Origin of the sequence: Streptomyces sp. NPDC086077 (assembly GCF_040686175.1) — a bacterium.
Classification (GTDB): Bacteria; Actinomycetota; Actinomycetes; order Streptomycetales; family Streptomycetaceae; genus Streptomyces.
Map to the genome: position 1 here is coordinate 1 of NZ_JBFBJT010000056.1, position 44,895 is coordinate 44,895.

At 73.5% G+C, this 44,895-nt stretch carries 38 protein-coding genes and 2 pseudogenes; 12 read left to right on the top strand and 28 right to left on the bottom strand.

Annotation, left to right across the window (positions count from 1 at the left end; translation table 11 throughout):
* From AB0O67_RS18045 to AB0O67_RS18060, 4 genes and pseudogenes are all read right to left on the bottom strand, one after another.
* Positions 1–184: pseudogene (locus AB0O67_RS18045) on the bottom strand (condensation protein); the annotation flags it as partial.
* Entirely contained in the window at positions 181–4,521 is a 4,341-nt protein-coding gene (locus AB0O67_RS18050) for an alpha-(1->3)-arabinofuranosyltransferase family protein (RefSeq protein WP_365451107.1), read from the bottom strand. The pseudogene AB0O67_RS18045 and the gene AB0O67_RS18050, both read right to left, overlap by 4 nt.
* Positions 4,518–5,228 (bottom strand): class I SAM-dependent methyltransferase, encoded by a 711-nt coding sequence (locus AB0O67_RS18055; protein ID WP_365451109.1) that lies wholly within the window; start codon positions 5,226–5,228, stop codon positions 4,518–4,520. Before AB0O67_RS18055 ends, AB0O67_RS18050 begins: the two co-directional genes overlap by 4 nt.
* Positions 5,229–5,335: 107 nt before the next feature.
* The gene (locus AB0O67_RS18060) at positions 5,336–6,481 is read right to left on the bottom strand and encodes a glycosyltransferase family 4 protein (RefSeq protein ID WP_365451111.1); all 1,146 of its coding nucleotides are present in this window, start codon (positions 6,479–6,481) and stop codon (positions 5,336–5,338) included.
* Positions 6,482–6,853: 372 nt separating this feature from the next.
* Between AB0O67_RS18060 and AB0O67_RS18065 the strand changes: the two genes are divergently transcribed.
* Together AB0O67_RS18065 and AB0O67_RS18070 are read left to right on the top strand one after the other, a co-directional pair.
* Complete coding sequence (locus tag AB0O67_RS18065; protein WP_365451113.1) at positions 6,854–7,006, top strand: hypothetical protein; 153 nt, start codon at positions 6,854–6,856, stop codon at positions 7,004–7,006.
* Between the two features lie 3 nt (positions 7,007–7,009).
* Positions 7,010–8,341: a helix-turn-helix domain-containing protein gene (locus tag AB0O67_RS18070; RefSeq protein ID WP_365451115.1), complete on the top strand. Its 1,332-nt coding sequence runs from the start codon at positions 7,010–7,012 to the stop codon at positions 8,339–8,341.
* On the opposite strand, the gene AB0O67_RS18075 is transcribed toward AB0O67_RS18070, so the two are convergent.
* Entirely contained in the window at positions 8,272–8,427 is a 156-nt protein-coding gene (locus AB0O67_RS18075; protein ID WP_365451117.1) for a hypothetical protein, read from the bottom strand. The genes AB0O67_RS18070 and AB0O67_RS18075 overlap by 70 nt on opposite strands.
* A gap of 189 nt (positions 8,428–8,616) precedes the next feature.
* On the opposite strand from AB0O67_RS18075, the gene AB0O67_RS18080 reads away from it, so the two are divergent.
* The 4 genes from AB0O67_RS18080 to AB0O67_RS18095 all read left to right on the top strand — a co-directional run bounded on the left by AB0O67_RS18080 (position 8,617) and on the right by AB0O67_RS18095 (position 11,642).
* Entirely contained in the window at positions 8,617–9,237 is a 621-nt protein-coding gene (locus tag AB0O67_RS18080; protein ID WP_365451119.1) for a helix-turn-helix domain-containing protein, read from the top strand.
* A 196-nt stretch (positions 9,238–9,433) separates the two neighbouring features.
* Complete coding sequence (locus AB0O67_RS18085) at positions 9,434–10,207, top strand: IclR family transcriptional regulator (RefSeq protein WP_365451121.1); 774 nt, start codon at positions 9,434–9,436, stop codon at positions 10,205–10,207.
* A complete protein-coding gene (locus AB0O67_RS18090; RefSeq protein WP_365451123.1) occupies positions 10,204–11,049 on the top strand; it encodes an SMP-30/gluconolactonase/LRE family protein in 846 nt (281 codons plus the stop codon). Before AB0O67_RS18085 ends, AB0O67_RS18090 begins: the two co-directional genes overlap by 4 nt.
* Before the next feature lie 89 nt (positions 11,050–11,138).
* A complete protein-coding gene (locus AB0O67_RS18095; RefSeq protein WP_365451125.1) occupies positions 11,139–11,642 on the top strand; it encodes a tetratricopeptide repeat protein in 504 nt (167 codons plus the stop codon).
* 134 nt (positions 11,643–11,776) lie between these two features.
* Here the strand turns inward: AB0O67_RS18095 and AB0O67_RS18100 are convergent, their stop codons facing one another.
* Genes AB0O67_RS18100 through AB0O67_RS18110 form a run of 3 tightly spaced genes read right to left on the bottom strand, consistent with a single transcriptional unit; the run spans position 11,777 to position 15,006 of the window.
* Positions 11,777–13,183, bottom strand: a complete 1,407-nt coding sequence (locus AB0O67_RS18100) for an FAD-dependent oxidoreductase (RefSeq protein WP_365451126.1) — start codon at positions 13,181–13,183, stop codon at positions 11,777–11,779.
* Positions 13,176–14,363: an MAB_1171c family putative transporter gene (locus AB0O67_RS18105; RefSeq protein ID WP_365451128.1), complete on the bottom strand. Its 1,188-nt coding sequence runs from the start codon at positions 14,361–14,363 to the stop codon at positions 13,176–13,178. The genes AB0O67_RS18100 and AB0O67_RS18105 overlap by 8 nt, the downstream gene beginning before the upstream one ends.
* A 58-nt stretch (positions 14,364–14,421) precedes the next feature.
* The gene (locus AB0O67_RS18110) at positions 14,422–15,006 is read right to left on the bottom strand and encodes a toxin-antitoxin system, toxin component family protein (RefSeq protein ID WP_365451130.1); all 585 of its coding nucleotides are present in this window, start codon (positions 15,004–15,006) and stop codon (positions 14,422–14,424) included.
* A gap of 495 nt (positions 15,007–15,501) precedes the next feature.
* Here AB0O67_RS18110 and AB0O67_RS18115 point away from each other — a divergent pair, with 495 nt between their 5' ends.
* Complete coding sequence (locus AB0O67_RS18115) at positions 15,502–15,963, top strand: Rrf2 family transcriptional regulator (RefSeq protein WP_365451132.1); 462 nt, start codon at positions 15,502–15,504, stop codon at positions 15,961–15,963.
* A 24-nt stretch (positions 15,964–15,987) separates the two neighbouring features.
* Here the strand turns inward: AB0O67_RS18115 and AB0O67_RS18120 are convergent, their stop codons facing one another.
* The 7 genes from AB0O67_RS18120 to AB0O67_RS18150 all read right to left on the bottom strand — a co-directional run bounded on the left by AB0O67_RS18120 (position 15,988) and on the right by AB0O67_RS18150 (position 24,997).
* Complete coding sequence (locus tag AB0O67_RS18120) at positions 15,988–16,983, bottom strand: MerR family transcriptional regulator (protein WP_365451134.1); 996 nt, start codon at positions 16,981–16,983, stop codon at positions 15,988–15,990.
* Positions 16,984–17,011: 28 nt separating this feature from the next.
* Positions 17,012–18,022 carry a DUF5914 domain-containing protein gene (locus AB0O67_RS18125; RefSeq protein WP_365451136.1) on the bottom strand — a complete coding sequence of 337 codons (1,011 nt, stop codon included), beginning with the start codon at positions 18,020–18,022 and terminating at the stop codon, positions 17,012–17,014.
* Positions 18,019–19,023, bottom strand: a complete 1,005-nt coding sequence (locus AB0O67_RS18130; protein ID WP_365451138.1) for a phytoene/squalene synthase family protein — start codon at positions 19,021–19,023, stop codon at positions 18,019–18,021. Before AB0O67_RS18130 ends, AB0O67_RS18125 begins: the two co-directional genes overlap by 4 nt.
* A complete protein-coding gene (locus AB0O67_RS18135) occupies positions 19,020–20,564 on the bottom strand; it encodes a phytoene desaturase (RefSeq protein ID WP_365451140.1) in 1,545 nt (514 codons plus the stop codon). Before AB0O67_RS18135 ends, AB0O67_RS18130 begins: the two co-directional genes overlap by 4 nt.
* Entirely contained in the window at positions 20,561–21,820 is a 1,260-nt protein-coding gene (locus AB0O67_RS18140) for a polyprenyl synthetase family protein (protein WP_365451142.1), read from the bottom strand. The genes AB0O67_RS18135 and AB0O67_RS18140 overlap by 4 nt, the downstream gene beginning before the upstream one ends.
* Before the next feature lie 116 nt (positions 21,821–21,936).
* Entirely contained in the window at positions 21,937–23,310 is a 1,374-nt protein-coding gene (locus AB0O67_RS18145; protein ID WP_365451144.1) for a deoxyribodipyrimidine photo-lyase, read from the bottom strand.
* A gap of 133 nt (positions 23,311–23,443) precedes the next feature.
* Complete coding sequence (locus AB0O67_RS18150; RefSeq protein WP_365451146.1) at positions 23,444–24,997, bottom strand: SDR family oxidoreductase; 1,554 nt, start codon at positions 24,995–24,997, stop codon at positions 23,444–23,446.
* A 136-nt stretch (positions 24,998–25,133) separates the two neighbouring features.
* Here AB0O67_RS18150 and AB0O67_RS18155 point away from each other — a divergent pair, with 136 nt between their 5' ends.
* The gene (locus tag AB0O67_RS18155) at positions 25,134–25,601 is read left to right on the top strand and encodes a MarR family transcriptional regulator (protein ID WP_365451180.1); all 468 of its coding nucleotides are present in this window, start codon (positions 25,134–25,136) and stop codon (positions 25,599–25,601) included.
* A gap of 153 nt (positions 25,602–25,754) precedes the next feature.
* A complete protein-coding gene (locus AB0O67_RS18160) occupies positions 25,755–27,824 on the top strand; it encodes an MMPL family transporter (RefSeq protein WP_365451148.1) in 2,070 nt (689 codons plus the stop codon).
* Positions 27,825–27,870: 46 nt separating this feature from the next.
* Here AB0O67_RS18160 and AB0O67_RS18165 read toward each other — a convergent pair whose 3' ends face one another.
* From AB0O67_RS18165 to AB0O67_RS18180, 4 genes are all read right to left on the bottom strand, one after another.
* Complete coding sequence (locus AB0O67_RS18165; RefSeq protein WP_365451150.1) at positions 27,871–29,445, bottom strand: NAD(P)/FAD-dependent oxidoreductase; 1,575 nt, start codon at positions 29,443–29,445, stop codon at positions 27,871–27,873.
* Positions 29,442–30,170 (bottom strand): class I SAM-dependent methyltransferase, encoded by a 729-nt coding sequence (locus tag AB0O67_RS18170; protein WP_365451152.1) that lies wholly within the window; start codon positions 30,168–30,170, stop codon positions 29,442–29,444. Before AB0O67_RS18170 ends, AB0O67_RS18165 begins: the two co-directional genes overlap by 4 nt.
* A gap of 77 nt (positions 30,171–30,247) precedes the next feature.
* Positions 30,248–31,438: a lycopene cyclase family protein gene (locus tag AB0O67_RS18175; protein ID WP_365451154.1), complete on the bottom strand. Its 1,191-nt coding sequence runs from the start codon at positions 31,436–31,438 to the stop codon at positions 30,248–30,250.
* A gap of 109 nt (positions 31,439–31,547) precedes the next feature.
* The gene (locus tag AB0O67_RS18180; RefSeq protein WP_365451156.1) at positions 31,548–32,117 is read right to left on the bottom strand and encodes a sigma-70 family RNA polymerase sigma factor; all 570 of its coding nucleotides are present in this window, start codon (positions 32,115–32,117) and stop codon (positions 31,548–31,550) included.
* A 153-nt stretch (positions 32,118–32,270) separates the two neighbouring features.
* Here AB0O67_RS18180 and AB0O67_RS18185 point away from each other — a divergent pair, with 153 nt between their 5' ends.
* Both AB0O67_RS18185 and AB0O67_RS18190 read left to right on the top strand, forming a co-directional pair.
* On the top strand, positions 32,271–32,699 hold the full coding sequence (locus AB0O67_RS18185) for an ankyrin repeat domain-containing protein (RefSeq protein WP_365451158.1): 429 nt from the start codon (positions 32,271–32,273) through the stop codon (positions 32,697–32,699).
* Positions 32,700–32,742: 43 nt separating this feature from the next.
* Positions 32,743–32,847: pseudogene (locus AB0O67_RS18190) on the top strand (ATP-binding protein); the annotation flags it as partial.
* Between the two features lie 23 nt (positions 32,848–32,870).
* Here the strand turns inward: AB0O67_RS18190 and AB0O67_RS18195 are convergent.
* The 8 genes from AB0O67_RS18195 to AB0O67_RS18230 all read right to left on the bottom strand — a co-directional run bounded on the left by AB0O67_RS18195 (position 32,871) and on the right by AB0O67_RS18230 (position 43,175).
* Positions 32,871–34,556: a histidinol-phosphate transaminase gene (locus tag AB0O67_RS18195; RefSeq protein ID WP_365451160.1), complete on the bottom strand. Its 1,686-nt coding sequence runs from the start codon at positions 34,554–34,556 to the stop codon at positions 32,871–32,873.
* Between the two features lie 140 nt (positions 34,557–34,696).
* On the bottom strand, positions 34,697–35,845 hold the full coding sequence (locus AB0O67_RS18200; protein ID WP_365451162.1) for an aldose epimerase family protein: 1,149 nt from the start codon (positions 35,843–35,845) through the stop codon (positions 34,697–34,699).
* Between the two features lie 52 nt (positions 35,846–35,897).
* Positions 35,898–37,142, bottom strand: a complete 1,245-nt coding sequence (gene mmsB / locus AB0O67_RS18205; protein WP_365451164.1) for a multiple monosaccharide ABC transporter permease — start codon at positions 37,140–37,142, stop codon at positions 35,898–35,900.
* Positions 37,139–38,689, bottom strand: coding sequence for a multiple monosaccharide ABC transporter ATP-binding protein (gene mmsA / locus AB0O67_RS18210; protein WP_365451166.1), 1,551 nt, complete (start codon positions 38,687–38,689; stop codon positions 37,139–37,141). The genes mmsB and mmsA overlap by 4 nt, the downstream gene beginning before the upstream one ends.
* A 36-nt stretch (positions 38,690–38,725) precedes the next feature.
* Positions 38,726–39,835 (bottom strand): multiple monosaccharide ABC transporter substrate-binding protein, encoded by a 1,110-nt coding sequence (gene chvE / locus AB0O67_RS18215; protein WP_365451168.1) that lies wholly within the window; start codon positions 39,833–39,835, stop codon positions 38,726–38,728.
* 96 nt (positions 39,836–39,931) lie between these two features.
* Entirely contained in the window at positions 39,932–40,900 is a 969-nt protein-coding gene (locus tag AB0O67_RS18220) for a hypothetical protein (protein WP_365451170.1), read from the bottom strand.
* Positions 40,901–41,010: 110 nt separating this feature from the next.
* Positions 41,011–42,015, bottom strand: coding sequence for an alcohol dehydrogenase catalytic domain-containing protein (locus AB0O67_RS18225; RefSeq protein ID WP_365451172.1), 1,005 nt, complete (start codon positions 42,013–42,015; stop codon positions 41,011–41,013).
* A complete protein-coding gene (locus tag AB0O67_RS18230; RefSeq protein ID WP_365451174.1) occupies positions 42,012–43,175 on the bottom strand; it encodes a mandelate racemase/muconate lactonizing enzyme family protein in 1,164 nt (387 codons plus the stop codon). Before AB0O67_RS18230 ends, AB0O67_RS18225 begins: the two co-directional genes overlap by 4 nt.
* A gap of 257 nt (positions 43,176–43,432) precedes the next feature.
* Between AB0O67_RS18230 and AB0O67_RS18235 the strand changes: the two genes are divergently transcribed.
* On the top strand, positions 43,433–44,221 hold the full coding sequence (locus AB0O67_RS18235; RefSeq protein ID WP_365451176.1) for a hypothetical protein: 789 nt from the start codon (positions 43,433–43,435) through the stop codon (positions 44,219–44,221).
* Here AB0O67_RS18235 and AB0O67_RS18240 read toward each other — a convergent pair.
* On the bottom strand, positions 44,218–44,895 hold a 678-nt coding region (locus AB0O67_RS18240), incomplete at its 5' end, for a glycosyltransferase (RefSeq protein ID WP_365451178.1). The genes AB0O67_RS18235 and AB0O67_RS18240 overlap by 4 nt on opposite strands.

The window sequence follows — 44,895 nt, forward strand, 5'->3', positions numbered from 1 at the left end:
GCCGGTGCAGGGCCTCGACGAAGGCCTTGCGCAGGCGGGTCGGGTCCAGCGGGCCGGGCAGGCGGACCTCGATGTGGACCGTCTCCGGTTCGCCGTCCTGCCGGCAGTGGCGGGCCACCTCGTCCACGACCGGGAACGGGATCCGCTGCGCCGGGCGGGGCGTCACGTCCTCCAGAGCGGTCATCGGCTGTCGTCTCCCCCCTCGGGTTCCGGGCTGCCGGGACCGCGTGCCGAGACGGGCGGTCCGGCCTCGGCGCGCGGGAACGGGTCCTGCGCGGGCCCCCGGCGCCGGGGCAGCGGTCGCGTCGGGGCCGTTTCCGGGGCCGTCGGCGGCAGGCCCGCCGTGGTGCCCGGCTCCGGGGCCACCGGCGGCAGCACCGCCGTCGTACCCGGATCGCCGGCCCGCTCCCGCACGCCCACCAGTGCCGCGAACAGCCCGGTCAACGCCAGCAGTTGGGCCACGGGGGAGAAGGCGCCCGTGCCCTGGCCGGCCGGCTCGCCCGCCCCGATCGCGGCCACCACGCCCGCTGCCGCGAGCGCCCCGAACGCGATCGGCACCAGCAGCGCGTGCCGTCGGTACGCCAGCACCGCCAGCGCCGGCACCAGCAGCGCGAACCACCCGGCGATCACCACGCCCACCAGCGTCAGCGCCACCGCGCCCAGCCACACCCCCGGCGCCGGGGGCACCGGCTGCGGCGCGTCGGGGTTGGGCGCGCGCCGGCGCCACACCACCAGGCCCACGAGCACGACCAGTCCGACCCCGCTGCCGATCAGCCCCGCCTCGTACGTGGTCGACGGCTCGTACGACAGCTCGACCGTGCCGCCCGCTCCGGCCGGCAGGCGCCAGCCCTGCTGCCAGCCGTCCAGCCGGACCGGCGTGAGTTCCTCGCCGTTCAGCGTGGCCCGCCAGCCGTCGTTGAAGTTCTCGTACGTCGTCAGGTACGAGGCGGCGCCCGCGCCGGCCGTCACCTCGCGGCGGTCGCCGAGCCAGTCCCGTATCCGCAGGTCACGGCCGGGGAACACCGGGTCGGTCACCGTGCCGCGCGTCAGCGTCACGTCCGTCAGGACCAGCGGGCCGGCGTCGCCCGCCTCGACGCGGTGCGCGCCCTCGGGCAGTTCCAGACCGCCCTCCGGGCAGAGGGTCACCTCCACCGGCCGGCGTTCCGTCAGGTCCCGTACGGTGCCCGAGACGCCGGTCCGGTACAGCTCGCCGTCGACCGCCAGCAGCGGCCCCCGGCCGCACGGCAGGGAGAACTCCCGGTCGGGGCGGGGCTGCGGGGTGCGGTAGCTGTCGAGGGCGGGGAGGTAGGCCTCGGTCAGGCCCACCGGGAGTTGCAGGTCCTCGTCGACGACCGGGTTGTGGAGGGTGAGCGGGGCCGTCTCGGTGACCGTGATGTCCAGGCGATCGGTCGTGATCGCCTCGAAGCGCACCCAGCCGTTCTCGTCCACGCCGGCGCTCGTGGCGCCGTCGGGGGAGCTGATGCGCACCTCGGTGGGGCGGCTGGACAGCCCGCCCGCCGCGGCCAGCACCAGCTCGCTCACCGGCTGCTTGCCCTCCCAGCGCAGATGGACCGTGGGCCGGTCACCCGCGATCCACGCCGTCGTCAGGTCGCCGTCGGTGAGGTTGCGCGCGCCCAGGCCCGCGCCCAGCCGGGCCGTGGAGTCGGCGGTGGCGGTGATGCGCTGTCGCTGCTCGGGCGCGATCTCGTAGAGCAGCCGGTCCAGTTCCTCGCCGGGCACCGGCACCGCGCTCGCCCTCACCTCGTACGTCCCGGTCCCGGTCGTCTCGAAACGGCGGTGCAGGCCCGCCTCGGTGCCGGTCGGGGAGAGGCCGGTGGGGTCGGCCGCGCGGTGCAGGGAGACGATCTCGGAGGCCGTCGCCGCGACGTCCGACGGCAGCCGCAGCAGACGCGTCACCTGCACGTCCGGCAGCCGGATCTCGGCGAAGCCCGCCCCGGTCAGCCCGGTCCTGCGGGCCACCGAGTCGGTGATCGTCAGCTTCATCCAGCCGGTCGCTCCCGCCGGGGCCTTCACGCGCTGCGTCATGCCGTTCGGCTGGAGGAAGCTCGTCACCGATCCACGCTCCGTCTCCACCCGCACCCGCGTGGCGGCGGCCCGCACGCTCCCCTGCGGCAGCGGCGTCACCTCGAACGACGACGGCATGTCGTACTCGGCCCCGGCGTCGCTCCCGCCGTCGCCCGTGCCCGCGAACTCGATCCGCAGCCACTGCCCGTTCGGTGAGTCGGCCGACCCCTCCGCCCACGCGGTGGCCGGGTCGCCGTCGAAGGCGCCCACCGGGTCGAACTGCGGCAGATGGAGCAGCCAGTTGCCGTACGAGGACGCCGTCACCGACCGCGCCCCGCGCAGCTCGGCCACCGTCTGATGGCCCACACCGGTCACCGGCAGGATCTGGTGCGGTGGCTCACCGGCGTCCTGATGGGCGTCGGGGGCGTTCCGCTCGTCCCGGGTGTACGTGTACGAGGTGTTGGCGTTGACCAGCCCGAACCGTGTGTCGGCGCGGCGCAGCCCGTCGCCGGTCACCTGGAGCTGCGGCCGGCCGAGCCCGGGATGGTTGTCGCCGGACAGCACGGTCGCCCGGCCGCGCAGCGTGGCGGCGAGCGGCAGCAGCGACTCGGGGCCGCCGGAGACGACCGCCGTGTCGGCGATCGGGTACAGGGCGGCCTGTCCGGGCCGGGTGACGTCCTCGCCGCCCGGCCGGTAGATCTCCACCGCCCGCTGGCGCGGGTACAGGCCCTCGACCTGGAGCGGGGTGTCGTCCGCGATCCGCCCGCCGGTCATGACCGGGCCGAGCCCGGTCACCCGCCGGTAGCCGGACTGCTCCAGCGTGCGCTTGACCGTCGTGGTCGGGACGGCGCCGATCTGGTCGGGGTCGAGGTCGCCCCGTACGACGACGTAGTGGATGCCCGCGCGGCTCAGGAAGTCGGCCAGGCCCGGGACTTTGGCACCGGTCAGCAGGGCCTGCTCGACCGCGTCCATCGCGCGGCGGTTGCCGGGGGTGCCGAAGGGGACGTAGTCCCGCTGGGCCCAGCGGGACCCGGCCAGCACGTCGAGGGGCTGGTCGATGGTGGAGCCCCAGGTGTGGATGCCGTGCGCGGTCGCCGGGACGACCAGGGCGCGGGAGTCGGGGGAGTACTTCTCCAGCCAGTCGGCGGTGGCCTGCCAGTACTTGGGGAGCTCCTGGAAGGAACCCGCGTTGAGGAGGGACCCGTTGACGTACGGCCACACCAGCCCCGGCAGCACCAGCACCGCCGCGATCAGCGGGGCGAACCGGCGGCCGCGTACCCGTCGGGCGCCGCGCGGTTCGGCGGCCACCGCCACCACGTGGGCGAGCCCGAGGACCAGGGCGAGAGCCAGTCCGGTCTGGAACTTGTAGATGTTCCGGAACGGCGCCAGCCGGCCGTCCAGCCAGGTCTGCACGGTCTCGTGGAAGGGCGCCCCGAACGCGCCGCCGTAGCCGGCGAGCAGGACCAGCCCGGTCACGAGCACGGTCAGCACCAGCCACCGCCGCTCCGGCATGTCACGCCGCGCCAGCCCGGCCAGCCCCAGCCCGGCGGCGAGCGCCGAGCAGACCACCACGAGCGCCGAGGACACCACTGTCCAGCCGGCCGGCAGCCACGCCTCGCCGAAGTGCAGATACGCCACCCAGTTCCCGGCGCCGCGCAGCGCCTCGGTGGCCGCCATGGTGTCGGTCGTCGTCCGTGCACTCTCGATGTACGGAAGGAAGTTCTCGCCGTAGGCGCCGAGCAGCAGCAGCGGGATCCACCACCAGGCGGTCGCCACGAGCACGCCCGGCACCCACCAGGCGATCAGCTTGCGCTGCCGGGGGCCGGCCGGGCGGGAGAGCAGATACAGGCCCACCGGGAGCAGGGACGCCAGCGTCGAGGCCGCGTTCACACCGCCCATGAACGGGATGATCAGCGCCGACCGCAGCGCGGCCACGCGGGCGCTGTAGCGCTCGCCGGTCAGCGGCAGCAGCACCCACGGCAGGAAGGCGCCGGGCAGCGCGGCGGCCGACGTCGAGCCGACGACGATCGTGAACAGCGGCCACAGCGCGTACGCCACCGCGGCCAGCAGCCGGGAGGCGCCGTTGCCGACGCGCAGCCGCTCGGCCAGCCGCAGCGCGCCCCAGAAGGCGACGGACACGACCAGCGACATCCACAGCCGCTCCGCCAGCCACACCGGCAGGTCGACCGCGCGGCACAGCCAGTGGAAGGGGAGCATCGGCCACAGATAGCCGGCGTACTGGTCCTGGATGCCGCCGAAGCCGCCCCGGTCGTGCCACAACTGGCCCAGGTCGGCGAGGAAACGACCGGGGTCGACGGTCACCCCGAGCTTGGTGTCGAAGGTCTGCCGGCCCGGCCGCACCGCCAGGAACAGCACGAGGACCACGGCCCAGAACCCCAGCAGCCAGCGCCGCGACCGCGGGCCCTCCGGGGGGCCCGCGGCGGTCACGGTGGTGGGGACGGCTGCAGGGGGAGGGGCCTGGACCGTGGTCGTCATGGGGGACACCGCCGGAGGATGAGGAGAAGGTTCCAGGTGGCCACCTCGCGGATGCCGGGCGCCTTGACGACGGCCTGCGTGAGGAACGGCCAGTAGCGGGAGCGCGCCGTGACGAGCGTGACGTCGCGACGGGCGCGCACCTGCCGCAGGGTGGGGCCGATGTGCACGGCGAAGAGGTTCTCGCCGAGGGTGTGCTTGGCTGACTTCCCGGTACGGCGGCGGTAACGGGCGCGGGCCCGCTCGGCGCCGAGGTAGTGCCAGGGCGCCCACTCGTGGCCGCCCCACGGGGAGAGCCAGTTGGTGAACGACACGTAGATCAGACCGCCCGGCCGGGTCACGCGTGCCAGCTCGCTGAGGAAGGTCTGCGGATCCGCCACGTGTTCCAGGACGTTGGAGGAGAACGTGACGTCGGCGGTCCCGTCGGACAGCGGCAGCAGGTAGCCGTCGGCGACCACCGTGCCGTCGGGCGGTCTCTCGCCGAGTTCGCGCACGTCGGGCTCGAAGAGGTAGGCGTGCGCGCCGCGCCGCCGGAACTCCTCGGTGAAGTGCCCGCTGCCGCCGCCGACGTCCACGACCACCCGCCCGGCCACCGGCCCGTCGTACGCCTCGACCTGGTCGGCGGCGTCCCGGGCGAGCAGCGAGTAGCAGGCGTCCGGGTCGTCCTGCTCGCGCAGGAAGGCGCGGAACAGGGCGAGGGAACGCCGCAAGGAGGGGTCCTTGAACCCTCGGTGAGGTGACGCCGTGGAGGGGCGCGGGGCCGTCGTCGACGTGCGGTCACCGCCGCCTGGGGCCGACCAGCCGCGCACGACCCGCGTCACGACGAACCCCGCACCGCTTCCGCGGCCACCGCACGGAACTGCGACACCGTACGGTCCCACCGGTACCGCGCGGCGTGTTCCCGGGCCGCCTTGCCCATCAGTTCCCGGCGATGTCCCGACAGGGCCAGCGTGCACCAGGCCGCCGCGAAGGAGGACTCGCCGGCCGCCAGGACGCCGGTCTCGCCGTCGACGACGGAGTCCCGCAGGCCGGGCACGTCGAAGCCGATCGCCGGGGTCCCGCGGGCGGCCGCCTCCGTCACCACCAGACCCCAGCCCTCCACCGCCGACGGATGCAGCAGCAGCCAGGCCGCGCACAGCAGCCGGTGCTTCTCCGCCTCGCAGACGTGCCCGGTGAACTCGACACCGGAACCGGCCAGCGCGGCGAGCCGCTCCCGTTCGGGGCCGTCGCCCACGATCACCAGACGGCCGCCGGTGACCGGACGGACCCGCTCCCACAGCCGCAGCAGCAGGTCGACGCGCTTGTACTCGACGAGCCGGCCGACCGCCACGAACAGCGGCTCGGGGGAGCGGTCGGCGCGCGGACCGGGCTCCTCGACGCCGTTGTGGACGACCCGGATCCGCTCGCGTGCCACGCCGAGCGCACGCAGTGCCTGGGCGGTGGACGGGGAGACGGCGACCAGCAGCCCGCGGGACTGCGGGCCGGTCAGCGCCCAGTGTTCGAGTCGCCGGCCGATCCGGGCGGCGGGCGCGAGCGGACCGCCGAAGCGCATCCCCCACAGGTCGGAGTGGACGTGGTTGACCAGGCAGAGGGTGGGTCCGCGGTGCCACAGCGGGGCCAGGTAGGGCATGCCGTTGCACACCTCGACCAGCAGGTCGCAGTCGCCGATCTGGCGCGCGAAGGCCGAGCGGGCGCGCAGATAGTGACCGTAGGGGCCGCCCGCCGAGACGACCCGGTAGTCACGGAAGGCCGCCGGGCCGCCGCACAGGAGCGTGACCTGATGCCCCTGCCGGGTCAGGCCGTCGGCCAGCCGGTCGACGAGCAGCTCGGAGCCACCCGCGGCCGGGTTGCCGAGGTCCCGGTGCGCGAGGAAGACGATGCGGCGCGGGGGTGGGGGGAGCGCCGGCGGGTGCTGCTGCGGCCGGGGGAGCGCGGTGCGCAGCGGCGGTACGTGCTGGGGCATGGGTGCTCCAACTCGTCTCGGGGTGCGGTACTCGATGTGCGGGAAAGGAGGGTCGCCTGTGGGGAAGGGAGGACTGCCTGTGGGGAAGGGAGGACTGCCTGTGGGGAATGAAGGTTTCTATGCCTGTCCTGAGCGGGGCCTGTGGACGGGATGTGCGCGGGGTGGGGTTGGACAGTTTTCGCCGAGGCGTTCGTCACGGCTACTCACGCGCATGACAATTTCGGGGCTTGTTGTACCTGACGTCACGTCACAACGTGAGCGTCGGTCCGATTCCGGGCCTTGACGGCGTCCCGGGCCGCGCAGACACTGGGCCGACGGGCAGCGGCGGGCACCGGGGTGGGACGACCTCCGGAGCAGAGAGGCTGACCCCGTATGTCCAGACTGATCGCAGCCACCGTGACCGTCGTGGTCGCGGCCGCCCTCGCCGTGGGCGCCGCGTTCGGCGTCGTCGCGTTGCTCGAAGCCACTCCCGAGCAGCCCAACAGCCCTCTGATCACCTACGAACAAGCCGGTCAGGAGCGCTGACCGGTGACCGCCCAGCCGGCAACCGTCACCCCGCCCGCCGCCACCGGCGCCGCCCGTTCCGCCTGGCACGAGGTGCCCCGGCTCCAGGTGCGCCGGTTCGCGGCGACCGCCAAGGCCGAGGCGCCCGAGCTGGCCGAGGAGATCCTGCGCGAGATCCGTCGCGAGTACCCGCACCTGCCGCTCGTGCTGGACGAGAACGGCGAGCCGATGGCGCTGGTCGGCATCCGGCGTGCCATCGAGGTGTTCGTGCAGCACCTGGAGCACGCCGACTACTCGACGGGCCGCCCCACCGTGCCGCCCGGCGTCTTCCAGGACTTCGGCCGCGGGGAGGGCCGGGGCGGCCGCACCCTGGACTCGCTCCAGGCGATCTACCGGATGGGGGTACGGCTGGCCTGGCGCCGCTTCGCCGACATCGGCCAGCGCGTGGAGATCCCGCCGCCCGCGATGTACGAACTGGTCGACGCGGGCTACGAGTACCTCGACGGCCTGGTCGACCAGTCCGTGCGCGGCTACGCCGAGGCCGCCGCCCGCCAGGCCGGGGAACGGCTGCGCCTGCAACGCCGCCTGATGGAGCTGCTGCTCGCCGAACGCCACCGCGGTGACCCGGCCGACGCCCTCGCCGAACGCGCCGCCCGGATCGGCTGGCAGCTGCCCGACAAGGTCGCCGTCGGGGTGCTGCTGCGCCCGGCACGGGAGGCGGTCGCGCCCGCCGTCGGGCAGGGTGTGCTGCTCGACCTGGAGTACGAGCAGCCCCGCATGGTCGTGCCCGAACCGGACGCCGCCGGGCGTCCCGAGCTGCTGCAACGCGCGCTCACCGGCTGGGCGGGCGCCATCGGGCCGCCGGTGCCGCTGGCCGACGCCGCGAAGTCGCTGCGCTGGGCCGAGGCCGCCGTACGCCTGATGGAACGGCGGCTGCTGCCCGCCGGGGAGGTGCTGTTCTGCACCGAGCACACCGAGGCCCTGGTGCTGCTCCAGCCCGAGGAACTCCTCGACGACCTGGCGCTGCGCTGCCTCGCACCGCTCGCGCACTGCGGGCCCGCGCACGCGCGGCGGCTCGCGGAGACCCTGCTGGCCTGGCTGGAGACGCGGGGCGGGGCGCCCGAGGTGGCGGAGCGGCTCGGTGTGCATCCTCAGACCGTCCGGTACCGGTTGCGGCAGATACGGGAGCTGTGGGGCGACGAGATCGACGACCCCGACCGGCGCTTCGAACTGGAACTGGTGCTGCGTGCCCGGCGGTTGCGCGGCGAGATCGGGCGCGGCGGCGCTCAGTCCCGCCGGGCGGCGCCCACCGGCAGGCGGGTGAGGTCGCGGCCCACCACGACACGGCCGGAGTAGCCGCGGCTCGCCTTGGCGTACCAGGTGGCGTCCGGGACGAGATGGGTGGCGCCCGGCACCAGATGGGTGAGGGCCAGCGTGGGCACACCGCCTCGGCGGCGCCCCGGCGGCGAGCACCGCCGCGGCCACGCCCGCGGCCACCAGCCGGGCCCGCCGTGAGGCCCCGGAGCGGACCGTACGCCCCCTGCGAAAAAGTGTCATGACTGACAGCATAGCCAAAGTGTCATGACTGACAGATTCTGTACCGTCGGTTTTCCGCCTGCGATACTCCTCACATGGCAACCCTCGACACTCCCCACGCCGAGCCTCGCGGCCGGCGCGAGGCTCACAAGGCGGCCACGCGCAAGGCGCTCCAGGAGGCGGCGCACCGCATGTTCGAGGAGCGCGGCTACGCCCGGACCACGGTGCGGGACATCGCGGCGGCGGCCGGGGTCACCGAGCGGACGTTCTTCCGTTACTTCCCCTCCAAGGAGGACCTCGTCCTCGACGAGACGCTTGACCTCGCCCCGGTCATGCGGGCCCGGGTGATCGCCCGGCCCGCCGAGGAGGACCCCTACGCCGCCGTGCTGGGCGCGGCCCTCGAACTCGTCTCCGACGGCGGTGTGGGCCTGATGTTCAGCGGCCCGCCGCAGCGCTTCCCCGGCCAGCCGGTGCGTCAGCTCCTGCCGGTTCTCAGCCAGTTCGAGACCGAGCTCGCGCAGGCCGTGCGGGAGCGGCTCGCGCGCCACGAGCCCGACGCCGCCTCGTCCCTGCGCGCCGCGGTGCTCGCGCGGGCCGCGATCGGCGCGATCCGGTCGGCGCTGTTCGCGTACGCGGCACTGCCGGAGGGGGAGCGCACCCTGGCCGTCGCCGAGGAACTGCTGCGCACGGCCTTCGGTCACCTGCGCACGGACTGAGTCCCCGGCGCCCCACCCGGCCCTGCAAGGCCATTGCCCAGGCAAACACTCCATGAGTAGCCTGTGTTCGCCATTCCGACCGCGTGTTGAAATATCGAACACGGAGCGGCCCGGATCGACGCACCGCTCAAGCCAACAGCACACCCAGCCGTAAGCCGCAGACGCAAGTCTCAGAACGCAAGGGAGGGAGCCGGCCGTGGGACGCCTCGTACCTGCCGTGACCCGGGCTCTCGACATCCTGGAGCTCTTCCTCGACGGGGACGGCACGCTCTCCGCCCCCGACATCGTGCGCAAGCTCCAGCTGCCGCGCACCACCGTGCACGAGCTGGTCACCACGCTCGCCGCCCGGTCGTACATCGTCCAGGTCCCCGGCCAGCCCGGCCGTTACCGGCTCGGGGTCCGGCCCTACCAGCTCGGCAGCCGCTACGCCGAGCAGCTCGACCTCGCCGCCGAGGGCCAGCAGGTCGCCCGGTCCGTCGCCGAGACCTGCGACGAGACGGTGCACGTGGCGATCCTGGAGGGTACGGACGTCATCTACATCGCCAAGGTCGACTCCACGCACGCCGTGCGCATGGTCTCCGCGGCCGGCCGTCGCCTCCCCGCCCACTGCACCTCCGTCGGCAAGATGCTGCTGGCCTCCCTGCCCGAGCCGGAGCTCGCGGCCCGCGTCCCCGACGGCGCCGAGCTGGCCGCGATGACGCGCAACAGCATCACCGACCCCGCGGGCCTGCGCGAGGTCCTCGCCGGCATCCGGCAGCGGGGCGTCGCCGTGGAGAGCCGGGAGTCCAACCCGGACGTCTCCTGTGTCGCCGCGCCGGTCCGCGACCGCACCGGCCAGGTGGTGGCCGCCCTGTCCATCTCGGTGCCGATGATCCGCTGGAGCGACGAACGCCGCGCCGAGCTGGAGCAGCTCGCCGTGAAGGGCGCGGCGGAGCTGTCGGAGCGGCTGGGCCACCGGAGCGCCGTATGACCGCCTACGAGGTGGCGGTACGGGCCGAGGCGACGCTCGGTGAGGGCCCGACGTGGGACGCGCGGGAGGGGCGGCTGATCTGGATCGACATCCTGGGCTACCGGCTGCACACCTACGACCCCGCCACCGGCCGCCGCACGACCCGCACCACGCACCAGCACATCGGCGCGGCCAAGCCCCGCGCGGGCGGCGGACTGGTCCTCAACCTCCGGGACGGAGTGGGCCTGCTGGACCCGGACGGCACCTTCCGCCGGCTGCATCACGACCCGGTCCCCGGCCGCCGCGCCAACGACGCCGCCGTGGCGCCCGACGGCGCGCTGTGGGCGGGCACCATGCGCTACGACGAGGCGCCGGGCGGCGGCACGCTGGCCCGGGTCGCGCCCGACGGCTCGGTGGAGGTCGTCCTCGACGACGTGACGGTGAGCAACGGCACCGGCTGGAGCCCCGACGGCCGCCTCATGTACTACGTCGACTCCCCGACCCGCCGGATCGACGTCTTCGACCACGCCGACGGCCGGGTGTCGCACCGCCGCACCCTGGCCCGGATCGAGGAGGGCGCCGGATTCCCCGACGGCCTCACGGTCGACGCCGACGGCTGTGTGTGGGTGGCCCTGTGGGACGGAGGCGCGATACGCCGCTACACGCCGGCCGGCGAGCTGGACCGGATACTCCGGCTCCCCGTCCCCCGCCCCACGGCCTGCGCCTTCGGCGGCGCGAACCTGACGGACCTGTACGTCACCACGGCCCGCACCGGCCTGTCGGCCCCGTCCCCGCTGTCCGGCTCACTGCTGGTCCTCCCCGACACCGGATCCGGCGTGGCCCAACCGGCGTTCGCGGGCTAGCGCCGGGGTGCGGTACGGCACGCCTGCGTGAGGCGGGAGGCGTCCCGAACTCGCTTGGTGGGGACGGGTGTTTCTGCAAAGCTGTGGCGATGACCACCACACCAGAATGGGAGCAGCGCTCCGCCGATCTGTGGGCCGCCATCGACGACTACGACGCGGCCGACTTCCGCGCCAAGGTCGGGGCGCTCGCCGACGAACTCCCGGAGGGCCACCCGGTCGCGTACTTCGAACGCGCCTGCGCGAACGACTCGACCGGTGTCGGCGAGGAAGCCGTGCCCCTCTACCGGCAGGCCCTGGACGGCGGCCTGACCGGCGAGCGCCGGCGTCGGGCCGTGATCCAGATGGCGAGTACGCTCCGCGCCATGGGGGAGGCCGAGACCAGCGTCGAGCTGCTCACCCGGGAACGGGACAACGGCTCCGACCACCTCGACGACGCCGTCACCGCGTTCCTGGCGCTGGCGCTGATGGACGTCGGCCGGGAGCGCGAGGCCGCCTCGCTGGCCCTGGGGGCACTCGCCAAGCACCTGCCGCGCTACAACCGCTCCCTCGCCAACTACGCGAAGATCGCGATCGGCGAGGAGCCGACCGCCTGACGAGTTCCCTCCGCCTGCGGGCGAAGGGGCGCCGTCCAGTCCGTCCTTCCGCTGCAACACCCCGTTCTTCGTTACCGCTCCCGACTGGAGGACGGCTACCGGCGCACGAGCCCGGCCCGCGGGACCGCCAGGGCCTAGGGAAGCCCCGCGGCCTTCCGCTCCTCGCTGGTCAACGGGGGGCCGGGGAGGGCCGGCTGCAGCGGCCCCAGCGCCGCCGCCAGCAGGACCGACGGGGCAAGCAGCACCTCCGAGCGCCGCTCCAGCGAGGTCACGTCGGTCACCCGGCGGGCGATCCGGCCGTTGCCGGTGGCCGTGTACATCAGCCGGTCGACGTACGAGGCCACGAGCCGGTCCCTGAGCGTGGGGCCGTCCGGGGTGGCGCCGGGGTAGAACACGTCCTGGCCGATGGCAAGGTCCCAGGCGGCGCCGACCGGCCGTGCCAGCGCCTTCTGGATCCGGCGGGACAGCCCGGGTGCCGCCCAGCCGTGGCGCCGCGTCAGGTCTCGCAGCAGCAGCGCGCTCTGCGCGGCGGCCGCGAGGCCGTGCCCGTAGACCGGGTTGAAGGAGGCGAGCGCGTCGCCGAGGACGGTGAAGTTCTCGGGCCAGTCCCGCATCCGCTCGTAGTAGTACCGGCGGTTGACGGTGGCGCGGGTGAACGACACCTCGGACAGCGCCTCGGCCCGTTCCAGCAGGTCGCCGATGAGCGGGTGCCGGAGGTCCTCGCGGGCGAACCGCGCGAAGTCGCCGGTCGCCGGGGAGGGTTGGCCGCCACGGGTGCCGGACAGGGTGACGATCCACCGGCCGTCCTCGATGGGCAGCAGGAAGCCCGCCCGGCCCGGTCCGCCGTCCCGCGGGTCGGACTGCACGTTGACGACCGGGAAGCCGGAGCGGGCGTCCTCGGGGGCGAGGTAGAGCCGGCTGGCGTACGCGAGACCGGGGTCCACCTTGCGCTGCGGGGCCGTGGGAAGTCCCAGGTCGGTCAGCCAGCGGGCGGCCGTCGAGCCGCGCCCGGTGGCGTCGACGACCATGCCCGCCCCGACGACCCGCTCCTCGCCGGCGTCGCGTCCCCGCACCCGGACCCCGGTGACGGCCGCCGCGGTGCCCTCAAGTCCCACCACCTGTGTGCCCTGGAGGACCTCGACCCGGGGGTCCGCGAGGACGTGCGCGCGGATCGTGGCGTCCAGCAGGTCCCGGCCGGCCAGGACCACGTGGTGGGACTCGGGCCAACGGCGGAACCAGCCCTGCCGGGACAGGGCGACCATGTCCGTCGTGACGGGCAGCCGGCGCGCCCCGGCCTCCCGCAGGGCCTCGGTGACACCCGGCACCAGGGCCTCCACCGCCCGCGCGCCGCCCGACCAGAGCATGTGGGCGTGCCGCGCCTGCGGCAGGCCCTTGCGGGGCGCGGGCCCCTCGGGCAGCACGTCCCGCTCCACCATGACGACCCGGTCGGCGAACTCCGCCAGCGCGCGCGCCGCGAGCATGCCGGCGTGGGATCCCCCCAGGACGACGGCGGTTCTGGCGGGGAGGGACGGTTCAGTCATGCGCGGACACACTCTCTGCCGGGGCGGCGGCGCGGGCGCGGACCGCCTTGATCTCGTCGGAACTGCGAAGGGCCTGGGACACGGCGTGGATCTCCCGGAGGAGGTAGGTGTTGTCCGGCTCCGAAGGAGGGGCGCTCCGGCCGTGGTCCCGGGGCCGTTCCCGGGCGGCGACGGCGTCCTGGATCGTCACGGCGGCGGCGAGGGCCTGCGCCCGGCCGCGCTCGAACCCGAGGTCGAGGGCGGCCTCGTACGCCCGTGCGCGCAGGTCCTCGTCGAGATGACGGGAGAGCTGGAGCAGCGCGTCACGGATGAACGTCTCCCGGCGGATCAGGCGGAGTTCGGCGGGGGCGTGCGGGGCGAAGGGCTCGCGGCCGTCGGTGGCGGAACGCATCAGCAGGCCAAGGGGGCGCAGTTGCCGGTGGCGGGCCCGGACACGCCAGTGCTCCTGGAGGTACTGGCCGGCGTGCGGGACGATGAAGCCGACCGCGACCAGGGTGGCGGAGACGCAGGCGGCCACCGGCGCCACATCGGTGCTCAGCCAGTCCAGGTCGTGACCGGTCCAGCGGGCCACGATGGCGGTGAGCTTGGACGCGTCGAAGAACAGGTTCGTCGCGTAGCCGACGCCCAGCAGCCGCAGCCCCCAGCGCAGCCAGGCGTCGAGGCCGTCGGTGCGGATCCAGTTCCAGATCAGCCGGGCCGTGATCGCGCAGGCCACGGTGTGCGCGGTCAGGTAGAGCATGATCTGCTCGCGCATGAAGGGGGTGGTGGCGTAGTACGTGTCCAGGTCGCGCAGGCGTTCCACGGGCGCGTCGGCCAGCCAGAAGAGCACCCACAGGGCGACGATCACGCCGGCGTAGACGGCGACGACCCAACGGACCGCGCGGCGTGTGCGGTTCGCGCGGTCGGTCAGGCCGTTGCGCCAGGCGATGATCAGCAGCAGCCAGGACGCGCAGAGCGCCGTGAGCAGGGAGTAGACCCAGGGCGCCGAGATGTTGGGCACTCCGGTCACGCGGTTCGTCCAGGCGATGGTCTTCGGGGCCGCGAAGACGAACACGGCGCACGCGAAGAGCAGCAGACCACCGACGGCCCGCAGCAGCGGGTCCCGCCACATCTTGATGATGCTGGGCAGTTTGATCGCCAGGGCCGCGGTCAGTACGAGGGCCGGCAGCCAGAAGGTCATGTGCACCTCGCTGAAGAGATCACCCGCGGGGGACCGCCGGCGACGCCGTAGGCGTTCGTCACCGCTGCGCACCCCTTCGTCCGCGGTAGCCCATGGAACGCTGTACGGGGTCGAGCGAACCGATGTCGTGGCTGCCGCCGCGGTCGCCGCCGGCGAGGGGGCGGAACAGCGCGGCGAGCCGGTGGCCGAACTCGTCGGCCTCGGCCTCCTCCCGCCGGCGCGAGCCGTTGCGGGCGGCGACCGCGAGGGCGGTGCCCTGCCTGCCGGAGCGGTCCGCGAGGGCGTGCGCGGCGGCCGGCCCGACGACGTGCTGATGACCGTGTCCGGCGTACATGTGCCACAACTCATGGCCGAGAATCACCAGTTGCTGAACGGCCTCGGCGCGTTCCTCGACGATGACGAGGTCGAAGTCCTCGAACTCCACCCACAGCCCGGTCACTTCGATCTCGTCGGGGAACCGCTCGAAGCGCAACTCGACGGGACGCCCGCCGCGCAGCGTGCTCATCGCCTCGCACAGGGCCCGGCACAGTCCGTGCATGTCGGCGGGGGGACGGGGGCGGGCCCGCAGGGCGGTGCCGAGTTCGGCGGCCAGCGCGCGCATGGCCGAGCCGCGCCGCCGGCGCCGTAGCGCAGCGAGATCCATCGCACCCCCTCACCACCGATCGACGACCGGTTCGAGACTACGCGGCCGGATGTGTCCGCGTCATGTGGTCCCGCGACCGTTGTTCAACCGAGAACGATCACCGGGTGCCGAGAGTCGTGCGCGACCCATCGACGCGCACCGTTGACGCGCAACTCCTCGGGATTACGGCCCTGTTCGCGTTTCCGGGCGGCATCCGAAATGCCGAACACTTCGGTAGGCGAGGTGAACCCCCGCCTTTTCGGCTCCTTCATGGAACACCTCGGCCGCTGCGTCCACACCGGCGTGCACGAACCCACCCATCCCACGGCCGACGCCGACGGCCCGCGCACGGACGTCCTTCCGACCCCGACGCCCGCAACACGCTCACCGACCCCGACCGCGTCACCCCGCACCCCGTCACCGGCACGACCCTCGCGGACGGCCGGCTGACGGCCGCACTGGAGCCGCTGTCGTGGAACGTGATCCGGCTGGCGCAGCGGCGGTCACAATGGACGTATGAGGATCTCGGCACGGGCGGACTACGCGGTACGGGCGGTACTCGAACTCGCCGTACGGCAGGGCGGCGAACCGGTGAAGGCGGAGGCCATCGCCACCGCGCAGGAGATCCCGCACAAGTTCCTGGAGGGGATCCTCGGAGATCTGCGGCGCGGCGGGATCGTCGACAGCCGGCGCGGCGGCAGCGGCGGCTACCGGCTTGCGCGCGAGGCGTCGGCGATCACGGTCGCCGACATCATCCGGACCGTCGACGGCCCGATCGTGTCGGTCCGCGGCGAGCGCCCCACCGGGCTGGCGTACCAGGGCTCGGCGGAGCCGCTGCTGCCGCTGTGGATCGCGCTGCGGGCGAACGTGCGCAAGATCCTCGAAGGGGTCACGGTCGCGGACATCGCGGCGAACGCGCTCCCGGAGCGGGTACGCGAACTGGCGGCGGAACCGGCGTCCTGGGAGAACCCCACCTGAGCCCACCCGGGGTCGACGACGGGCCTAGTACACGCCGGACACCAGCTCCAGCGCCTCGCCAAGACCGCCCGGCCTCGGCATCCCGGACGGTGCGGAGCCGGCCCACCCGGTGCCGCCGAGCACGACCAGCGGACGGCGGCGGGCGCCGCGGGCACCCCAGCGGGTCCCGGCGACGTGCGCCGCAAGGGGCGTGCTCGCCGTGCTGCGGGCCTGCGCCCACAGGACGACGACGGGAGGGCCGAGCCGTCGCACCGCCGCGGTCAGGGCCTCCGCCGGCACGGCCGCGCCGAACATCCGGGTGGGCACCCCGCGCTCGCTCAGCGCCGCGGTGAGGGCTTCGAGAGCGAGGGTGTGCTGCTCCCCGGGCACGCAGGCCAGCACGACCGGACCCGGGGCGGGCGCGGGGACCGCCTCCGGCGGCGCGGCGGGCGGGTCCACCCGCCGCGTGGCCCGGCGCAGCGTGGTCGAGACGTGCCAGGACAGCAGATGCTCGACCTCGACGTAACGGTCGCCCGACGTCTCCCACTTGCGGCCCACGGCGTGCAGCACCGGCATCATGACGTCGTGCCAGGCGCCGACGACGCCGTGCCGGTCGACGGCGGCGGTCAGCAGGTCGTCCACCGCCGGGGCGTCCAGCCGTACGGCGGCCCGGGCGAGGCCGCGGCACTCCTGACGCACGTCGCCCAGGGGGAGGGCACCGGCGGCATGGGAGCGGCCGTCGCCGTCGGGACTCTCGCCGTCCGGGCCGTCCTGTGCCGTCGCGGACACGTCGGCGCCGGCCCGCGCGGCACGGGCGGCCTCCGCGGGCGGGACTCCCGCGGACGTCAGCCGGCACATCGCCTCCAGGACCGCCACGTCCTGCGGTGACCAGCGGCGATGCCGCCCCTCGGTCCGTACCTCCGTGCCCACCCCGTACCGGCGGTCCCACGAGCGCAGAGTCGTCGGCGAGACGCCGAGCCGCCGGGCCAGGGCGCCGGTGGTCAGACCCACCTCGGGGACCGGCTCCCTCTCCCGTGCCATGTGCGAACTCTACGGCGGTGGCACCGGATCAGCCGGGGAAACGGCCGGTCGAACGCAGGAGCCACCGGCGCTCGGCATACGCCAGGTCGTCCCGCCACAACCGCCCGGCGGCGGCGCGCACCAGCGGGCGCAGCGCGGGCGCCAGCGCCCGGGCCACGGCGAAGCCGCGGCGGTCGGAGGCGGCCACGACCGCCTCGATCACGGCGGTGCGCGGCCTGCCCCGGTCGTCCGGGCCGAGCGGCGTGGCATGGGTCTCGACGACGGATCCCTCGCCCTCGCCCTCGACGATGCGCATCACGACGGTGCGCGGCCCCGGCGCGGTGAACACGGCCCGTACCGGCACCACCAGCCGCCCGGCGACCTTGAACGACACGTCGACGGCGAAACCGTCGCCGTCGACGCCCCCGCCCTCCGGACCCGGCACGTCGAGGACGGTGAGGTCCACGAAGGAGTACGGGTGGAACCAGGCGCCGTGCCACGGGTCGAGTCGGTTGGCCACCACGTCCTCGGGCTCACAGACGCCGATCCCGGTGTACACGGCGTGCACGGCGCCGGACAGCGCGGGCCGAGCGGGCACCACGGGGGCCTCGCGCGGCGTCTCGCCGCCGACGTCGTCCAGCCGGACCCAGACGAGGACTCCGTCGTCGTGCGCGGGCAGGGGCTCCCAGCCCGCCGCCGGGCCGCCGTCCAGGGCCAGGCCGTGCCAGTGACAGATGAGGGTGCCGCATCGCACCGGGCTGTCGCCCAGCGGCGCCCCGAGGTGCGGGCAGCTGCCGGGCCCGGCCACCAGCCGCCCCGCGCGGTCGCGCCACACGACCACTTCCCGCCCCGCCACGGTCCGGGCGAGCGGCCGGTCACGGGAGAGGCCGGCGGTGGCGCCGACCACGTACCAGTTGCCGGACGGCCGCGCCCGCGCCCGCTTCAGCGCGCCGGCGATCACGGCGGGGCGGGCCTCCCGCCAGGTCGGCCGCTGGCGTGTCCAGGCCACCGGGTTCCCGCGCAGCCGCAGCGGGAACCGGCCCCGGCGACCGGCGGTCACCGGCTCTCCTCGGAAACCACGGCGGTCGGCACCACCGCCGGGTTGACGGGCGGAGGCGGTGTGGCGGCGCTCGCCGCCACCCGGGCCCGCAGCACGCGGACGAGACCGTCGCCGGCCACCGTCAGCCGCCGCCGCAGCGGCACCACCGCACGCCGGTGGACCACCGTGTACCCGCCCTCGGCGATGGCGTCGAGGATCCCCCCGTAGAGCACGAACGCGGTACGGATACAGGGGCGGGACGCCGGGTCGAGCATCGCGATGCCGGGCGCGGCCTCGCGGTAGACGCCACGGGTGAGGTCCTCGGCGGCCCGCAGCGCGTCGGTGATCCGCCGGTCGCCGCGGCCGGTGCGCCGGCTCCAGAGCAGCAGTTCCCGGTCGGCGCCGTGCGCGGCGAGCAGGTCGGCGGGGAGGTAGACGCGGCCGCGGTCGAGGTCCTCGCCGACGTCCCGCAGGAAGTTGGTGAGCTGGAAGGCCACGCCGAGGGCGGCGGCGTGCGGGGCGGCCTCGGCGCGCGGCACCACGCTGCCGAGGACGGGCAGCATCTGGAGCCCGATCACGGCGGCGGAACCGTGCATGTACGCGCGCAGGTCGGCGTAGGTGGCGTAGTCCGTGACGTCCAGGTCGCTGCGCATGGCGGCCATGAAGTCCGTGAAGTGCCGATGGTCGATGGCGTGGCGGCGGGCGGTGTCCGCGAGCGCGTGGACGACGGGTTCGGTGCTGTGGCCTTCCCGGAGCCCGCGTTCCAGCCTGCCCTCCAGCAGCGCGAGCTGCCGTGCCCGGTCGCCGCGCGTGTCGCCGGTGCCGAGCGCGTCCACGATGTCGTCCGCCCAGCGCGCGAACCCGTACAGGGCGTGCACGGCCGGCCGGCGGTCCACGGGCAGCAGCCGGGTGGCGAGGAAGTACGTCTTCCCGTGCCGGGCGTTGAGGGTGCGGCAGCGGGCGTAGGCGGAGCGCAGGTCCGGGTCGGCGATGCCCGCCGCGTCGAGCTCTCGGCCGGTCATGACGGGATCCCTTCGGTTGTCTGGCGGTCGGTGCGCGGGCGCGGGCGCGGGGTCGGTGCCGGGCCGCCGGTGATGCGGGCGGCGGCGAGTTTGCCGGACAGCAGCACCGTGGGGACGCCCACACCGGGAGTGGTTCCGCAGCCCGCGAGAACGGCGTTGTCCGTGCCGCGCACGAGGTTGCGCGGCCGGAAGGGGCCGGTCTGGCGGAAGGTGTGGGCGGCCGAGAACGGCGTGCCCGCCGCGTGCCCCTGCGCCTGCCAGTCGGCGGGCGTGACCAGGCACTCCTCCTCGATGGCCGCGGCCAGACCGGTCAGTCCCCGGCGTTCCAGCTCGGTGAGGAGCCGGTCGCGGTAACGGGGGGCCAGGTCCCGCCAGTCGGCCGCGCCCGGCCCGATGTCGGTGTTGGGGCACGGGGCGAGGACGTAGTGCAGATGGCGGCCGGGCGGGGCGAGGCCCGGGTCGGTCGTGGTGGGGCGGGTGATCAGCAGGGACGGGTCCGACATGAGGCTGCCGGCGCGGGTGAGTTCGTCGAAGGTGCCGTGCCATCGGGCGCCGAAGGACAGGGTGTGGTGGGCGAGTTGGGGCCAGGTGCGATCCGTGCCCGCGTGCAGGACGACGGCCGACGGCGCGTGCGTCAGCCGCACCGGGCGGCGGGGCGTGCGCCCCAGCAGCCGGTAGGCCAGGGGCAGGTCTGGGGTGAGGACGACCGCGTCGCAGGGGATCCGGTCGTCGGCGGTCACCACCGCGGTCACTCGGCTGCCGCGCCGCTCCAGCCGGACGACCTCCTGGCCGTGCCGGAACTCGGCGCCCGCCGCGGCGGCGGCGTCCGCCATGGCCTGCGGCAGGGCGTGCATCCCGCCGCGCGGGAAGTACACGCCGGCGACGGTGTCCATGTAGGCGATGACGGCGTACGCGGCCAGAGCGCGCCGGGGCGGGACACCGGCGTACAGCGCCTGGAACGAGAACACCCGGCGCAGCCGCTCGTCCCGCAGATGGCGGCCGATGGCCGGCTCCAGCCTGCCGAAGCCGCCGAGGGCGGCGAGACGTGCCAGGTCCCAGGTGAGCAGTTCGAACGGCGAGTCGAAGTTGCGGTCGATGAAGCGCCGCATCTGGGCCCGGTAGACCTGCTCCAGCCAGCGGCGCAGCCGGCGGTATCCGGCCGCCTCGGCGGGGCCCGCGAAGCGTTCGACCTCGGCCTCCATCGCCGGGCCGTCCGTGTGCACGTCCAGCGCGCTGCCGTCGGCGAAGCACGCCCGGTAGGCGGGCCGCAGCTCGATCAGCTCGACCCGGTCGGCGAGGCGGTCCCCGACCGCCGCGAAGGCCTCGTCCGCCAGGTGCGGCATCGTCAGCACCGTGGGGCCCGTGTCGATGCGGTAGCCCGCGCGCGTCAGTCGCCCGGCGCGCCCGCCGGGCAGCGCGTCGCGCTCGACGACGGTGACCCGGCGCCCGGCACCGAGCAGGTGCAGGGCAGCCGACAGGCCGGACAGACCGGCGCCGACGACCACGACGTGGTCGGTGCGTCCCGGCACGGTGCGTGTCATCGGCCGCTCTCCTCGGTCTCGGCGACGGGGGCCGCGGACAGCGGCCCGGCGGCCGGCCGCGAGGTGGGCAGACCCGCCACGCGCAGCAGCAGCCGCTCCAGCTCGGCGCCGCCCGTCGGTTCGAGGCGGGCACTTCTCAGCTGTCCGACGGCGCACCGGGCCAGCCGCCCGATCCTGTCCTCCACGGCCCGCAGCGCACCCGTGGTGACGAGGACCCGCCGCACCGGGTCCAGGGCGGACTCCGGCAGGTCGGCGCGGCCGTGGGCCTCGTCCAGCACCGCGAGGGCATTGAGGTCACCGGCCGCATCGGCCCACGCGCGGGCGACGGTGAAGACGTAGGTGGGCTTGCCGTTGCGCAGGTCGCCGCCCGGCGGCTTCCCGGTGCGGTCCAGGTCGGCGAACAGGTCGTCGATGTCGTCGCGCAGCTGGAACGCGAGGCCCGCACAGCGCCCGGCGGCACACAGCGCCGCCGTCGTGGCCGGGTCGGCGCCCGCGAGTGCGGCGCCCAGTGCCATCGGCCGTTCCACCGAGTACAGCGCGCTCTTGAGGGTGGCGGCCCGGACCGCCTGCGGCACGGCGTGCGAGCGGGTGGCCTGTCCCTGGACGTCCAGATACTGTCCGGCCACCATCTCGGTGCGCATGTCCCGCCACAGCTCCCGCACCCGGCGGGACCCGGGCTCCGGCACCACGGTGTCGGCGATCAGATCGTCCGCCCAGGCCAGCGCCAGGTCCCCGGCGAGTACGGCGGCGGCCTCGCCGAGCCGTTCCGCCCTGCCGTCCGGTGCGGTCCGCCGGTACTGGGCGGCGACGGAGGCGTGCAGGGCGGGTCGTCCGCGCCGGGTGGCCGCGCCGTCCATCAGGTCGTCGTGGGCCAGCGCGCAGGTCTGGATCAGTTCGAGGGCGGCCCCGGTCCGCAGCGCCGCCCGCGCGGCGACGTCGTCCCGGCCGCCGCAGGCGCGCATCGCCCACCACACCAGCCGGGAGCGCAGCCGCTTGCCGCCGTCCAGCGTGAAGCGGGCGACCCGGTCGGCGACGTCGTGGGCGAAGAGCGGGTCCAGCGCGCGGGCGCGGTCGAGGTGCTCGGCCATGACCTGCCCCAGCACCCGGCCGACGGCGGCGGAGACGTCCCGGTCGACGGCGGCCGGCCGGAAACCGTCCGCCGGGCACGGCCCATGCCGGTCGGCCGGAGCCGCGGGGGGCGGTCCGGTCGGGTGGGCCGCGTCGGCACGGCGGTCCGTGGGATGGCTGGCACGCATGCCGGGGTCCTCTCCTCGGTGGCGCGGCACTGTGTCCATGCCTTCCGCGCGAGCGACCGGAACGGATGCGCCAATGGGGTACGTCGGCCGGTGCGCGACGCTCGTCCTCGTGCCGGTCAGCCGCGGTCGCGGGCCTGCTTGAACCGGGCGAGCCCCTCCGAGAGGCCGATCAGCGGCTCCGGGTAGTCGAGCGCGGAGCGCTCGGGACCCTTCAGCTTCCAGGGCTCGTGCACAAACGGGCCCTTGACGCCCTGCAGTTCGGGCATCCAGCGCCGCACGTACGTCCCGTCGGGGTCGTGGCGCCTGGCCTGGACGACCGGGTTGAGGACGCGGTTGGGCCGGGTGTCGGTGCCGGTCCCGGCCACCCACTGCCAGTTGAGCTGGTTGTTGGCGAGGTCGCCGTCGACCAGCAGGGACAGGAAGTGCTCGGCGCCCACCCGCCAGTCGACGTAGAGCGTCTTGGCCAGGAACGACGCCGTCAGCAGCCGGCCGCGGTTGTGCATCCAGCCCTCGTGGCTCAGCTGGCGCATCGCGGCGTCGACGACCGGGTAGCCGGTACGGCCCGCGCGCCAGGCCTCGATGTCGTCGTGGGCCTCCTCGGCGTCCCGCCAGCGGTCGGCGCGGTCGCGGTAGTCGGCGGTGGCCGCGTCGGGCCGGGCGGCCAGGACCTGGCGGTGGAAGTCCCGCCAGGCGAGCTGCCGTACGAAGGCGTCGGCCCCGGCACCGCCCGCCTTGCGGGCCCGGTGGACGATCTCGACGGGGGAGAGGGTGCCGAAGTGCAGGTGCGGCGACAGCCGGGAGGTGGCGTCGCCCGCCAGGTCGTCGTGCCGGTCCTCGTAGCCGCGGACGGCGCCGTTCAGCCAGGCCGTGAGGCGCTTGCGGCCGTCCGTCTCGCCGCCGCGCGCCAGGCCCGGGGAGACTCCCGTGACCTTGCGGCGGGAGGACAGCGGCTCGGAACCGACGCCGGTGGGTACGCCCACCGAGCGCGGAGCGTCGAGCTGGCCGCGCAGTTTCTCGTCGGACCAGCGGCGGAAGTACGGCGTGAAGACCGCGAAGTGGTCCGAGCCGGCCGGGGCGAGGGCGCCGGCCGCCACGGCGGTGGTGACCGTGTCGTGCACGTGCAGCCGTCGGCCGTCCGCCTCCAGCGCGGCACGCAGGCGCTCCTCACGCCGGTGGGCGTAGGCGCTGACGTCGGACGCCATGTGCACCTCGTCGGCGCCGGCCTCGGCGGCGACCTGGCAGACCTCGCGCACGACGTCGCCGGAGCGCACCACCAGCCGCCCGCCGCGGGCCCGCAGACCGGCGTCCAGGTCGCCGAGACAGTCGGCCAGGAAGGCCATCCGGTTCGGCACGGCGAATCCGGCGTCCGCGACACCCCGGTCGTGGACGAACAGGGGCACCACCTGGCGGGAGCCGTCGAGGGCGGCGCGCAGTGGTGGGTGGTCGTGCAGCCGCAGGTCCGCGGTGAACAGAACGACGGACACGTTCATGGGCGTGCTCCAGGGATGAGGGCGCGGGACGAGGAGTGCGGCGCGCACGCCGCGGGTGCCGGCCGGCGGCGCCGGCCGCGAGGAGGCGACGCCCTCGACCTCCGGCGCCTGGAGGACCTCGGGCCGGGCCGGATCACCGGGGCTCACCGCCCCGTGCGGGTGTCGTCCGTGGTGCCGGTTCGCCGGGTGCGGCCGCGGCCTTCGCCGCCGCGCGGGCGATGTTGCGGACCATCCCGCCGAAGACGGCCGCGTGGAAGGGGGAGATGCTCCACCAGTACAGGTGCCCGAGCAGGCCGTGCGGGTGGAAGAGGGCGCGCTGCCGGTAGCGGGCGCGGCCGGCGCCGAGCGGCTCGGCGTACAGCTCCAGCCAGGCCAGGCCGGGCAGCCGCATCTCCGCCCGCAGCCTCAGCAGACGGCCCGGCTCGACGTCCTCCACGCGCCAGAAGTCGACGGCGTCGCCCACTCTCAGCCGGCTCGCGTCCCGCCGCCCCCGGCGCAGTCCCGCGCCGCCGACCAGCCGGTCCAGCCAGCCGCGCACCGACCAGGCCACCGGGAGGGAGTACCAGCCGTTCTCCCCGCCGATGCCCTCGATGATCCGCCACAGCGCCTCGCGGGAGGCGTCCACGGGCACCGCCCGCTTGTCCTGGTAGAGGCTGCCGCCCGCCCAGTCGGGGTCGGTGGGCAGCGGGTCGCTGGGCGCGCCGGGCAGTGCCGAGGAGGACCAGCGCGTGGTGACCTGGGCGTCCCGGACGCGCTGGAGGGCCAGCCGTACCGCCTCATCGAAGCCGACCGGCCCGCCGGGCGGGTCGGCAACGTACTCGGCGATGTCGTGCTCGCGGCAGATCACCTCGTGGCGCAGGGACTCGGTGAGCGGGCGGGCGAGGGACGGCGGGACCGGCGTCACCAGTCCCACCCAGTAGCTGGACAGCCGGGGCGTCAGCACCGGCACGGGCAGGATCAGCCGCCGGGGCAGTTCGGCGACCGCCGCGTACCGGAGCATCATGTCGCGGTACGTCAGGATCTCCGGGCCGCCGATGTCGAAGGCGCGGTTCACCGAGGCCGGCATCGAGGCGCTGCCCACCAGGAGCCGCAGCACGTCCCGCACGGCGACGGGCTGGATCCGGGTGCGCACCCAGCTGGGGGTGACCATCACCGGCAGCCGCTCGGTGAGATAGCGCAGCATCTCGAAGGAGGCGGAGCCCGAGCCGATGATGACGGCGGCCCGCAGCACGGTCGTCGGCACACCCGAGGCGAGGAGGATGCGCCCGACCTCGTCGCGGGAGCGCAGGTGCGGCGACAGCTCGCTGTCGGGGACGCCCGCGGGGACCAGACCGCCGAGGTAGACGATGCGGCGCACCCGGGCGGCCCGGGCCTGCTCCGCGAAGACGCGCGCGGCCCGCCGGTCGGCCTCCTCGAATCCGCCGCCCGTGCCCAGCGCGTGGACCAGGTAGTAGGCGACGTCGATCCCGCGCAGTGCCCCGGCGGCCGACGCGGCGTCCGTGACATCGCCGCGCGCCACCTCGACCTCGCCCGCCCAGGGGTGGTCGCGCAGCTTGTCCGGCGACCGGGTCAGACAGCGCACCCGGAGCCCTGTTCGGAGCAGTTCCGGGACGAGCCGCCCACCGATGTACCCCGTGGCACCGGTGACGAGGCAGTGCGGCCCCGGTTCGGTGGCGTGCTGGTCCATGGTCGCTCCTTGCGTGTCGGCGCATCTCGGATACCTTCCACGCGGGCGGCCCGCTTGGATGCGGTGGGGCTTCGCCTAGGCTGATCAGGTGGCCGGAGCAGACGTGCAGCACAGCGGGGCGGGCGGGACCGACGAGGTGTCCGGGAGCCGGGCCCCGAGCGGCGACCGGGACGTCGACCTGCACGCCCTCGCGGTACGGCTGCGCAGGACGTACGGCGAGATCGGCCGCGTGGTCCAGCGCTTCGCCGGGGAGCGGGGCCTGCACGCGACGGACGTCCAGGCGCTGGCGGCGATCCTGGACGCCGAGGAGCCGATGACGCCGGGCCGGCTGCGCGAGAGCCTCGGACTGACCTCCGGTGCGGTCACCGCGTGCGTGGACCGGCTGGAGCGGTCCGGTCATGTCCGCAGGGTCCGGGAGAGCAGCGATCGTCGCGTCGTACATCTGTACTACGTGGACGACGCCCGGGCCGCGGCCCATGCGCACTTCCGTCCGCTGGCCGACGCCACGCGGTCCGCCATGGACCGGTTCACCGACGAGGAGCTGGCCGTGGTGATCCGATTCCTGTCCGTCCTCAACGAGGAACTCGCCGTCGGCCGGGACTGAGCGGGCCGGGGCGCATCCGAGGGGCCGCCCTACCGGGAAGGAAGGACGTCGCCTACGATCACGGCGGCAAAGTAACTCGATGATTGAGATTCTTTGTCGTTGAGTCATTTTCGAGTCATCGCCCGGCCGGTTGCCCACGACGCCTGGAGAACCATGTCCGTCACCCCCCGGCGAGCCCTCCGGCTCGTCCCCGTCGTCCTGCTGATCGCCTGGCTGGGCATCGGCGGCGCGCTCGGCCCGTTCACCGGCAGGCTCGGTGAGGTGGCCACCAACGACCAGGCGGCCTTCCTGCCCCGCAGTGCCGAGTCCACCAAGGTCGTCGACGAGCAGCGCGCCTTCAGCCAGGCGGAGACGCTGCCCGCCGTCGTCGTGTGGACCACCCTGGGCGAGGCCGCGAGCACGCGGCCCGCGGCGACCCGGGCGCTGGCCTCGCTCGCCGGCACGGCGGGCGTGAGCGGGCGGCCCTCACCCGCGGTCGTCTCGCGGGACGGCGCGGCCCTCCAGGGCGTCGTCCAGCTTCGTCCCGACCTCGGGGACGAACTGCCCGCGGCACTCGACCGGATCCGCGCCGCCGCCGAGCGGGTGCCGGGGACCACGGTGGGACTGGCCGGCCCCGCCGCCACCCAGGCGGACCTGTCCGACGCCTTCGCAGGCATCGACGGACTGCTCCTGGTGGTGGCACTGATCACCGTCCTGGTGATCCTCCTGCTGGTCTACCGCAGCGTGCTCCTGCCCGTCGTGGTGATACTCGGCTCGGTCTTCTCCCTCGGGCTGGCCTGCGCGGTCGTGTACGCGCTGGCCGCACACGACGTCGTGCGCGTCGACGGCCAGGTTCAGGGCATCCTTTCCATCCTGGTGATCGGCGCGGCCACCGACTACGCCCTGCTGATCACCGCCCGCTTCCGGGAGGAACTCGCGCTGCGCGACGACCGCTTCGAGGCCGTGCGGGCGGCGCTGCGGCAGTCCTGGGGCGCCGTCGTCGCCAGCGCCGCGACCGTGGCGCTCGGCCTGCTCGCCCTGCTGCTCAGCGACCTGACGAACAATCGGGCCCTGGGGCCGGTCGGCGCCATCGGCATCGCGTGCGCCGTGCTCAGTTCGCTCACGTTCCTGCCGGCCGCGCTCGTCCTGCTGGGCCGTGCCGCGTACTGGCCCGCAAAGCCCCGTTCCGGTGGGGCGCAGGGTGCCGCGACCGGTGTGTGGCGCGCCATCGCGGACCTCGTGGACCGCGCTCCGCGCAGGGTCTGGGCGCTCGCACTGGCCGGGCTGCTCGCCTGCGCCGCCCTGGCACCGACCCTGACCTCCAAGGGCGTCCCGCTGGACGAGACCTTCGTGGACGACGCCCCGTCCGTCGCCGCGCAGCGCACCCTCGGCGAGCACTTTCCCGGAGGTGCCGGCAATCCCACGGTGGTCGTCGCCGACGCCGGACGGCTGGACCGGGTGGTCGCGGTGGCCCGGGCCACCGACGGGGTCGCCGGTGCGGCGGCGGTGACGCGTTCCGGGCGGCCGGGACAGGAGCCGTTCGTGGTCGGCGGGCGGGCACGCGTGCACGTCACCCTGAAGTCCGCCGCGGACAGCGACGCGGCCAAGGAGACCGTGGCGCGGCTGCGCACCGCCGTGCGGGCGGTGCCGGAGGCTGACGCGCTGGTCGGCGGCTACACGGCCCAGCAGTACGACACGTCGCGCACGGCCGAGCGGGACCGCGCCGTCATCGTGCCCGTCGTCCTCGCGGTGATCTTCCTCGTCCTCGTGGGCCTTCTGCGGTCGCTGCTGGCGCCCGCGCTGCTGGTGGCGACCGTGGCGCTCAGCTTCCTCGCCACTTTGGGGGTGGCGTCCCTGGTGTTCACCCATGTGTTCGGCTTCACGGGCAGCGATCCCTCGGTGCCGCTGTACGGCTTCGTGTTCCTCGTGGCCCTCGGCGTGGACTACAACATCTTCCTGATGTCCCGGGTACGGGAGGAATCGCTGCGGCACGGCGTCCGCCAGGGCATGCTGCGCGGGCTCGTCACCACGGGCGGCGTCATCACCTCCGCCGGCGTCGTGCTCGCGGCGACCTTCGCCGCGCTCGGCGTCATCCCCCTGGCCTTCCTCGTGCAGATCGCCTTCATCGTGGCCTTCGGAGTCCTGCTGGACACCCTGGTCGTCCGGTCCCTGCTGGTACCGGCCCTGGTACGGGACATCGGGCCCCCGGTCTGGTGGCCGAGCCCCCTCGCCCACAACCGCTGACCCTGTCCGGGAGTGGTCGTCCGTCCGGGGTGGCCCTCCCCTTGCGTCAGTGGTCGGCGAGGAGGGTCGTCAGGCCGCGCAGCGCCGTCGAGCGGCCGCGGTTCGGGACCGTCCGCAAGGGTTCGGCCCGTACCCCCCACCTGCGCAACAGCACGTTGGCGGCCAGGAATCCGCTGGTCGCGGCGCGTTCCATGAGGGCGACCGGAAGGCCGGTGGCGACCATGTCACCGGCCACGACGACCGCCGGGTCCGCGGTCCGCACCCGGGGGCGGCGGTCGTAGCCGCCGACCGCGAACAGCGGGCAGTCCTCGCGCCATTCGTCGCGGGAGTCGATCACCCCCGCGTCGCGGGTCTCCGGATACACCCGGTGCAACTGGCTCACCAGCCGTTCCCGCACCTCCTTGCGGTCGGCGCCCCGCGGGACGGCGTAGGCGTGGAGCTCCACCACGGATCCCCCGGTGCGCAGCGCCCAGCGGTGGGCCTCGCCCTCCCAGCGGTCCAGGACGCTGATGTTGTCCAGCTCCGCGTAGCCGCTGGTGCCCAGGAACGCCGGGCGGTCCGGGTGCACCGGCCGGTCCAGCCAGAGCCGGGACACCAGGAACGGCGGGGCGGTGCGCAGCCCCGCGACGCCGGTGCGCCAGGCCCGGTCGACCAGGTCGGGCGAGGCGGCCGCGACCTGCCGCAGGCCGGCCACGTCCATCGCCAGCACCACGGCGTCGTAGGACCGCGTCCGGCCGGCGACGGTGACGCGCACCGTGCCGTCCGCGCCCGGGGACACCGCCTCCACCGGGCTGGACAGCAGGATCGTCGCCCCGCGTTCCTGGAGGTGGTCCCCGAGCGGCTCCCACAGCGCCTGCGGGAACGGTTCGCGCGGCACGTCGAACAACAGGCCCTCGCTGGAGCCCAGGAAGTAGATGTGGAACATCAGCGCCAGTTCCGCCGCCGACAGTTGCCTCGGGTCCGCGAAGAAGCTGCGCGAGAACACCTCGAACGCGAGATGCCGGGCGGCCGCCGGGAAGCGGATGCGCGCCAGGAAGTCGTGCGCGCTGACGCCGTCCAGCTGCTCGTAGATCCGCGGTACGCGGACGTCCAGCAGCGGCAGCGCGGAGCGCGCGTTCATGGTCATCAGGTCCCGCCAGCCGAACGTGGGGCTCAGTGCGACGAATCCGAGGGCGTTCAGCGGGGGAGTGCGCGGCACACGGGCGAAGCTGTCGAGCAGCCCGGCGCTGTGGCGCAGCGGGTAGTCGGGCAGGGGGATCAGACCGTGCAGGCCCGGGTCGGTCCGCCGTAGCAGCGCACGCAGGTTGTAGTACTGCCGGAAGAACGCGTGGAAGCCGCGGGTCATGGTCCCCGTCGACCCGTCGGCCAGCCGCACCTGCCACCCCGAGAGCCGCCCGCCGAGGTCGGACTCGCGCTCCAGCAGCGTCACCCGTACCCCGCGCTCCGCAAGGACGGTGGCCGCCGCGAGCCCCGCGATGCCGCCGCCGACCACGGCGACCGACGGCCCGAGGCCTTCCAGACGCGGAACGCCCCTGCGGTCCGTCAGCACGCGTGCCCTGCGGTCCCGTCCGTGGCCGCCACCCGCGTAGGAGCTCTCGCCCACGAAGTCCGTCCTCCTCATGCCTGTCCCTCTCGTGCGGTGGGAACCCGCGCCACGAACGTGTGGGTGATCCCGGTCTGCCAGCCGGTCAGCGGCAGCGTGCGGACAGCGGCGAACCCCGTCCGCTCCAGGCGCGCCGCGAAGGCGCTCGCCGTGTCGAAGTCGACGACGCTGCGCCACAGATGCGCGTACAGCGCGTCGTCCCCGGTGCGCCGCGCCACCGGGAGGACCAGGCCCTTGCACACGGCCGTCCACACCGCGCGGTGCGCCGCCCGCCCGGTGAGGCTGTACTCGTGCACCGCGAGCCGCCCGCCCGGCAGGAGCACGTCCCGCACGCCCGCGAGGACGCGGTCCGGGTCGGCGACGTTGCGGAACAGGTACGCGGCGAACACCGCGTCGAACGGGCCGGTGACCCCGGCCGCGGCCAGCCCCTCGGCGGGGGCGTGCACGAAGTCGACCCGGGCCGGCCAGCGTTTGCTCCGCGCCCTGGCGAGCATGCCCTGCGACGCGTCCACCGCGGTGATCCGGGCGCGCGGCGCGGTGGCCAGCAGGGCGGCCGTGGAGGCGCCGGTGCCGCAGCCGAGGTCGAGCAGGTGCAGGCCGCTGCCGCTGTCGGGCAGGGCCAGCCGGCGGGCGGAGCGGCGCAGCTGGCCGTGGTACCCGGGGTTGGCGGCGACCATCCAGTCGTAGCACGGCGCGGCGTGATCGAACGCGGCCGAGAGTTCGGCATCGCGCAGGAGTGACATGGGGATGCTCCTCGGTACGGCGGTGGAGAGCCGGGGAAGGGGGGCGTGATCCCGGCCGGCTGCCGGGGCGAGACGGGTCATGACCCGGCCGGGCGCCGGGGCAGGAAGGGCAGTTCCAGGGCGGTGCGCAGCATCGGCCGCGCCGGGGTGCGCAGCCCGACCGCGAGGTCCTCCAGCACGTTGGTCCGGCCGTCGAGGAAGCGCAGCAGCCGCGGCGCCGGCACCTTCCCGAACAGCCCGGTGAACAGCGCGGCCCCGTCCACCCGTCCGGTGTCCAGGGCACGCAGCAGCACGGCGTCCATGGCGCGGGCCCGCGCCGCGTGCGGGGCGGGGGCGAGCGGCGTACGGCCCTCGGCCAGCGCCGCCGCGATCGCCCGCGACTGGCGCTGGGCCGCGGCGAAGGAGTAGCCGGTCGCGGGGCGTGTGGTCCCGCCCGCCACCCCGATCGGGAAGACGGACCTGCCGGTACGGCGCGGGAACCGGGCGTCGGTCATCGCGATGACGCCCTCCTCGACCGCCGTGACCTCGAAGTCGCCGACGTCCAGCACCTCGGTGACGTAGTGGCCGAGCGCCCGGTCGTAGGCGGCGCCGCCGAGGACCGCGGCGGAGAACTCCGTGTACTCGACCAGGGCCTCGCGCGGGCCGAGCGGCAGGACGTAGCCGAAGGCGAGCCCGTGCCGTGGTTGCGGGGTGCGGAAGTCCATCAGGTCGGCGACGCCCGGGTCGAAGACGGGGCGGGCGGTGCGCACGAACCAGCCGCGGAAGTGCTGCAGCAGCGTCGCCCGGGCCGGTCCCGGCCGCCCCGGCGGCCGGGAGTCGAACACCCAGCGGGCCCGCAGCCGCACGGGAGCACCCCGCGCGTCATGACCGCGCACCTCGGCACCACCGGGGACGTCTTGCACGCTCTCGACGACGGCTTCCAGCCGGAGACATCCGGACCGGGCCAGCTCCCCGTCCGCCCACCGCTCGAAGTCCGGGGACCTGATCATCTTGTAGCGCAGCGGGGCGGGATCGCGCACCACGGCCGCGCCGTCCGGGCCGGTGACGCGCAGGCGGCCCCAGTCGGCGCGGACGGCGCCGTCGTACTCGCCGCCGGCCGCCTCCCAGTAGCACCAGGTCCGGGGTCCGGGGCGTAACGCGCCGGGCGGGGCCTCGACCAGAGCGACCGTCAGGGGACGGCGGGCCCGCATCCGGGGCGCGGTCAGCCGCCGCGCCAGCGACAGCCCCGCGGCGCCGCCACCGATGACGACTACGTCTGCGTCCCGCACCAAGGCTCCCTCGCGGCCGTGCCGGTCCCGGGGCGCTGTCCCGGGCGCGTACTCATGATGCTGTCGCTTCCGCGCCGGACCCGCTCCTGGATGCACCGCCGGACGGAGTTCACGCGTTCGCCGTGCCCGCGTCCTCGCGCAGGCAGCGGGCGAGGCGGTGCAGCCCGCGGCGGGCGTGGCTCTTGACCGTGCCCAGGGGCCAGCCGGTGACGTCGGCGATCTGTGCCTGGGAGAGGTCGTCGTAGAAGGCGAGGCGCAGCACCTGGCGCTGCGGCGAGGACAGCTTGGCCAGCTCGGTCGCCACCAGCACCCGGTCGATGGCCGCCTCCGGCTCCGCCGCCGCCCGCGCGGCCCGGCCGGCCAGCAGCGACCCGGCGACCTCGGCGAGCTCGGTACGCCGGTAACGGGCCGCGAGCGCGTCCGCGACCTTGCGCCGGGTGATGCCCACCAGCCAGGCGGACAGCGCGCCCCGCTCCGGGGCGAAGCCCGCCCGGCCGCGCCACGCCGCCAGGAACACCGCCTGGGTGACGTCCTCCGCCTCGCCCCGGTCCGCGAGCGAACGGCTGGCCAGCGCGTGGACCAGCGGCCCGAACCGCCGGTACATCGCGGCCAGGCAGTCCTCGTCACCTTCGGCGAACCGCGCCGCCAGGTCCTCGTCGACGATCCGCTGTGCGTACATACTGCGTGGCCCCCTCAGCCGAGCGGTACTCCTCCGTCGTCTAGGCAGTCACGGTGCGACCCGCTACCGGGGGGCTTCAACTCGCACCGACCGTGCATCGCTTTTCGGGTGCCTCGCAGAAGGAGGGCGCCACCGCGGCTACCCTCGTCCGCGATGAACAGACGGCGACAGAAGAAGCTGACGGCACGCCTCGTGACGGCCGCGATGTGCGGCGAGCACACCGACGTCGAGGCCCTGCTGCACGCGGGGGCCGACCCGAACACCGCGGACCTCGAGGGCATGACCCCGCTCTACGCGGCCTCGGTCCACGGCGCCACCGACGTCGTGCGCACCCTGCTGGAGGCCGGCGCCGCTCCCGACACGGAGAGCGCGGGCGTCGGCGCGGAGGGCACACCGCTGTGCGCGGCGGCGTGCTGGGGCCACACCGGGACGGTCCGCGAACTCCTCGCCCACGGTGCGGACGCCGGCCTCCGTGAGGACGGCGGCACGGGCCTCACGCCGTTGGAGTGGGCGCTGCGCGGCCCGCACCCGGAGACGGCGGAGGCACTCCGCGGCGCCGCGGGTGCGAGGGTCACTTCGTGAGGTGACCGGGGAAGTCGTCCCACACGGCGGGGGAGACGGTCCGGCACTGGCCGATCGGTGGGACGTGCTGGACCGAGGTCCGGCGCCGGGGAAGACCGTGCGGGCGGAGATGGACGTACCGGATTGGCTCCGTCCGTTCCGGGCCTGACGGTCACGGGACGCGTGTGCCCGTCACCCCACCTGCCCCATCCCCGCCGCGTTCGGCCAGTTCGTCGTGCCCGGCCAGCCCGTGGCCGCGGCGGGGGAGAGGCCGCCCGGCGGGACCGGGCCCGTGGTGCCCCGGACCTGGGCCGCGGTGAGGCCGCCGCGTGCGGGGACGCCGGGCGGCGTGGGAGCGGGCAGGGGCGGTGGGACCGCCTGAGCCACCGCCGGCTGCGGCATGGCGGGTTGAGGCATCGCGGGCTGGGCTGCGGGGGGCTGCTGCATCGGCGGTTGCGGCATCTGCTGCGGGAGCTGTGGTGGGGGGATCTGCCCGGGCAGCTGCGGCTGCGGGATCTGTTGCGGGAGTTGCGGCTGCGGGATCTGCTGGGGCGGCTGCGGCTGCGGCAGCTGCGGCTGGGGGTACGCCTGCGCCGCCGCCGGCATCGGCATACCGCCGCCGGCGCCTGGTGCTCCTGCCGCGACGGCCTGCGCGGCGAGGCCCGGCATGCCGGCCCCGTTGGTGGCGCTGACCAGCCGGTCCACCGCCGCCGTGCCCGAGCTGTAGCTGGTCCCGGTGCTCGGCTCGGGCACGGCGGCTCCCCTCCTGGTCCCGTAGAGCACCTGTTCCAGGCCGGACACCAGGCGACGCACATCCACCTGGGGGCGTACCACGAGACGCAGGAAGCGGCTGGAGGATCCGATCTTGTTGCCGCACTCACGGACCAGGATCCGGTGCTCGGTGAGCAGCCGGTCCCGGACCACGGTGCCCTCGGCGCCGACCGGGAGACGCACGAAGAGGAAGTTGCCCTGGGAGGGGTAGACCGTGAGGCCGGGCAGAGAGGAGAGCTGGCTGGCCATCTCCAGACGGTCCCGGCGGACCTGCTGAAGGCTCTGCGCGTACTCCTGGCCGTGCTCCTTCAGCATGAACACCACGTGCTCGGCGAAGGAGTTGAGGTTCCACTTGGGCAGCATGGAGCGGATCCGGCCCGCCAGGGCCGGGTTGGCGACCAGGTAGCCGAAGCGGATGCCGTGCAGGCCGAAGTTCTTGCCGAGGCTGCGCAGCACGACGACGTTGGGGCGGATCATCGCCTCCCGAACGACGCTCGGCTCGGCCTCCGCGTCGGCGAACTCCAGGAACGACTCGTCGACGACGACCAGATCCCGGTCCGCCATCGCGTCCATGAACTGCACGATCGCGTGCTTGTGCACGAAACCGCCGTCGGGGTTGTTGGGGTTGCAGATCACGGCGGCCCGGGTGCCCCGGGCCCGGATGAACTCGGCGTACTGCGCGAGGTCGAGGGCGAAGCCGCTGGACTCCTGGAGGGGGAACATGTCGACCCGCTTGCCGGTCTCCATGGGCTGGTCGGTCCAGCGGCCGAAGGTGGGGACGGGGACGGCGAGGGACTCCCGGACGAGCAGATGGTCGATCCAGGTGATCAGCTCGGTCGAGCCGTTGCCCATCGCCACGCACTGCGGCGGAAGCTGGAGCAGGCTGCACAGTTCGGCGGTGATGGTGTCGGCGCCGCTCGGGTAGTACGTGACGATCTCGCGCAGCTTGCCCGCCATCTCGTCGAACATCGCCGGGGTGGGGAAGTAGGGGTTGCAGGGGATGCAGAAGTCCACCGGACCCGACCCGTCGCTCTCCCGCGTCAACGCCGCCATCGACGGGCTGTGCGCAGCAGTACTGCGGAACAGCGAGGTGACGTTGTCAGGCAAGGAGACCTCCGGTTGGGGCGGACCCGGCGGGGAGGACCGGGTCCGTCGTATGGGTGGCCCGTGCGGGGGAGCACGGGCCACCCATACATACGGAAGCTGCGGTGGCTGCGTTCAATTCATGTGACGGAAGTGTGGAGTAGTCACGCGCTGAACGAGTGCACCGTCGTCGTGCGGTACGTCTGCCCCGGCCGCAGCACCGTCGACGGGAACGACGGCTTGTTCGGCGAGTCCGGGAAGTGCTGCGTCTCCAGGCAGAGCCCGTCGCCCTGCCGGTAGACGGTGCCGCCGGAGCCGACGAGGGTGCCGTCGAGGAAGTTGCCGGAGTAGAACTGCAGGCCCGGCTCGGTGGTCGCGATCCGCAGGGTGCGGCCGGACGAGGGGTCCCGCAGCGTGGCGATGTGCTCCGGCCGCGCCGTGAGGCCCTTGTCGAGGACCCAGTTGTGGTCGAGGCCCTGGCCGTACAGCAGTTGCGGGTGCGCGACGCGGATGTCCTCGCCGACGGTCTTGGCGCGGCGGAAGTCGAACGGCGTGCCCGAGACCCGCGCCAGCTCTCCCGTCGGGATCAGCCCCGGGTCGACCGGCGTGTACCGCGAGGCGGCGATGGTCAGCTCGTGGTCGTGGATCGTGCCGCTCGACTCGCCGGCCAGGTTCCAGTAGACGTGGCTGGTGAGGTTGACGACTGTGGCCTTGTCGGTGGTGGCCGCGTAGTCGATGCGCCAGTCGCCGTGCCGGGTGAGGGTGTAGGTGACCTTGGTCCGCAGCGTGCCGGGGTAGCCCATCTCGCCGTCCACGCCGGTGCGGTACAGGTGCAGGCCGACGTCCGAGCCCCTGGTGAACGGCTCCACGTCCCACACGCGCTTGTCGAAGCCCTGGGCGCCGCCGTGCAGGCTGTTCTCGCCGTCGTTGACGGAGAGCTGGTAGGTCCTGCCGTCCAGGGTGAAACGGCCCTTGCCGATGCGGTTGCCGTACCGGCCGATCAGGGCGCCGAAGTAGGGGCTCTTGGCGACGTAGTCCTCGAGGGTGCCGAAGCCCAGGGAGACGTTGGCGTACCGCCCGCGCCGGTCCGGGACCTCGAGGGACTGCACGATCCCGCCGTAGGAGAGGACCTTCAGCCGGGTGCCGCCGTTCTCCACCGCCCAGCTGTACACCTTCGTCCCGTCGGCGAGCTTCCCGAAGAGCGACTTCACCGGCTTCTGGTCTCCCGTCGCGTGCGCGGTGCCGCCGGCGGTGGCGGCGGTGAGACCCACGGCCGCCGCTCCGGCGAGGACTGTCCGTCTGTTCAGTTCCATGTGCGGCTCCTGCAAGGGAAGGGGCCCCGCCTCGCGGCGGGGCCCGGATGGCCTACGAACCGACCTTGCGCTTGTTCCACACGTCGAAGCCGACCGCCGCCAGCAGCACCAGGCCCTTGATGACCTGCTGCCAGTCGGTGCCGATACCGACGAGGTTCATACCGTTGTTCAGCACGCCCAGGACCAGACCGCCGATGATCGCGCCGAGCACCGTGCCGACACCGCCGCTCATCGACGCGCCGCCGATGAACGAGGCCGCGATCGCCTCCAGTTCGAAGTTGAGGCCGGCCTTGGGCGAGGCCGCGTTGAAGCGGGCGGCGAAGACCAGACCCGCCAGGGCCGCGAGCATGCCCATGTTCAGGAAGACCAGGAAGGTGACCTTCTTGTCCTTCACGCCGGACAGCTTGGCGGCCGGGAGGTTGCCGCCGATGGCGTAGATGTGCCGGCCGACGATCGCGTTGCGCATGACGTAGCCGAAGCCGACGACCAGGACGCCGAGGATGAGCAGCACGATCGGCGCGCCCTTGTAGCTGGCCAGCAGCAGCGTCGCGACCAGGACGGCGGCGACCAGGGCGACGAGCTTCAGCAGGAAGAAGTTCCGCGGCAGCACCTCCAGCGAGAACTCCTGCTGGCGCTTGCGGTCGCGTACCTCCTGCAGGACCACGAAGGCGATCAGCGCGAAGCCCAGCAACAGGGTGAGATTGTGGTAGTTGGTCTCCGGTCCGACCTCCGGCAGGAAGCCGTTGGCGACCTTCTGCAGGCCCTCCGGGAACGGGCCGAGGGTCTGGCCCTCCAGGAAGATCTCGGTGAGACCGCGGAAGATCAGCATGCCCGCGAGGGTCACGATGAACGACGGTATGCCGCCGTAGGCGATGAAGAACCCCTGTGCGGCGCCCGCGACGGCGCCCATGGCCAGGCAGAGGATCACCGCCAGCGGCCACGGTATGTCGTTCCTGACCATGAACACGGCGGCCATCGAGCCGATGAACGCCGTCAGCGAGCCGACCGACAGGTCGATGTGGCCCGCGATGATGACGAGCATCATGCCGATCGCGAGGATCAGGATGTAGCTGTTCTGGAGCACCAGGTTGGAGACGTTGCGCGGCAGCAGCAGGTCGCCGTCGGTCCACACGGCGAACAGCACCACGATCAGGCCGAGGGCGATCAGCATGCCGTACTGCCGCATGTTGCGGCGCATCCCGTCCAGCACCATCTGGAGCAGGCCGCCCCCCGCGCCCGCTCCGCCCTTGCCCGCCGGCGCGGGGGCCGGGGTCTTGGCGGTCACATCCGTGCTCATCGCGTTACCTCTTTGTCCTTCGTCATCTGACGCATCAGCGCTTCCTGGGAGGCCTCGGCCCGCGAGAACTCACCGGTCAGCCGGCCCGCGGCCATCGTGTAGATGCGGTCGCACATGCCGAGCAGCTCCGGCAGCTCGGAGGAGATGAAGACGACCGCCTTGCCCTGGGCGGCCAGTTGGTCGATGACCGTGTAGATCTCGTACTTGGCGCCGACGTCGATGCCGCGCGTCGGCTCGTCCAGGATCAGCACCTCCGGACCCGCGAAGATCCACTTGCTGAGGACGACCTTCTGCTGGTTGCCGCCGGACAGCTTGCCCACCGGCTCGAAGACCGTCGGCGCCTTGATGTTCATGGACTTGCGGAAGCCCTCGGCGACCTGCCGTTCCCCGTGCTCGTCGACCAGACCCCGCTTCGCGACCTTCTTCAGCGCCGTCAGCGAGATGTTCCGGTTGATGGTGTCGATGAGGTTCAGGCCGTAGTGCTTGCGGTCCTCGGTGACATAGGCGATGCCGTGCTTCACGGCCTCCGCCACCGTCTTCGTACGGATCTCCCGGCCGTCCTTGAGGACCGAACCGCCCGCGTACCGGCCGTAGGTGCGCCCGAAGACGCTCATCGCCAGTTCGGTGCGGCCGGCGCCCATCAGGCCCGCGATGCCGACGATCTCCCCGCGCCGCACCGACAGCGACACGTCGTCGACCACCTTGCGCTGCTGGTCGATCGGGTGGTGCACGGTCCAGCCCCGGATCTCCAGCGCGGGCGCGGCACCCTCCTCCGGCTGGTGCGGCGTGCGCTCCGGGAAGCGGTGCTCCAGGTCGCGGCCGACCATCCCGCTGATGATCCGGTCCTCGGTGGTCTCCGCGGCCTTCACGTCGAGCGTCTCGATGGTCCGCCCGTCGCGCAGGATGGTCACCGAGTCGGCGACCTTGCGGATCTCGTTCAGCTTGTGCGAGATGATGATCGAGGTGATGCCCTGGTTCCTCAACTCCAGGATCAGGTCGAGCAGTTTGCCGCTGTCCTCGTCGTTCAGGGCGGCCGTCGGCTCGTCCAGGATGAGCAGCTTCACCTTCTTGGAGAGCGCCTTGGCGATCTCGACGAGCTGCTGCTTGCCCACGCCGATGTCCGCGACCCGGGTCTCCGGGTGGTCGGTCAGCCCGACCCGGCGCAGCAGCTCGGTGGCGTGCCGGAGTGTCTCGGTCCAGTCGATCAGCCCGCGCGTGGCGTGCTCGTTGCCGAGGAAGATGTTCTCCGCGATCGACAGGTACGGCACCAGCGCCAGCTCCTGGTGGATGATGACGATGCCGTGCTGCTCGCTCGCCCGGATGTCCTTGAAGCGGCAGACCTCCCCCTCGAAGAGGACCTGCCCCTCGTAGGTTCCGTGCGGGTGGACGCCGGAGAGGACCTTCATCAGGGTCGACTTCCCGGCGCCGTTCTCCCCGCAGATGGCGTGGACCTCGCCCTGCCGGACGGTCAGAGTGACGTCCGAGAGCGCCTTGACGCCGGGAAAGGTCTTGACGATCGAGCGCATTTCCAGGACGGGTCCCGCCATGGTCGTGCCTTCCAATCCCTAGGTGCGGCGGTTTGCTTAGAGGTCGCTTTCCTTGATGTAGCCGGAGTCGACCACAGACTCCTGGTAGTTGGCCTTGTCGACGCTGACCGGTTCCAGCAGGAAGGCGGGCACGACCTTCGCACCGTTGTCGTAGGTCTTGCTGTCGTTGACCTCGGGCTTCTTGTCGTTGAGGAGCGCGTCGACCATGTTCGAGGCCACCTTGGCGAGTTCGCGGGTGTCCTTGTAGACGGTCATCGCCTGCTCGTCCGCGATGATCGACTTCACCGAGGCGACCTCGGCGTCCTGGCCGGTGACGATCGGCAGCGGCTTGCTCTTGGAGCCGTAGTCGTCCGACTTGAGGGCCGAGAGGATGCCGATCGAGATGCCGTCGTACGGCGAGAGCACCGCGTCCACCCGCTCGGACTTGTACGCCGATGTCAGGATGTCGTCCATGCGCTTCTGCGCGGTGCCGCCGTCCCAGCGCAGGGTGGTGACCTGGGTCAGCTTGGTCTGGCCGGAGCGGACCACCAGCTGCTTCTTGTCGATGTAGGGCTGCAGGACGTTCATCGCGCCCTGGAAGAAGTAGCGGGTGTTGTTGTCGTCGTTGGAGCCGGCGAACAGCTCGATGTTGAAGGGGCCCTTCTCCGCGCCGTCCTTCAGGCCGAGCTTGTCGACGATGTAGCCGCCCTGGAGTTCGCCGACCTTCTCGTTGTCGAACGAGGCGTAGTAGTCGACGTTCTCGGTGCCGAGGATCAGGCGGTCGTAGGAGATCACCGGGATGTCGGCGTCCTTGGCCTGCTGCAGGACGTTGTTCATCGACTTGTTGTCGATGGCCGCGACGATCAGGGCCTTCACGCCCTGCGTGATGAGGTTCTCGACCTGCGAGACCTGCTGGTCGGGGTCGTCCTCACCGTAGACGAGCTTGGTCTTGTAGCCCTTGGACTCCAGATCCTTGACGACGTTGTTGCCGTCGGCGATCCAGCGCTCGGAGGACTTGGTCGGCATCGCGATGCCGATGGTGGCGCCCTCGGCGCCGCCCGAGTCCTCCTTGCTGCCGCCGTCGCCGCTCTGGCCACAGGCGGAGAGGGTCAGGGCGAGTGAGGCGGCCGCGGCTATCGCGGTGAGTGCGGCTCTGCGGTTACGCATGATCATCATCCTTGATGTGTGCGGTGAGGGACCGGGACGAGGTGTGTGGGATTGTGCGCGGCTGTGTCTTCTTTTGAGAAGCAAGTTTCCGGAACGTTATGACGGGATCTCGAACCGGCGCAGCTCGCCCGGCAGTCGGGAGCCGAGCGGCGCCATGTCGGCGTCCGCTCCGTGGCGGGCCAGCAGGTCGAGGGCGAGCCGGCCGCGCCGCACCCGTTCCCTGGCGGTGGCCAGGGCCAGCTCCCGCAGGTGGTGCCCGTAGGGGTAGATCCCGGGCGCCTTGGAGAGGCCGAACTTCAGATAGAGCGGTGCGCCGCGCCGGATCAGCTCGGCGACCTCGTACATCCGCACATAGCCGCCGAGGTCGTCGGGGGCCTCGATGTACATGTCCATGGGAGCGCCGGACACCCGGCGGATCTCGGTGAGGTGATCCAGCGTCAGGTCGCTGGGCACGTTGACGGAGTCGGCGCCGAGCCGCTCGTACACCGCGTAGCTCGCCGGGTTCACGGGCCCGATCAGTGCCGACACCTTGAGCGTGGTGTCGGCCGGGAGGATGCCCTGGGCGCGCGCCCGGTGCAGCGTCCACAGCACGCCCTCGTCCGCGACGAGCAGGCACTTCACACCCAGTTCGGTCGCGCGCACGGCGTCCTCGACACAGCCGGCGACGGCGTCGTGGCCGCGCGCCCGCGCCCCGGCGCCCCGGGAGTCGCTGCGGGTCGAGCCGCCGATGTCCCAGGTGCCGCGGGGGCCGGTGAACAGGCAGAGTTCGATGTCGCGTTCGCCGCTCGCCTCGACCATCTCGGTGATCTCGGCGTCGGTCAGCATCCACACCCCGCTGCCCTGGCTGATCCGGTGGATCGGCACGTCCAGGCGCGAGGCCTCCTTGAGGACGACCGTCAGTGCCTCGGGACCCTCGCACGAGGGAATCTCGGTGCGCCAGCGGCCACCGCCCGGGAAGCTGTGCGGTGAGGCGTCGGCGGGGTCGGGGGTGGGCACACCCAGGCCGAGCGCGGTGAGTGCCTGCTCACCGGGCCTGCGGGCGGCCGTGGCGGAAGCGTCGGTCACAAGCTGTCCTTAGTGTTCGGTATATCGGACGAGGTTCGCAGTGACGGGGACACGGAGGCCGGGTACGCCGGTACGTGCGGCCGTCGGGTCGTCCCCGTACCGGCGTACGGTCAGGGGCGGAGCAGTACCTTGCCGACCTTCGGGTCGCCGGCTCCCACCAGTTCGATGGCGTGCGAGAACTCGGTCAGCGGCAGCTCGTGGGTGACCAGCGGCAGCGGATCGAGCAGCCCGGCACCGAACACCCGCACCGCGTGCGCCCACGCCTCCGGCGGTGCCCCGAAGACGGTGTGCACCCCCAGTTGCCGTACCACCAGGTCCGTCGGGTCCAGACCGTCGGCGCCCGGCGCCGGGATCCCCGTCAGCACCAGCCGGCCACCGCGCCGCAGCAGCGCGGCCGCACTCCGGGCGGCGTCGGCCGACCCGGCCGTCTCGATCACCACGTCGAAGTCACCGGGCAGTTCCTGGTCCTTGGTACGGAAGCCGGTGGCGCCGAACTCCCGCGCCAGAGCGGCGCGGTCGCTGCGGGTGCCGACGACCAGCAACTCGGCCGGGGAGGCGGCCCGCAGGAACTGCACGGCGAACATGCCGAGGGTGCCGGTGCCGACGACGGCGACCCTCTCGCCCGGCCTCGCGGCCGCCTTCAGGGCCGCCGCGGCGATGCAGGCGGCGGGTTCGAGGAGGGCGGCGGCGGTCAGGTCGGCGCCGTCCGGGAGGACGTGCAGGAGACGGGCCGGCAGGGTGAGGGTGGGCGCCATGGCGCCGGGCTGGGTGAAGCCGGTCTCCTCGTACCCGTCCGTGCACAGCGTGGTCTCGCCCGCGTGGCAGCGGTCGCACACCTGGCAGTTGCGGAAGCCCTCGCCGACGACCTTGCGCCCGGCCAGTGACGCCGGGACACCGGGGCCGGTCGCGGTGACCGTCCCGGACCACTCGTGGCCGGGGGTGAGCGGGTAGCGGACGTAGCCCTCGGGCCGGTTTCCCTGATAGACCTCGCGGTCGCTGCCGCAGATGCCGACGGCGTGCACCCGGACCTGCGCCTCCCCGGGGCCGGGCGGGCGGGGCGTGTGCGCGACGAGCCGGTGCGCGCCGGGTGCCTCGACGACGACGGCCGTGCTCACTGCGTCGCCTTCGGCTTGCGCTGCTCCCAGCCCTCGGCCCACAGGTCGAAGCGGGCCTGCTGCTGCGGGAACTCGGCGGCCGCGTCGGTGTCCAGCTCGACGCCGAGGCCGGGGGCGTGCGAGAGGTGGAAGCAGCCGTCCTCCGGGTCCACCTGGGGCGCGCCCTTGACGACCTTCTTGATCTCCGCGTCCGCGAAGTCGTTGAAGTGCTCCAGGATCTTGAAGTTGGGGGTGGTGAAGCCGACCTGGAGCGAGGCGGCGGTGAGCACGGAGCCGCCGACGTTGTGCGGCGCGACCAGCGTGTAGTGGGTCTCGGCGGTCGCGGCGAGCTTGCGGGTCTCCCAGATGCCGCCGATGTGGCCGACGTCCGGCTGGATGATGTCGGCGGCCTGGCTCTCGAACAGCTCGCGGAACTCGATCCGGTCGTGGATCCGCTCGCCGGTGGCGACCGGCATGTCCACCTTGGCGGCGACCTTCTCCAGGGCCTTGAGGTTCTCCGGCGGGACGGGCTCCTCCAGCCAGGCCGGCTTGAAGGGCGCCAGTTCGCGGGCGAGCCGGACGGCGGTGGCGGGGGAGAAGCGGCCGTGCATCTCCAGCATCAGCTCGGCCTCGGGGCCGATGGCGTCACGGACCGCCTCGATCAGGGAGACGGCGTAGAGCGTCTGTTGGTGGTCCAGCTCGAACTGCCCGGTCCCGAAGGGGTCGATCTTCAGGGCCCGGTAGCCGCGCGCCATGACGTCCTGAGCGGCCTTGTGGTACGCCTCGGGGGTCCGCTCCGTGGTGTACCAGCCGTTGGCGTACGCCTTGACCTTGTCGGTGACCTTGCCGCCCAGCAGCTGCCACACCGGTACGCCGAGGGCCTTGCCCTTGATGTCCCAGCAGGCCATCTCGATCACGGCGATGCCCGACATCACGATCTCGCCGGCCCGCCCGTAGTCGCCGTACTTCATGCGGCGCACCAGGTCTTCCAGGGCGAACGGGTCGGAGCCGAGGACGTGATTGCCCTCGGCCTCCTTCAGATAGCCGAGGAGGGCGTCGGTGCGGCCCAGCATCCGGGTCTCCCCGACTCCGGTGATCCCCTCGTCGGTGTGCACCTGGACATAGGTCAGGTTGCGCCACGGCGTCCCGACCACGTGCGTGCTGATTCCGGTGATGCGCACGGCAGTTGCCCCTCGTGAAGCTCGGCTTTGTTCGATATTTCGTCACACGTTCGAAATGCTGGCGTGACAGTAAGGAGGCGGCGGTGGGGGTGTCAATGGGGTGGGCGGGTAACGGTTTCGATACCTTTGCTGGCCGGTTTCGGGATGATGCGAGCGGGTTGCTCTCCAGCCGACGCGCCGGAAGAAGTTGTTCCGCACAGAACCTTCACAGCAACGACTATGAACGTTACCGATCAAAAACTTAACCTTCCCGCGTCATGGACTACTGCCACCCGTGCCGACGGCACCTGAATGGCGCGCTCGCCTGCCCGGGGTGCGGCACACCAGCCGAACACCTCCGCGCGTACGCGGAGGAAACCGTCGTGCGCACCGTCGTACGGACGGATGTGCGTACGGACGTCGTCACGGTGGTCCGGGTCGCGGAGCCCGGCGAGCCGCACGGCGCCGAGGACAACGATGCCGACGACGCCGATGACCTCGACGACGCCGACGACGACCGCCCCGGGCGGGAGTCCAGGCGCCGTCAGTCGAACGTCAGCCGGCGCGACCGCAAGGCCGCGGCCCACCGCCGCCGACGCCGCCGCACCCTGCTGATCGTGGCGGGGTTCCTGCTGGCCGCCGGTGCCCTCAGCCTCGCCGAACTCGGCCTGGACGCCCCCGGTTCGGCCCCGAACCCGGCCGCGGCCGGGGACGCCTCGGCGGACGGCGGCGCGGAGGTCGAGTCGGACGAGTCGACGGACCCCCTGACCAACGCCTCCGCGGGCGCCACGCCCGGCAAGGGCACGGCCTCCGCGGACGCCTCCACGTCCCCCTCCCCGTCCAAGTCCGCCAAGGACGAGAAGGACGACAAGGAGTCGGCGAGCCCGACGGAGGGACAGGGCTCGTCGCCGTCGGACCCGGATCCGGGCCCGACGGCCTCCGCCCCGGCGCCCCCACCCGCCCCGGACCCGACGCCGACATCGACGCCGGACCCGCCCTCCTCGGAGCCGGCCCCGCAGCCGTCACCTTCCCAGACGTGCGACCGGTTCCTGTGGTGGTGCACCTAGCCCGGTCGTGCCGTGGCAGGCGGCCGGCTCTCCCGGCCCGCCGCTCCGGGCCGGCCGGCCTCCTTCGCCCAGGTCTCCAGTACGTCCGTGAACTCGGCCGCCCGTTCCGCCCAGTCGAGCTCGGCCAGCGCCGCCGTGCGGCCGCGTGCGGCCGTGTCCAGGCGCAGCCGCGCGTCGGTGCGCAGCCGCCGTACCGCCTCCGCCGTCGCCGCCGGGTTCCCGTAGGGGACGACGAGACCGCAGCGGTGCCGCTTCACGAGGGCCGCCGCCAGCGGGTTCGGCGTCGTCACGACGGGGACGCCGTGGGCCATGTACTCGACGACCTTGGTGGGCCGCGAGTGGCGGTAGTTGGGCTGGTCGTGGAGGAGGGACAGGCCCGCCGTCGCGCCGGCGAGCAGGGCGAGCGCACGGTCGTTGGGCAGATAGCCGTGCCAGCTCAGGACGCCCTCGCGGTCGGCCTCGGTCAGCGCGCCGCGCACGTCCACGTCGGCCGCGCCGATCGCCTCGACCCGGACGTCCGGCGCCAGCAGCCGCGCCGTCTCGATGAGGTCGAGCGCGCCGCGCGCCCGGGACAGATGTCCCAGATACACGACCCGGTCCGCGCCGGGCGGCTCGGGCGGCGCGGCGGGCACGGCCGTGAGGTTCGGCACGACGGGATGGGGCCGGCGGAACCG

Bases quoted from the DNA above. Each gene is read 5' to 3' on its own strand.
- AB0O67_RS18180 (WP_365451156.1), bottom strand. From the start codon at position 32,117: ATGTACGCACAGCGGATCGTCGACGAGGACCTGGCGGCGCGGTTCGCC.
- AB0O67_RS18165 (WP_365451150.1), bottom strand. From the start codon at position 29,445: ATGAGGAGGACGGACTTCGTGGGCGAGAGCTCCTACGCGGGTGGCGGC.
- AB0O67_RS18185 (WP_365451158.1), top strand. From the start codon at position 32,271: ATGAACAGACGGCGACAGAAGAAGCTGACGGCACGCCTCGTGACGGCC.
- mmsB (WP_365451164.1), bottom strand. From the start codon at position 37,142: ATGAGCACGGATGTGACCGCCAAGACCCCGGCCCCCGCGCCGGCGGGC.
- AB0O67_RS18115 (WP_365451132.1), top strand. From the start codon at position 15,502: ATGAGGATCTCGGCACGGGCGGACTACGCGGTACGGGCGGTACTCGAA.
- AB0O67_RS18050 (WP_365451107.1), bottom strand. From the start codon at position 4,521: ATGACGACCACGGTCCAGGCCCCTCCCCCTGCAGCCGTCCCCACCACC.
- AB0O67_RS18130 (WP_365451138.1), bottom strand. From the start codon at position 19,023: ATGACCGGCCGAGAGCTCGACGCGGCGGGCATCGCCGACCCGGACCTG.
- AB0O67_RS18235 (WP_365451176.1), top strand. From the start codon at position 43,433: ATGGACTACTGCCACCCGTGCCGACGGCACCTGAATGGCGCGCTCGCC.
- AB0O67_RS18145 (WP_365451144.1), bottom strand. From the start codon at position 23,310: ATGAACGTGTCCGTCGTTCTGTTCACCGCGGACCTGCGGCTGCACGAC.
- chvE (WP_365451168.1), bottom strand. From the start codon at position 39,835: ATGCGTAACCGCAGAGCCGCACTCACCGCGATAGCCGCGGCCGCCTCA.
- AB0O67_RS18170 (WP_365451152.1), bottom strand. From the start codon at position 30,170: ATGTCACTCCTGCGCGATGCCGAACTCTCGGCCGCGTTCGATCACGCC.
- AB0O67_RS18100 (WP_365451126.1), bottom strand. From the start codon at position 13,183: ATGACTGAACCGTCCCTCCCCGCCAGAACCGCCGTCGTCCTGGGGGGA.
- AB0O67_RS18160 (WP_365451148.1), top strand. From the start codon at position 25,755: ATGTCCGTCACCCCCCGGCGAGCCCTCCGGCTCGTCCCCGTCGTCCTG.
- AB0O67_RS18135 (WP_365451140.1), bottom strand. From the start codon at position 20,564: ATGACACGCACCGTGCCGGGACGCACCGACCACGTCGTGGTCGTCGGC.
- AB0O67_RS18080 (WP_365451119.1), top strand. From the start codon at position 8,617: ATGGCAACCCTCGACACTCCCCACGCCGAGCCTCGCGGCCGGCGCGAG.
- AB0O67_RS18060 (WP_365451111.1), bottom strand. From the start codon at position 6,481: ATGCCCCAGCACGTACCGCCGCTGCGCACCGCGCTCCCCCGGCCGCAG.
- AB0O67_RS18200 (WP_365451162.1), bottom strand. From the start codon at position 35,845: ATGGAACTGAACAGACGGACAGTCCTCGCCGGAGCGGCGGCCGTGGGT.
- mmsA (WP_365451166.1), bottom strand. From the start codon at position 38,689: ATGGCGGGACCCGTCCTGGAAATGCGCTCGATCGTCAAGACCTTTCCC.
- AB0O67_RS18140 (WP_365451142.1), bottom strand. From the start codon at position 21,820: ATGCGTGCCAGCCATCCCACGGACCGCCGTGCCGACGCGGCCCACCCG.
- AB0O67_RS18150 (WP_365451146.1), bottom strand. From the start codon at position 24,997: ATGGACCAGCACGCCACCGAACCGGGGCCGCACTGCCTCGTCACCGGT.
- AB0O67_RS18105 (WP_365451128.1), bottom strand. From the start codon at position 14,363: ATGACCTTCTGGCTGCCGGCCCTCGTACTGACCGCGGCCCTGGCGATC.
- AB0O67_RS18120 (WP_365451134.1), bottom strand. From the start codon at position 16,983: ATGGCACGGGAGAGGGAGCCGGTCCCCGAGGTGGGTCTGACCACCGGC.
- AB0O67_RS18065 (WP_365451113.1), top strand. From the start codon at position 6,854: ATGTCCAGACTGATCGCAGCCACCGTGACCGTCGTGGTCGCGGCCGCC.
- AB0O67_RS18110 (WP_365451130.1), bottom strand. From the start codon at position 15,006: ATGGATCTCGCTGCGCTACGGCGCCGGCGGCGCGGCTCGGCCATGCGC.
- AB0O67_RS18095 (WP_365451125.1), top strand. From the start codon at position 11,139: ATGACCACCACACCAGAATGGGAGCAGCGCTCCGCCGATCTGTGGGCC.
- AB0O67_RS18090 (WP_365451123.1), top strand. From the start codon at position 10,204: ATGACCGCCTACGAGGTGGCGGTACGGGCCGAGGCGACGCTCGGTGAG.